Genomic DNA, 56,330 nt, shown 5'->3' on the forward strand with positions numbered 1-56,330 from the left:
CTACCAGCATAGCAATAAGCAAATATCGTGCCTATTCTTGAAAGTCGGCGATGAAAGGTTTAGGGGAGCCGGGGGCGAAGGAAAGCTGGGCGCTGTGAAGCGTAGCAAAGCAGGGCCGTCAGGCGCAAAAAAATGGTTCAGTGTCGATTCCCGTGGGGCCATTTCCGGTATCTGTGAAAGCACCTACGGGTTGTCCAAATACCGATCTTTTTTCTCCCCCTCTTTTTCTCGCTTCCTTCGCGGGACAAGCAAAGCGCAGATACAGCCTCAGGCTGGCCCGAAGGGTGAGTGAAGTGAATAAGAGGTTGGGGAGAGGGGCGAAAAAGGTTCATCGGCAGGACAGGCAGGAGGGCAGGGATAGCGCAGACGCCGGAAAGGCAGCGGCGGGCATGGCCGCGCCGGGCAAGGTAACGCAGAGCGGCACGCAGCGGGCGCGTGCGTGCCGGGTAACCTGTCAGCGCCTAGAGGCGGAAATCAGCGCCGAGATAAACGTCGCGTACTTTCTGGTTGGCGAGAATGGAATCAGCGTCGCCCGCCGCAATGATATGGCCTTCGCTGACGATATAGGCGGTATCGCAGATATCCAGCGTCTCGCGCACGTTGTGATCGGTAATCAGCACACCGATGCCGCGATCACGCAGGTGCCGGATAATGCCTTTGATATCGTTCACCGAGATCGGATCGACGCCGGCAAAGGGCTCATCCAGCAGGATGAAATCCGGGTCGGTAGCCAGCCCCCGGGCGATCTCGGCGCGGCGCCGCTCACCGCCGGAAAGGCTCATACCCAGGCTGTCGCGAATGTGCGTGATATGGAATTCTTCCAGCAGCTTTTCCATGCGGGCTTCGCGGGCCGGGCGATCCAGATCCTTGCGCGTCTCAAGGATCGCCATGATGTTGTCGGCCACCGACAGGCGACGGAAAATACTGGCTTCCTGCGGCAGATAGCCAATGCCACGCCGGGCGCGGCCGTGCATCGGTAGTGTCGTGATATTGTCGCTGTTGACGGTGATATAGCCGGCATCCGGTGGCACCAGGCCCACGATCATATAGAAACAGGTCGTCTTGCCGGCGCCGTTGGGGCCGAGCAGGCCGACCACCTGGCCGGCCTCCACTTGTAGCGAGACATCCTCGATAACGCGGCGTCCCTTGTAGCTTTTTGCCAGATTATGGGCACTGAGCAAATTCACCGGGCCTCTCCTTCGGGCCTGTTCATTTCCCATCGGCCGCTGGGCGCGCCGGCGGCCGATGGACGATGCTGTCATGTCTTGCCGGCCACACCTGTGCCCGGCGGTGGTGCAGGTGTGAAGCGGTCATTCCTCCGGCGTGGTCGTGCTCTCGCGGGTATCCTGCGCCGGGATCACCAGGCGCACCCGCTGCCCTTCGCCATCGCCGCTGGCTTCGACATTGCGTGAGCCGAGGTCGTAGACCACACGTGCGCCCTCGAAGGTGCGGCCTTCGTGGCGGATATAGGCATCGCCGGTCAGGGTGATGGTCTGGCTGGTGACGTCATACACCAGCACCTGCCCGCGAGCATCCAGAATATCGCCTTCGCGCAGCCGTACCGGGCTGCCGGTCGCTTCGGCGCGGCTGAACGCGCCGTCGCTGAGGCGCAGCTCGATGCGATCGGCATTGATCTGGCGGTTGCCCTGACGCAGCTCGGCATTGCCCTGATAGACGCCCAGGCCCTCTTGCTGGCGGAAGGTTGCCTGATCGGCACGCACCGTGATTTCACCCGCTGGCGGCGCAGCCAGCGCCACCGCCGGGCCAAGCAGGCCGAGCAGCAGCAAGTTACGAAGCAGGCATGTCATAGTGGCTTTCCACTCTGTTCTTCAATTGCAGTTCGCCCGTGACGAGATTGGCCTCCATGGCGCCCGCCCGGGTGCTGCCAGACGGGTGGGTGATCCGTACCGCGCCCGGCGCGCTGATTTGTTCCTGTGAAGAGCGATAGACCAGCTCTTCGGTGTGCAGGGTCATTGGCTGGCCACCGAAATGCCGTGCTGCCACCGCGCCGGTAAGGCGGATGTGCCGGCCTTTGTCGGTGACGCGCCCGGCCTGCGATTCCACCTCCCAGATGCGCTGCGTATCGTGCAGGGCCAGCCGTGGATGCTCCAGCAATGTTTCACCGAGCAGATCCATTTCGGTCAGTTTCTCCGCCTGCAAGTCGTATTCCAGCTGGCCTTCAATGGTGAAACTGCGGGCGGTCACGGCTTCGGCAATGATCAGCGGTGTGTCTTCCCGCTGGGTGAGAAAATCGGGCACCCGATCCTCCCACTCGTGCAAGGTCATCAGCACGATCAGGCTGAGCAGTATCAGGCCGGTGGCGGAGAGCAGGCCCTGGCGCCTCATGAGCGATCCGCCTCCCGGCGTGCTGCCAGAATGAAATCGCACATTTCGCGCACGGCACCGTAGCCGCCGCGCCGCTGGGTAACGATGTCGGCGGCTTGCTGGGCACAGGCGTGGGCATTGGGTACGGAAAAGGCCAGTGCCGCCCATTGCAGCGCCGGCACATCGGGCTCGTCGTCGCCGGCATAACCCACGGCGGCAGCGGTAACGCCGAGTTCCCCGGCCAGTGCCTGCAAGGCAACGCCTTTATCTTCCCGGCCCTGGATGACGTGCTCAATGCCCAGATCAGCGGCGCGGCGCGCTACCATGGGCGAATTGCGCCCGGTTATCAGCGCCAGCGTGACGCCGGCGCGGGCCAGTTGCTTGAGCCCGTGGCCATCCAGCGTATTGAACACCTTGAGCTGCTCGCCCTCCGGGCCGAACAGCAATTGCCCGTCGGTCATGATGCCGTCTACATCGAAGGCCATCAGTTGCAGTGCGATGGCGCGCTCGCGCAGGATGCTCATCTTGCCGGTGTCTTTCGTCGTGCCGTCTTTCATTACACCACCCCTGCGCGCAGCAGATCGTGCATGTTGAGTGCGCCCACCGGGTGCCCGGCGTCATCGACCACGATCAAGCCGCTGATCTTGTGCTGTTCCATGATTTTCAGTGCTTCGGCGGCCAGATGGCCGGTGCGGATCACCACCGGGCTTGGCGTCATGACATCGCGGATCGGGCTTTGGCGCAGGTCGATGTGTGGTTGATCCAGTGTGCGGCGCAGGTCGCCATCAGTAAAAATGCCGGCCAGACAGCCGTCGGCATCGGCAATGGCGGTCATGCCCAGGCCCTTCTGGCTGACTTCCAGCAGCGCGTCGCGCAACGGAGTATCTTCTTGCACGCAGGGCAGGCGCTCGCCGGTGTGCATCACATCGTCAACGGTCAAAAGCAGCCGCCGGCCCAGGCTGCCACCCGGATGTGACAGGGCGAAATCCTCGGCCGAGAAGCCCCGTGCCTCCAGTAGCGCGATGGCCAGCGCATCGCCCATGGCCAGCGCGGCGGTGGTACTGGAGGTGGGGGCGAGATTGTGCGGGCAGGCTTCTTCACGCACCACGACCGGAATATGTACATCAGCCTGGCGGGCGAGGGTAGAGCCGGGGCGGCCGGTGATGCTGATCAATGCAATGCCACGGCGTTTGAGTACCGGCAGGATCGCCAGCACCTCGCCGGTTTCGCCGGAATTCGACAGTGCCAGCACCACATCATCCGGGGTAATCATGCCCAGATCCCCGTGGGATGCCTCGCCAGGGTGAACAAAGAAGGATGGTGTGCCCGTGCTCGCCAGAGTGGCGGCGATCTTGTCGCCGATATGGCCGGATTTGCCCATGCCGGTCACGATCACGCGGCCCCGGCAGTTGAGCATCAGCTCACAGGCTCGGTCGATATGTGTGTCAACGGCGTCGATCAGCTCGGCCACAGCGTCGGCTTCAAGGCGCAGCACCCGGCGAGCAGTATCCTGAAAGCGTTTGCTCATGTTCTCTCCTGCGGAAGGGCGCGCATTATAGGCCGAAACGGGGTGCTATGTTGCCATCAAACGGGAATTGTGCCGCCTGTGGGGTGGGCAGCCTAGGGGCGGCCAGCGCACAAGTGTTACAAAATGAATGGCGGGCGAGTGGTTGCGGCCATGGAACCTGCGTGCCGGCAACGGTTCCAACAAGAACAGGCTGCCTGAAGCGACCGGGCAGTCACTATCGTGCAAGGCTGGCGTACAAGGCTGGACAGCGCCGGGTTCGCCTGTTTGGATAGCACATCGACAAAGACAGCCGGTTGCCACCAGGCGCCGGACCAAGGAGCTGCAATCCGATGAAATCTTTCTGGCAATCCGTTTTTTTCCTGCCGCTGCTGGTGCTGGGCATGGCCGCAGCAGCACAGGCCAAGCAGCCGGATGAAGTCATTCGCGACGCGGTCACCACCTTGACGCAACGGATCGAGGCGGAGCGTGAGCGCATGACCCGCGATCCGGCGTATACCCGCATGGTGGTTACCGAGGAACTGGAAGAACTGGTGGACTTTCGCCGGATCACTCGGTTGGTGATGGGGGAGCATTTCGAGGCCGCCACCCGCGAGCAGCGCAATGCCTTCCTGGAGCGCTTCCGCAACAGCCTGGTACAGACCTATGCTGCGGGCGTCACCATGTATTCCGGCGAACAGATCAACGTCCTGCCGCTGGCGGAGGGTGATCTGCGGGGCAACCGCGCCCGCGTGCAGATGGAGTTCATCACCGGCAGCGGGCGTGTGGTGCCGATCGCCTATACCATGTTCCAGAGTGACGATCGCTGGCGGGTGGACAACGTCATTGTCAACGGCCTGAATCTCGGGCGGCTGTTCCGGGCCCAGTTCGATCAGGCCATGGCACAGCACAATGGCAGCATTGATCGGGTGATCGCATCCTGGTCTGCGGAGGTGGAAGTCGAGGGCAAGACGCCGGCCGAGGCGGTGCAGGAAGCGGCCGACGGCGCCTGATTTTTCCCCGCAAAACCCGTATCATGGCGCCCTTTGGTCATTTATAGCTTGAGAGCGCCATGATGAACCCTGAACAGGTACAGGCTCTGCTTGAGGCAGGCATTGAAGGTGCGCGGGCAACCGTGCAGGGCGGCGGTGACCGTTTCGAGATTCTGGTGGTGGCCGAGACGTTTGAAGGAATGTCCAAGGTGCGCCGCCAGCAGCAGGTCTACGCCTGCATCAATGAGCAGATCGCCAGCGGCAACATTCACGCGGTAACCATCCATACCTACACACCGGCAGAATGGGATAAAGCCCAGCGTATGGGTATTGCCTGAACCCGTGTGCCTGTTCCCGCCTTTGTGAGCGTGGCAGGGCACAATATGGGTGTGTGACAGTGGGTGCGTTGGCAATGGGCGCTGCGGCGCACGCAGCAGCACAGACCACAGCACAGACCACAGCACAGATACATAGACAGCACCAGCACATAATCGACCAGGACTTTCCACGCATGGATAAACTGATCATCACCGGCGGCAAGCGGCTGGACGGCGAAATCCGTATCTCCGGTTCCAAGAATTCTTCACTGCCGATCATTGCCGCTACGCTGCTGGCTTCCGAGCCGGTCACCGTGGGCAACCTGCCACACCTGCAGGACGTGACCACCCTGATCGAGCTGCTCGGCCGCATGGGCGTGAAGCTGGTGATCGACGACCGCATGAATGTCGAGGTGGATGCCAGCACCATTTCAGTGCTTGAGGCGCCCTATGAGCTGGTGCGCACCATGCGCGCCTCGATTCTGGTGCTCGGGCCGCTGCTGGCGCACTTTGGCGAGGCGATCGTATCGCTGCCTGGCGGCTGCGCTATCGGCAGCCGGCCAGTAGATCTGCACCTGCGCGGCCTGCGGGCACTGGGTGCCGAGATTGATGTGGTCAACGGCAATGTCCACGCGAAAGTGAACGGCCGCCTCAAAGGCGCACGGCTGGTGATGGATACCGTCACCGTCACTGGCACCGAAAACCTGCTGATGGCCGCCACGCTGGCAGATGGCGTCACCGTGATCGAAAATGCTGCTCGCGAGCCGGAAGTGGTCGATCTTGCCGATTGCCTGACGAAGATGGGCGCCAAGATCACCGGCGCCGGCACTGATACCATCACTATCGAAGGTGTTGAGAAACTGGGCGGATGCCACCATAACGTTATTCCGGACCGTATCGAAACCGGCACCTACCTGATCGCCGCAGCCGCCACCGGCGGCCGCATCAAGGTCAAGGACACGGCGCCGCACCTGCTGGATGCCACTTTGCAGAAGCTGCGTGAAGCGGGCGCCACGATCGAGGTGGGCGAGGACTGGATCAGCCTGGATATGGAAGGCCGCCGGCCGCAGGCCGTATCACTGCGCACCGCGCCTTACCCGGCCATGCCGACCGACATGCAGGCGCAATTCACCGCCCTGAACGCGGTGGCAGAAGGCACCGGCACCATTGTCGAGACGGTGTTCGAAAACCGCTTCATGCATGTGCAGGAAATGAACCGCATGGGCGCCGACATTCAGGTGGAAGGCAATACCGCGATTTCCCGTGGCGTACCGCACCTGAAAGCAGCGCCCGTGATGGCAACCGATTTGCGTGCGTCGGCGTCGCTGGTGATTGCCGGCCTGGTGGCCCACGGTGATACGGTGGTGGATCGCATCTACCACATCGACCGGGGCTATGAATGTATCGAGGAAAAACTGCAACTGCTGGGCGCGTGCATTCGCCGCGTGCCGGGCTGACAAGGCTGACCGACGCCCATGGCCATTGACCGACCACTGACCATCGCCCTGTCGAAAGGGCGCATCCTGAAAGAAACGCTGCCGTTGCTGAAAAGCGCCGGCATCGAGATGCTGGAAGACCCGGAAAAATCCCGCAAGCTGGTGTTTGAAACCACCCGCCCGGATGTGCGCATCATCATCCTGCGCGCCACCGATGTGCCGCCCTATGTGCAATACGGCGCGGCGGATATCGGCGTAGCCGGCAAGGATGTGCTGATGGAGCACGGTGCCGCCGGCATCTATGAGCCGCTGGATCTGGATATCGCCCGCTGCAAGCTGATGGTGGCGGCGCCGGTGGACGCTGCGCCGGTGGCCGGCCGACTGAAAGTGGCGACCAAGTTCGTCAATATTGCCCGCCGGTATTTTGCCGCCAGTGGCCGCCAGGCGGATGTCATCAAGCTCTATGGCGCAATGGAACTGGCGCCGATAGTGGGCCTGGCGGATCGCATCGTGGATGTGGTGGATACCGGCAATACGCTACGCGCCAACGGCCTGGAGCCGACCGAGCTGATTGCCTATGTTTCCAGCCGGCTGATCGTCAACCGCGCCAGCATGAAAACCCGTCACCGGGATATCCAGCGCATCGTCGATTTGCTGTCGGCGGCTGTCGAGGCGCGCAAGACAGGAGCCAGTGCATGAAAACCCATCGCCTTGCCACCACCGAGGCTGATTTCGATGCGCGCCTGGCAGCGCTCACCGCCTGGAGCGAAGAGCGTGACGCAGAGGTGGCAACGCGGGTGAGCGAAATTATTCGTGCCGTGCGCGAGCGTGGCGATGAGGCGCTGGTGGAATACACCAACCGTTTTGACCGCCGCAATGTACAGCACGCCAGCGAGCTGGTGCTCGGCAAGGAAGTCTTGCAGGCGGCGCTGGCGCGCATCCCGCAGGCGCATCGCGAAGCGCTTGAGATGGCTGCCGAACGCGTGCGCGAATACCACAGCCGGCAACGGCAGGAATCCTGGCAGTACCACGACGAAGACGGCACCTTGCTTGGTCAGCAAGTAACACCGCTGGATCGCGCCGGACTGTATGTGCCGGGCGGCAAGGCCGCCTATCCCAGCTCCGTGCTGATGAACGCCTTGCCCGCCAAGGTGGCCGGCGTGGGCGAAGTGGTGCTGGTGTCGCCAGCGCCGGACGGCGTGCTGAACGACACGGTGCTGGCGGCCGCGGCGGTTGCCGGTGTCGATCGCGTGATCACCGTGGGCGGCGCGCAAGCCGTGGCCGCGCTGGCCTGGGGCACCGATACCGTGCCGGCGGTGGACAAGATCGTCGGCCCCGGCAACATCTATGTGGCAGAGGCCAAGCGCCAGGTGTTCGGCAAGGTGGGCATCGACATGATCGCCGGCCCATCAGAAATTCTGGTGGTCTGCGACGGCAAGACAGACCCTGACTGGATCGCCATGGATCTGTTTTCCCAGGCGGAGCACGACGAAGAAGCGCAGGCAATTCTGGTATCACCGGATGCAGATTTTCTGGATCAGGTGGCCGCAAGTATGGCGCGCCTGGTGCCAACCCTTGAGCGCGAAGATATCGTGCGCACCTCCATGGCCAATCGCGGCGCCCTGATCCTGGCGCGTGACCTGGATGAATGCATGGTGCTGGTGAACCGCCTGGCCCCGGAGCATCTGGAGCTGTCCATGGATGATGCCGAGCAATGGGCAAAGAAAGTGCGCCATGCCGGCGCGATTTTTCTTGGGCGCCATACGCCGGAAGCGCTGGGCGATTACTGCGCTGGCCCGAACCACGTGCTGCCCACCTCGGCCACGGCGCGTTTCTCCTCGCCGCTGGGCGTGTACGATTTCCAGAAACGCAGCTCCCTGATCGGTTGCACGCCGGCCGGCGCCAGCCGGCTTGCCAGTATTGCCTCGCCGCTGGCGCGCAGTGAAAGCCTGACCGCGCATGCGCGCAGTGCAGAATATAGAATTCTGAAGGCGCCGGAAGCCTGATGTCTGAGGCCGGACGCGGCAGCGAACGGCCTTGAGTGTCGGCTGTCCGGTTTCATAAGCCCCGCATATTTTGAGAAAACATGAGCAAATTCTGGAGCGAGTTCGTTCATCACCTTGAGCCTTACGTGCCCGGCGAGCAGCCGAAAATGGCACGGCTGGTGAAGCTCAACACCAACGAGAACCCCTATCCGCCACCGCCGTCAGTGATGCAGGCGATTGCGGACGCCACCAATGACGCGCTGCGGCTGTATCCCGACCCCGATGCGACCGCGTTGAAAGAGGCGATAGCCCGGCACCACGGCATATCGAGCGCGCAGGTGTTTCTCGGTAACGGCTCGGATGAAGTGCTGGCGCATCTGTTCATGTGTTTTTTCCGGCAGCCGAAACCATTGCTGTTTCCGGATATCAGCTACAGCTTCTATAAAGTCTATTGCGGCCTTTACGATATCGATTATCGCGCTGTGCCCCTGCGAGAAGATTTCAGCCTTGCGTTGGCGGATTATGACGCCAACAACGGCGGAATCATTTTCCCGAACCCGAATGCGCCTACCGGGCGCCTGCTGCCGTTGGCGGATATTCAGGCGTTGCTTGAGCGCAACACGGAAACGCTGGTGGTAGTGGATGAAGCCTACATCGATTTTGGTGGTGAAAGCGCGATTGCGCTGGTGGATCGCTATCCCAACCTGCTGGTGGTGCAGACGTTATCCAAATCCCGCTCGCTGGCGGGCCTGCGCATCGGTTTTGCAGTAGGGCAGGCGCCCTTGATCGAAGGGCTCGAGCGTATCAAGAACAGCTTCAATTCCTATCCGCTGGATCGGCTGGCCATTGCAGCCGGCGTCGCATCGTTCGAAGATCAGGCAGCATTTGAAGACAACTGCCGACGCATCATCGATAGCCGAGAAAGCCTCGTTCAAGCACTGACACAACGTGGTTTTTCCGTCTTGCCATCGGCGGCGAATTTCGTGTTTGCCACCCATGCCGGTCACGAAGGTGAAGCGCTTGCATCGGCACTGCGCGAGCAGGGCGTGATCGTGCGCCACTTCAAGACACCCGCACGCATCGCGCCTTATTTGCGCATCAGCATCGGCACAGAAGAACAGAACGAGGCGTTGCTGGCGGCACTGGATCAGGCGCTCTGATCTTTTGCTTCGCGATCGTTTGCTGCCCGGCTTTTTGCTTGCAGAGACGGGCGCTTGCGCCCCCCCGATCAGCTTTCGCTGGCGGGCGGGCGTGTACCGATTTCCACCGTCACCACTATTTCCTCACGGCTGCGGATGACCGTCAGCTCCAGCCGGGTGCCGGGGCGAGCGGCCGAGATAATATTCATCGCCTCATAACCATCGCGCAATAACTGCCCCTCGATGCCCACCAGCACATCGCCGGGGCGAATGCCGCCCTGGTGCGCCGGGCCTTGTAGCGCAATCTCCTGGATCAGCCCGCCGCGCACTTCTCGCAGGCCCAGATCCGACGCCATCGCCGGCGTGACATCCTTTACCGTTACGCCGAGCCAGCCACGGATCACGCGACCATGCTCGATCAGATCATTCATCACATTACGAGCAGTGGTAGCAGGGGTGGCAAAACCAATCCCTTCCCAGCTGCCATCGGTGGAAAGAATGGCGGTATTGATGCCGATCAGATTGCCGAAGGTATCAATCAGCGCACCACCGGAATTGCCGCGATTGATGGCCGCATCGGTCTGAATGAAATTCTCGAAGGTGGCAATGCCCAGATTGCTGCGCCCGGTCGCACTGGCGATCCCCATGGAAACGGTTTGCCCCACACCCAGCGGATTGCCGATGGCCAGCACCACATCACCCACGCGCACCGGCCCGTCACCATTGAGATTGATCACCGGCAAGCGCTCCAGCGATATTTGCAACAGCGCCAGATCGGTTTCAGGATCAGTGCCCATCACGCGTGCCGCCGCCTCGCGGCCATCGGACAACGCCACCAGGATTTCGTCTGCATCGCGAATGACGTGGTAACTGGTGAGAATATAGCCTTCGGCTGACACGATGACGCCCGAGCCCAGGCTTGAAAGAATACGCTCGCGTCGTGGTTCCTGATACTGATCCAGAAACGGCCTTGGCACAGCCGCCTGACGGCGGGTGACGATCTGTGTCGTGTAAATATTCACAACCGCTGGCGCGGCTCGCGCCACCACATCTGCATACGAATGCACCACTGGCGGCGCTGCGGCGCTGGATTGGGTGGCAGAGCCGTTGTGATTGAGCCAGAGCACAGCGATACCGGCCACAATCCCGGCCAGCACGGGGCCAACCAGAAATTTCAGGGCTTTCATGGCGCTATCCGGCATGGCGCTATCCTGTTACGCCGGAGGGGGCAGGCGCCCGTGCCCGGCTGGGGTACACTGGGAAGCCGCCAGAGGTGCGGCGGATTTCCCGGCAAGTGTAACAGGCTGCGCAGGCGGCAGCGAAGATGCCGCTGGCAAAAGAGCCGCTGCCACGGCTCTTGGTAAGAGATTCGCAAAGAGCTCGTAGCACGAACTCGTCGCAATGCCACATAACACCGGCAACGCATAATCAATGGAGGAGCAAGAGTGAAACGTGATGACATGCTCAAGGCACTGGATGATCTGCTCAAGCCCGGCAAGTTTCGGGATTACTGCCCCAACGGCCTGCAAGTAGAAGGGCGCGAGCAAATCCGCCGTGTGGTGACGGGCGTGACGGCCTGCCAGGCATTGCTGGATGCAGCACTGGTAGAAGAGGCGGATGCCGTGCTGGTGCATCACGGTTATTTCTGGAAAAACGAAGACCCCCGCGTGCGCGGCATGAAGCGCCAGCGCCTGCACACTTTGTTGCGCCACGATCTGAATCTGTTTGCCTACCACCTGCCGCTGGATGCGCACCCCGATCTGGGCAATAACACCCAGCTGGCGCGCCGGCTCGGGCTCACAGTTACAGGCTGGCTGGGCGAGGACGACAGCTCGCTGGGGCTGGTGGGGCGCCTGCCTGACCCGATGCCGGCCGCCGAGTTCGCGACGTTGGTGGAAGATGTGCTGGGCCGCGAAACCTTGCACATTGGCGAAGCCGAAGACGAAATTGAAACCATCGCCTGGTGCACCGGCGCCGCACAGGGTTTTATCGATCAGGCTCAGTCCGCCGGCGTGGATGCCTATCTCTCCGGCGAAATTTCCGAGCCCACCGTGCACTTTGCGCGAGAAACCGGCATTCATTATTTTGCCGCAGGCCACCACGCCACCGAGCGCTACGGTGTGCAAGCCGTGGGTGAGTGGCTGGCCCGGCAATTCGATATCGAGCATATTTTCATCGATATCGACAATCCTGTCTGATCTTCCTGCTGCTGCTCCGGCGATATTCCGGGGCAGCTTGCTGCACGGCTGCGGCTGACTTTCACCGTCATTTTCGAGCGCCAGGCCGGTTATCACCGGCCCTGTGGCACTGTGCTATGATCCGCCGCTTTGTGGCCAGCACCAGGGAGACGGCGGGCCGGAGCATTGGCAGTACCGGATAAGACGGGGCCGGATTCCATGAAAATACTGGTGGTTTACAACCCGGCCGCAGGGGGCGGCCGGGAAGCGCTGCTCAAGCGGCTGGTGCAGGCGCTTGAGCGCCGTGGCGCGGATGTGGAAGTGTATCGCACCAAGGCGCCCGGCGATGCCACCCGCCATCTGCAGGCGCGCGCGCACCAAGGCGATGTGGTAGTGGCTGTGGGGGGCGATGGCACCACCAACGAAGTGCTCAACGGCCTCGACGATGGCGTGCCGCTGGGCATTTTCGGCACCGGCACAGCCAACGTGCTGGCGCGGGAGTTGAACTTGCCCCGGCACCCGGAGCAGGCCGCCGAGGTAATGGTGAACGGCGCCAGCCTGACCGTGTGGCCCGGCGATCTTGCGGGCCGCCGCTTCATGATGTGGACAGGCGTCGGCTATGACGCCTGGGTAGTGCAAGGCACCGATCTCGGCGTGAAGCGCCGCTTCGGCAAGCTGGCGTACGTGCTGGCGATGATTCGCCAGCTGGCGCGCTACGGCACCACCGACTACCGTTTGCGGATCGACGGGCGCGACTATCAAGCGCGCTCGGCGATCATCGCCAACGGCCGCCATTACGGCGGCCGCTTTGTGCTCACCCGGCAGGCGGACCTGACGCAGCCCACGCTGCAAGTGCTGCTGTTCAACGCGCCGGGGCGCCTGGCCCTGCTCAAGTGCTTGATGGCGTTGCCGTTTGGCGCCATGGAGCGGGTTGACGGAATTGTGTCCCTGCCCGCCCGCGAGATCGAAATAGAGGCAAGCGAGCAAGACGAGCCGTTGCAGGCAGACGGTGATCCGGCCGGCATACTGCCGGCACGGGTCACAGTGGCAGAGCGCGCCGTGCTGGTGCGCGTTGCCCGCGACAGCGCCTGACGCCGCCCGGCTCAGGCGTGCTTGCTGGCCGGGGCGTCTTCGTCGGTAGAGCAGCCTTGATCTTCGCAGCCTTCCGCATAATCCCGCGGCGGCTCCACCTGAGATGGCGTATCCTCCTTGGCGGCCAGCGCCAGATCATCCACCGGCGAGAACGGGCCGCCCTCAGGCTCATCGCGCAGGCCGAAATCTTCCGCCAGCGTGCCCTGAGCCGAAGGCGCATAATCCAGCGGCTGGCTGATCGACGCGGCGTTGTCCTGCTCGGTGCCCGGATAGCCCGGCAGGCTGTCCAGTGATTTCGCCATCGCCAGGCGGCGGCCCTGCTCGCTGCACAGGGTGCGCGCCCCGGCAGACAAGTGCTCGTGCACCGCCCGGTAGGAGGCTGTCATCTGATTGACCAGCTCGGCGGTGCGCAGGAAATGATGATCCACCTCTTCACGGTGGCGCGCCAGATTGGCCCGCGCTTCATCCCGCTCACGTTTCAGCGCCCGCTGCGCACGCCGGGCTGGCAGCAGCAGATACATCAGCGCAGCGCCCAGGGCGCCACCGATCAGGAAGGCCAGGAACATGGCGGCCGAATTCTCCATCATCAACAACTCCTTGGCCGGCGCTGCCGAGCGAAGCTCTGCGGGCGCCGGAATGCTGTGGCGGGATATCGCCACGAGGTGAGCGGCTATTGCAGCATAGCCGGCAGAGTCGCGCCAAGCACGTTACCGCCGTAATTGTTAGAATTCTTGGCAAGCCCGGCACCGGGCACAAGCAATACTCAAAGGAGCCACCCATGTCGCGCCCCAGCCAGGAAAAAATCACCCTCAGCGGCCCCGCCGGCGCACTGGAAGCCGTGCTGGAGCTGACGGCTGATACGCCCGCTTTCATTGCCATAGTATGCCACCCGCACCCGCTGTTTGGCGGCACCATGCAAAACAAGGTAGTCACCACCCTCAGCCGCGCTTGCCGCGATGCCGGCGCCGCCGTGCTGCGCTTCAATTTTCGCGGCGTAGGGGCCAGCCAGGGCGCCTTCAGTGAAGGGCAGGGCGAGACAGAAGACCTGCTCGCCGCCGAGAGCTGGCTACGCCAGCGCTACCCCGGCCTGCCGCTGTGGCTGGCGGGCTTCTCTTTCGGCAGCTTCGTCGCCGCCCGTGGCGCCGGTGTACTGGCTGCCAACGAGCGCGCCCCGGCACACCTGTTTCTGGTCGCGCCGCCCGTGCACAACTTCGATTTCACTAGCGTCGACAGCCCTGGCTGCCCGGTCACCGTGGTGCAAAGCGAAGATGATGAAGTGGTGCCCGCCGAAAAGGTATTTGCATGGCAGCAGAGCACCCCGCTGGCGCCGGATCTGATCCGCTTTTCCGGTGCCGGCCATTTCTTCCACGGCAAGCTGGTGCAGCTGGCCGAAGTGGTGCGCAGCCGCCTGCCGGAATAGACAGCGGCGCACCTGGCGCGGCATCAGCTGAGAACGCTGGCAAGCAGCCCCGCTGCGAGGCCACCAAATTGCCAACCCCGCGAGCCGGCGCTACATTGAGCGCCCCGCAGGGCCCATCGGGCGGATTTCATGACACCACTAGAACATTATCAACGGGATCTCACGCGCCCGGACTTTTTCCATGATCCAGCACAGGAGCACGCCATGCGCCGGCTGGATGATCTCCATGCACGGCTCAGCGAGCCGCCCCGCCGTGGCGGGCTGTTCGGCAGGCGCCGCACACGCGAGCTGGTGCGCGGGCTCTATATGTGGGGCGGCGTCGGCCGGGGCAAGACCTACCTGATGGATGTGTTCTTCGAGGCGCTGCCGTTCCCCGACAAGCGGCGCATGCACTTCCACCGCTTCATGCAGCACGTGCACCAGCAGATGCGTGCCCGTCAAGGACAAAAAAATCCACTGGTGGCGATCGCCCGTGATTTCGCCCGCAACGTGCGGGTGCTATGTTTCGACGAGTTTTTCGTCACCGACATCACCGATGCCATGATCCTGGCCACGGTGCTGGAATCACTGTTCGCCGAAGGCGTGACACTGGTGGCGACCTCGAACATCGAACCGGACGGCCTCTACCGCGACGGCTTGCAGCGCGCGCGCTTTCTGCCAGCCATCGAGCTTCTGAAAACGCATACAGAGGTGCTCAACGTGGATGGCGGCACCGATTATCGGCTGCGGCTGCTGGAGCAGGCAGAGCTGTACTGCTGCCCGCTGGGAGCAAGCGCCGACCGGTTCCTGGCAGAACGCTTCAAGACCCTCGAAGCGGAACAGGCGCGGCACCGCGAGCAGGTAGACCTGGACGTGGAAGGCCGCGTGATCCGCGCCGAACGGGTAAGCGATGGCGTCGCCTGGTTCGAGTTCCGGTCGCTGTGCGACGGGCCGCGTTCGCAGACCGATTACATCGAGCTGGCGCGGGAGTTTCATACGGTGCTGCTGGCTAATGTAGAGCGCATGAGCGTGGTAACAGATGACATCGCGCGGCGCTTCATCAATATGGTCGATGAGTTTTATGACCGTGGCGTCAAGCTCATCATCACCGCTGAAACACCCATCGAAGATCTGTACAGCGGCGGCCGGCTGGAGTTCGAGTTTGATCGCACCCGGAGCCGATTGCTGGAAATGCAATCCAGAGAATACCTGATGCGCGAACATCGCGCCTGAGCCCGTTTTCTGGCAGCCGGCACTGCCGGCCCCGGCAAGAACCTGACAGGAGACCGATATGATCCCGCGCACATTGTTCACATCCGATCATGAAACCTTTCGTGATACCGTTCGCCGCTTCCTGGAAAACGAAGCCGTGCCCCATCACGAACAATGGGAAAAAGACGGCCAGGTGCCCGCCGAACTGTGGCGCAAGGCCGGCGAGCAGGGTTTTCTCTGCCCCATGGTGGCCGAAGAATACGGCGGCATCGGTGCGGATTTCCTCTACAGTGTAGTGGTCAGTGAAGAAATCGCCCGCCTGGGCCTGACCGGCATCGGCTGGGGCCTGCACACGGATATTGTCGCGCCTTATATCGAGCACTACGGCTCGGAAGAGCAAAAGCAGAAATACCTGCCGAAGATGGTGACTGGCGAAACCATCACCGCTATCGCCATGTCCGAGCCGGCGGCTGGCTCCGATCTGCAAGGCATCAAGACCACCGCACAGAAAGATGGCGACCACTACATCATCAACGGCTCCAAGACATTTATCACCAACGGCCAGAACGCCGATCTGGTGATCGTAGTGGCGAAAACCGATCCTACCAAAGGCGCCAAAGGCACCAGCCTGTTCCTGGTCGAAGCCGGCACACCGGGCTTCCAGAAAGGCACCAACCTGAACAAGATCGGCATGAAAGCTCAGGATACTTCCGAGCTGTTTTTCCAGGATGTACGTGTGCCGGCAGATGCGCTGCTCGGGCAGGAAGGCATGGGCTTTATCTACCTCATGCAGGAGCTGCCACAAGAGCGCCTGAATATTGCCGTCAACGCCATTGCCATGGCCGAAAGTGCACTGGAACACACCATCACCTACGTCAAAGAGCGCAAGGCATTTGGCCGCAGCGTGGCGGAATTCCAGAACACCCAATTCAAACTGGCCGAGATGCACACTGAAGTGGAAGCCGCACGGGTCTATCTGGACCGCTGCATCGAACTGCACTTGCAGAAAAAACTCGACGTGCCGACCGCCGCTGCCGTGAAATACTTCACCACCGATCTGCAGTGCAAGGTCATTGACGAATGCCTGCAATTACACGGTGGCTACGGCTATATGTGGGAGTACCCGATTGCACGCATGTTTGCGGATGCGCGTGTGCAGCGGATTTATGGTGGTACGAATGAGATTATGAAGAGCATTATTTCTCGCGCCATCCTGTCGTAAAGCTTGTAACAGCGTGCGGGCCGATAGCCTGCACGCTGTTCTTCCCTTCCCAGAAAAGGCTACGGTGAGTTCAACCGGTCAGCGCAACTACTTCCTTCTCTTCCTCCACCCGCCGTAACTTGCGTTTCAGTTCCTGAATCTTACTCTGTTCCGGGGTCAGCGCCTCACCTTTTTGTGGCGCCTTGCCTGAGCGCTCGGCTCGAAGCCTGCGCACCCGATACTCCGTGATTTACCAACACCCATGGCCTCGCAGGCCGCTTCAGGGCTTCTGTTATATCTTGTTCATCCCAGAGGCTTGCACCGGAAATGTGAACTGTGCACACTTAATGCCATCACACAATAAAAAGGGAACACATCAGGCCAAGGACCATGGCTGCGTCAGCGTTGCAGCATCTCCCCCTGAATCTGTCCCCACTAACGGTATACCGATTTATCGGCTGTCTACTTCGGTGTGCGCGTGCTTTGGCTATCCGCTCGCACTGATTCCGGGGTTTGAAAAATAATAGGTTACCGGGGACTCCGTTTGTATTCTGGTTTTCCCGCTATTAAATCGAGATTTTCTAACGTTAAACGAACAGTTTTCGTTTTGAGAACGATTTGCGTTTGACGGGGCGGTAGCGTGCCTGGTGAATGGTTGTGCGGCGCCAAACAGGTGCTGGCGCCGTGTGCGTGTAATGGAGCTGCCAAGCACTGGTATAGCAGCGATGAGTTGGCAGAGCTCAAGTCCCCGCGACAGCTGTAACTATTGCTGAGTGAAAGCAGTATGCCTGGAAATAAAATAGGAGCTGTTTAGTGACTTACCGGCTTTATTGGGGAAAGGCAAAGCCAGGCGCAAAAGGTCCAAGTTGTCACCTCCTGTCGTGGCACAGTCTTGATGTCGCGGCGGTCGGCTGGCACCTCCTCGCGCCTGATAAACCATTGACCCAAATCCTTTCTGCCCGGCTTGATATGTCGCCCGGACAGCTACGTCGTTTTTTTGTATTCCTTCTCGGGCTGCATGATCTGGGTAAATTTTCTCGTACTTTTCAGAGTTTGGCACGGCCTGAGGGGGTGGAGTTGGCGGCTCCCCTTGAGCGCTATGAATACACTGTACGGCATGATCGCCTCGGGATGTTGCTCTGGCGTAAATGCTGGCTCGACTGGCTGGACGAAGGGGTACTGCGCTGGCCGGAAGTTGCTCTTGATCGTGGGCAAAGGCAGCGGCGGCGTAATGCAATCAAAGCGTTGATGAACCCTTTCTTTGGGCACCATGGCCAGCCTGTCGAAGCGGACCAGCTCCGTCTGGAGGTTTTCTTCGGCTCAGACGAGCACGTCAGTGATGTGGAGTCAGCGAAGTTCTTCGTTGCTGAGTGGGCAGACTTGATTGCTATCGATTGGCCTATCGAGCAGCTGTTATCGGAAGAGTGGCTGGCATCTTTCCTGTCGCTGAGCTGGACAATTTCGGGGTGGGCGACACTCAGCGACTGGCTGGGCTCCAACCAAGAGCACTTTCACTACTGTCAGGATCGGATATCACTGACCGAGTATTGGCAGCGTTGCGCTTTGCCCAGAGCGGAAGCGGCGTTGAGAGAGACAGGGTTCTTCCAGCCCCTTACGCCGCTGCCATACGACGGCCTTGGGGCTTGGTTCGACGATCCTGAAGTTGTACCGACGCCGTTGCAGAAAGAGGCTGAGTCATTACCAATACCGTCCGGCCCTCAACTTTTCATACTTGAGGACGTAACGGGAGCGGGCAAGACAGAAGCCGCCTGTATACTGGCTCAACGCCTGTTGGCCGCCGGCCACTCTGAGGGGCTTTATTTCGCCTTGCCTACCATGGCGACCTCCAATGCCATGTATGAGCGGCTTGGCTCCTTGCATCGGCGTTTCTATACACCTGAGTCCAACCCCTCGTTCGTGTTGGCTCATGGTGCCAGCCGCCTGAACGAATCCTTCTCGGCGGCCATCGACAATGCGCAGCCGTACGATCTTGATTATGGCCCCGGTGAAGCCTCTGCCACAGCTCAATGCAATCGCTGGCTTGCCGATTCCCGCAAGAAGGCACTGTTGGCGGAGGTTGGGGTGGGCACTATCGATCAAGCGTTAATGGGAGTCCTGCCGTTTCGTCATCAGTCTCTGAGGCTCTTCGGGCTGACCCGCAAGATACTGATCGTTGACGAGGTGCATGCCTATGACCACTACATGCAGGCGCTGCTCGGCAGACTGTTGAGTCATCACGCCCGCCAGGGCGGCAGTGCTGTTTTGCTGACGGCTACCTTGCCGCAGGCGATGCGGCAGGCGTTGGTGGCAGCTTGGCAGGCAGGGCTGAATCTGCCTCCGGGTTCCCTTGAATGCCGTGATTTTCCGCTCTTAACCCAGATTTCCGGCGCGGCCGTTCGTGAAGTTTCTCTTGAATCGCGTCCCGAGGTATCGCGAGAGGTCGGTGTGGAATGGTTGGCCGACGAGCAGCAGGCGATCGATATTGTCATGCAAGCTGTGGAGGCCGGTGAGTGCATTGCTTGGGTGCGCAACACAGTGGATGACGCTATCCGTGCTTACGAGGCGATTCGGGAGCGCCATCCGCAGCCTGAGCGGTGCCTGCTGTTCCATAGCCGCTTCGCCATGCTGGATCGTCAGCGCATCGAATCCGATGTTCTCCGTCGCTTGGGCAAGACGTCTGCGTTTGATGTTCGCAAGGGGCAAGTGATTGTAAGTACTCAAGTCTTTCAGGAGTCGCTTGATTGCGACGTTGATCTGATGATCAGCGACCTTGCGCCTGTTGATCTCCTGATTCAGCGCGCGGGGAGGCTGCAGCGTCACCAGCGTGGGCCGCGCCGCCCGCCCCTGCTGCGAGTGCTGGCCCCGGAGTGGTCGGAAGATCCGGATGCGCAGTGGCTGAAGCGCGCACTGCCCGGTACCCAAGCGGTCTATCGAGACACGTCTCTCCTATGGCTGACCCAGCGTGTACTCCGGCGCCTCAAGGCGATTCGCATGCCGGAGGAGGCGCGTGCACTCATCGAGTCCGTTTATGGCGCTGTGGTCGACGAGGTGCCGGATGACTTGCATGAGGCGCGTTTCGAGCAGCGAGGCTTGCAGAAAATCGCCGGGTCCAGAGCTTTTTACAGCGCACTGGAGCTGGAGGCTGGATATGTCTGGGATCGCCACAAGTGGCAGGAGGAGCAAGAGATCGGTACTCGGTTGATTGATGAGCCGACGGTCAATGTGGCGTTACTCAAGCGCGACGCTGCGGGCGCCTTGGCGTTATGGGCCGAGGGTGAGCGCCATGCCGAGATGTTGAGCCAGATCAAGCTGCGTCAGAGCCAGGCCAGGAAGCTGGCGGAGCTGCCCGCCAGATATCTCGACCAATGGGAGGTCTTGCAGGAAGGCTATAAGGCGCTGCGTTTCGTGCAGCCCTGGTTGGCCGAGGAGGATGCCGAGGTGACTTATGACAAGGTTCTTGGATGTCTGTTTGAGCGGCCGGCGGAAGCATAGAGCGGCCACCCTCTGGGAAAGGATAGATTACGGGCACCTAGTGGTGCATTCCTCGAAGACTGGCTTCCACGGATGGCGGAGTGGGAGTGGATCTGCGTCAGAGTTGCTCTGCGTGTGGCGGGCAGTCTGTTGATTAATCTTTGGATTTGGTTGGTTGCAAAAAGGAGATAGCGTGAACCTGACCGAAAGAAGCTGGCTACCCATGCGAGCCAAAGACGGGGCGAGTATCTATTGTTCTCCGTCAGCTCTTGCTGATCCGAGCATCCTCGATTTGGATTTGCCACGAGCCGATTTTCAGGGCGCGGCCTACCAATTTCTGATCGGGCTGTTACAGACGGCTCTTCCGCCCAGAAGTCACGATGATTGGTTGGATCGATACCTGGAGCCTCCGACGGTCGAGGAGCTGGCAGACGCTTTCTCTCCTTTGGCAGCTGCGTTCGAACTGGAGGGCGACGGGCCGCGCTTCATGCAGGATCTCGATCCTCTTGAGGAAGTCAATTCCGCACCGGTGACGGGGTTACTGATCGACTCTCCCGGGGGCAACGGCCTTAAAAAAAATATTGATCATTTCATTAAGCGGGATCGCATTGAGGCCCTGTGCCCAGATTGTGCAGCAATTGCCCTGTTTACCATGCAGATCAATGCACCAGCGGGTGGCACGGGATACCGCGTGAGCTTGCGGGGTGGTGGGCCGCTCACGACGCTGGTATTGCCTGAGCGTGCGGATGCCACACTCTGGCAACGGCTTTGGCTGAATGTCATGCCGATGGCTTCGGTGGCTGGCCCAAGCGGGCGTAGTGTCGAAGCCAGGCCCGAGGACGACACGCTCTTTCCCTGGATGGGGCCAACTCGCGTCAGTGACAAGAAGGGCGCCGTTGTGACGCCTGACGAGATGCATCCTTTGCATCCGTACTGGGCTATGCCACGCCGTTTCCGCCTGCTGTTCGAAGACGGCTCATGCCGGTGTGATCTGTGCGGGCGAGAAGCGACACGCTTTGTTCGGGATATCCGGGCCAAGAATTATGGCGCCAATTATGATGGCTCTTGGTTGCATCCTTTGACACCCTACCGGCAAGACCCCAAGAAGCCGAACGAGCCGCCGCTCTCACAGAAAGGCCAGCCTGGTGGGTTGGGTTACCGGCACTGGTCGCATCTGGTGCTGCAGGATGCGAAATCGAGCGGCGCTCTGCCAGCCGCCGTCGTGCATGACTATCTGCACGGCAAGCTCCCGACGAGCGAAGAGGCTTACCGTGAAGGAGATACCAGCCAGAGGCTGCTGAATCAGGTGCGTCTGTGGGCCTTCGGCTACGACATGGACAACATGAAGCCACGCTGCTGGTATGGCGTCGAGATGCCGCTGATAGCCGTCTCACCCAAACACGAGGAAATATTCAGGAGCTGGGTGCAAGCTTTTACCGAACTTGCGCGCCAGGTCGCCTGGATGCTGCGCAACCAGATAAAAGGCGCCTGGTTTTCCCGCCCTGCCGATGTCAAGGGTGACATGAGCAGCATTGATGAGCAGCTGTACGACGCGACTGAGGCCGCTTTCTTTCGAAGCTTGTTTGAACTGCATGCCGCTCTTCAGAACGGGCAAGGCGTTCACATGCCTTCTCAGGTCGCTAAAAGCTGGTATGGCGATTTGCGGCGAGAGTCGCTGCGCTTGTTCGAACTTCTGACACTCAGCGGCCCGCATGAAGAGCTGGATATGCGCCGTATTATCAAGGCAAGGAGAAACCTTTTGGCATGGCTCTCTGGACGAAGCAAGGGGAGCAAGGTGATCCAGCAATTTGCAAAAGAGGGGGGCTTTAGCCTAACGGCTGGCCAAAAAAGTAAAGCAACGGAGGGGATCTCATGAATGAAGCGACGGCCGTTGAAACAGTCAGTGAAGCCCGACCGGTACCGGAAGAGCGGCTGCTTGCCATTAGTAGGGACGAAGCCTTCCAGGTGCGTTGCTGGTGGCAGCGTCTGACCTTGCCGGCAGCAGAGCTGAAGCACTTCAGCGATGCGCCCCCATGGCCAAAGGGCGTGCGGGCCACACTCCGGCGTTGTGATGCCACGGAGGCTGCCATGCTGACCGAAGGTTTTCGGCTGCTATGGCACAGGTTGCCAGCACCTCAAGGGGAAAGTGACAAACAACGCAATCATCGGCTGCAAACCTGGGCGTCTATCGCGCTGGTGCTGGCTGAGGTCAGGGCCGAAAGCCCCGGTGCCACTTTAGGTGGCGAGCTCGGCAAAGAGAAGAACAAAACAGGGAAACCTCATATGAGCGAGCTGCGCTTCCAGCGTTTGCTGGCCTGCCGCACGCCAGGGGAGCTGGTTACACACCTGCGCCGCGCATTGGCGCTGATCGACAAGAGAGGCGTCAGTACGGTCTACCTGGCCGATAACATTGCCCTTTGGTGGGCTGAAAGATGGCGTGAGTCCCAAGGTTGGGCAGCTAGCCGACCGTCACAACGTCTGGCTTTTCAATGGGCCAATGACTACTTCGGCGCTCGACTCCAATACCAGCACGATAACGATTGATCGAACACTCTATTACGAACAGGGAAAACTGACACATGAGCCACTTTATCCAACTGCATCTGCTGACCTCCTATCCGCCGGCCAATCTTAATCGTGACGACCTGGGCCGCCCCAAGACCGCCATTATGGGGGGCGCCAAGCGCCTTCGCGTCTCTTCCCAGAGCCTCAAACGCGCGTGGCGCACCTCGGCGCTGTTCGAAGAGGCCGTCGGTCAGCATCGTGGCTACCGCACCAAGCGTATCGGCATCGAGGCCAAACTGCGCCTGATCGAGAAAGGGGTAAAGGAGAAGGATGCGCAGGAGTGGGCAATCGACATCGCCAAAGTCTTCGGCGAGGTGGCCAAGGGCGAGCTGGAAACCAGGCAGCTCGCGCATATCGGCCCTGAAGAGCAGGCCGCGGTCGATGCGTTGGTCGATACCCTTGCCAGGGAAAATCGGTCGCCTGAAAAAGAAGATCTGGGCTTGTTGCGCCATAAACCTACCGCTGCCGATATCGCTTTGTTTGGCCGCATGCTGGCCGCTGTGCCTGAGTTCAACGTGGAGGCGGCCTGCCAAGTGGCACATGCCATCACCGTGCATGCTGCTGAAGTGGAAGACGACTATTTCACTGCCGTGGACGATCTCAATACGGGCAATGAGCATCGCGGTGCCGCCCACGTCGGTGAGGCCGGTTATGGGGCGGGGTTGTTCTACAGTTATGTCTGTATCGATCGTAACCAACTTGTGGAAAACCTGAAGGGAGACACAGAGCTTGCCGACAGAGCGATTGTCGCTCTGGCTGAGGCGGCAGCAAGAACCTCGCCCAAGGGTAAGCAGAACAGTTTCGGCTCCCGTGCGCATGCCAGTTACCTGCTTGCCGAAAAAGGCGAGCAGCAGCCCCGCTCGCTGTCAGTGGCATTCTTGCGGCCGGTCAGCGGGCAGGACCAGGCCGTGGAAGCCATCGAACGGCTGGAAAAGCAGGCCAAGGCTTTCGATGGCGCTTATGGCGCCGGTGCTGATCGGCGCTTCGTCGTGGCCGCCGAGCCGGGCTATCGCGGTCCACTGCTTGAAGGCAAGGTGGCGCAAGGGAGCCTGGCAGAGCTGGTGGAATTCCTTAAAGCCGACCAATGAGGTGCGTAATGACGGAATTTCTTGTTTTCCGACTCTACGCGCCGTTGGCCAGTTGGGGGGAGCCCGCGGTAGGTGAGGTACGCCCCAGCGCCACCTATCCGGGGCGTGGCGCTATCCTGGGCCTGCTTGGTGCCGCCCTCGGCATTCGACGTGATGACGACGAAGGGCAGAACGGGCTGCGCGAGAGCGTGCGAGTCGCGATCAAGCAGCGTTCACCGGGAACCTTGCTGCGTGATTATCACACGGCTCAGGTGCCGGGTGAGCGCAAGGAAGTTGTGTATCGCACACGCCGTGATGAGCTCAGTGCACCACACAAAGTCATCAACACTATTCTCTCCAGTCGTAACTACCGCTGTGATGGGCTCTGGACCGTTGCTGTTTGGCTGACGCCGGGGGCCTCCGTGGCACTGGAGGCGCTGGAACAAGCCTTGAAAACGCCGTACTTCCCGCTGTATCTCGGCCGCAAGGCTTGCCCGCCGGCAGCCCCATTGGACCCACGTCGTGTAACCGTAGAGCGGCTGAAGGAGGCGCTCGATACCGAGTTTCCCAAGCTGGGTCTTGATGAGCAACAGGCGCTCCGTCTGCCCAACGAATCGCTTTATTGCTGGGAGGGCGAAGCAGCCATGCTTGATGGGAAAGAGGAAGGGGTGGAGTCCAGCGATGTATGGGACAGCCCGCTCAACCGTAGGCGGTGGCAGTTCGCGCCGCGTATCGAATATCGTCGCTTTGTACGGCTCGAGGAGGGCCTCTGATGTTTCTTTCTCGTGTACGTGTGGACCTCAACGGCCTTTCCCGCGAACTGCTGTTCGAGATCATGGGCGGCGGCGCCTACGGTGCTCACCAGCTCCTCTGGCAACTTTTTCCCGACCACTCAGAGGACCGCCCTTTCCTGTTCCGCCAGGAAATGGAGGAGCCAACAGGGCCGGATCAAGCCCCCAAAGGGCTGCCGTTGTTTTACATGCTTTCTGATCGTGAACCGGTGGCAGTAGCGGGGTTGCTCAATGTGCAGAGCAAGCCATTCGCACCAGTACTGGAAGTTGGTGAGCAGCTGGCATTTCGTGTGCGTGCCAATCCTACAGTCGCCAAGGCGGTAGAGGGTAAACGAGGACAGCGTGCAGATGTCGTGATGGCCGCCAAGTTTCCTTTTGAGCCGGGTGATGCCCGCAGCAGTCGGGTCTGCATAGAGGCCATGGACGAAGCCGCTCGCAGTTGGTTGTCCTCACGGGCCGAGTCATGGGGGTTCCGGCTGCCGGTCGAGCCCAATGTGGGCGCCTATCGCCAACATGTTCTTCACAAGCCCGGTCGATGCGTTCCCATTCGATTTTCCAGCGTCGATTATGAAGGGCTTCTGGAAGTAGCCGACCCGGAGCGTTTGATCGAAACGCTCGTTCACGGCATTGGCCGTGCCAAGGCGTTTGGCTGTGGGTTGATGATGCTGCGGAGGCCTTGAGCGGGGCTATGAGCTTTATTCCCCTTAAGCCGATTCCGATGAAGGATCGTATGTCGATGATCTTCATCGGCATGGGGCAGATCGATGTACGCGATGGCGCCTTTGTAGTGATCGATGATGTCAATGGCGAGCGCATGCACATACCGGTCGGGTCTGTTGCGTGCTTGCTGTTGGAGCCCGGCACCAGGGTTTCGCATGCTGCCGTCAAGCTTGCTGCGGTGGTCGGCACACTGCTGATATGGGTAGGAGATGCTGGCGTGCGGCTCTACAGTGCAGGGCAGCCAGGTGGCGCCAGATCAGACAAGTTGCTGTACCAGGCCAAGCTGGTGCTCGAGGAAAAGTTACGGCTCAAGGTCGTTCGAAAAATGTTTGAGTTGCGTTTCGGTGAGCCCGCGCCGGAGCGGCGCAGCATCGAACAATTGCGAGGAATCGAAGGTGCTCGGGTACGCAAGACATATCAGCAATTGGCCAAACAATACGGCGTTAAATGGACAGGACGCCGTTACGACCCGCGCCAATGGAATACCTCGGATACCGTCAACCAATGTCTCTCTGCTGCCACGGCCTGTCTGTATGGCGTCACGGAAGCTGCTATTTTGGCTGCGGGTTATGCGCCCGCTATAGGTTTTCTGCACACCGGCAAGCCAAGAAGCTTCGTTTACGATATTGCCGATATTGTCAAGTTCGAGACCGTGGTTCCTGCAGCGTTTCGCGTGGCGGCACGCAATCCACCGTCGCCGGAACGCGAAGTACGCATAGCTTGCCGTGATGCTTTCAGGCAGACGAAGCTGCTCCAGAGTCTGATACCGATGATCGAAGAAGTTCTTTCGGCAGGCGATATCGAGCCACCGCCGCCTGCCCCGGAAGCTGTTCCACCGGCTATACCGGAGCCTACGTCTGTCGGTGATGTAGGTCATAGGAGCGGTTGATATGGCCATGCTCGTCGTGGTGACTGAAACGGTGCCGCCCCGTTTGCGTGGCAGGCTTGCTGTGTGGCTGCTAGAGATCCGCGCCGGCGTTTATATCGGCGATGTCAGCAGACGGATCCGGGAGATGATCTGGGAGCAGATCAACGTCTTGGCGGACGATGGAAATGTCGTGATGGCGTGGGCCAGTAATCATGAGTCGGGTTTCGAGTTTCAGACCTATGGTTCGAACCGTCGGGAGCCCTGGGATCATGATGGGTTGCGCTTGGTACGTTTTCTTCCTGCTTAAGATAAGTTGTTGATTTTAATTGTTATTAACATTTTCACATATGCTGAAAAATAGCCAAAGTTGTTGGTGGAACATGTGTCGTCAATTTTTATATTGAAAATCAATCGCTTGCGATTAGTCTGTTCCCCGCGTGAGCGGGGATAAACCGTGGGCTTTGTTGTACCGAGTGACGGCACGACTCTGTTCCCCGCGTGAGCGGGGATAAACCGGTCGGCTTGCCCGGCAGGTCAGGAATGCGCAGCTGTTCCCCGCGTGAGCGGGGATAAACCGTCTGCTTGCGCGCAGCGGCCTCAGCCTTGGCTCTGTTCCCCGCGTGAGCGGGGATAAACCGCGCCCACTCTCGAGAGTCACCATCCCAGCGATCTGTTCCCCGCGTGAGCGGGGATAAACCGACGGCGCGATCCTGAATCTCACCGGCAAGGCCCTGTTCCCCGCGTGAGCGGGGATAAACCGCAGCTACGGGAACTGACTGACAGGGGCGAGGCCTGTTCCCCGCGTGAGCGGGGATAAACCCATTTCTCCCTCTGAGGGTGCTCCTTGTACGCGCTGTTCCCCGCGTGAGCGGGGATAAACCGGGGGCAGTTTCCCTTTAGTATCAGGGCCATGCCTGTTCCCCGCGTGAGCGGGGATAAACCGGCGTCATCAGTGATGAGGCGTTCTTCCCGTTCCTGTTCCCCGCGTGAGCGGGGATAAACCGCCGGTGCACATCGTGCCGATGTGGGACAGCAACTGTTCCCCGCGTGAGCGGGGATAAACCGCCCGCAAAGGTAGGAGGTGTGCGTTTTCACAACTGTTCCCCGCGTGAGCGGGGATAAACCGTCAGCAAGGGGCGCAGCCACTGATACCGGCCGCTGTTCCCCGCGTGAGCGGGGATAAACCGCGCGATCAGGGCGCGGGAGCTGGATGGTGAGCCTGTTCCCCGCGTGAGCGGGGATAAACCGCGTGGCCGTTCTCTATCTTGTAGTCGGCGTAGCTGTTCCCCGCGTGAGCGGGGATAAACCGCGTGTTCTATGAGCCCGCCACCCGCAAGTATCCTGTTCCCCGCGTGAGCGGGGATAAACCGCCGACGATGGACTCGCCCACGTTCTCGCGGATCTGTTCCCCGCGTGAGCGGGGATAAACCGTCCACGCCGACGTTGATCAGGCTTACGTCAGCCTGTTCCCCGCGTGAGCGGGGATAAACCGCGCGGATTGAGGCGCGGATGCGGAGGATGAAACTGTTCCCCGCGTGAGCGGGGATAAACCGTCGGTTTTGGTCGGGCCATCGAGCAGGTCTGCCTGTTCCCCGCGTGAGCGGGGATAAACCGACAACGCCCGGACTGGTTTCGCGGGCGCTGAGCTGTTCCCCGCGTGAGCGGGGATAAACCGCGGATTGGGTCAGGGTTCGATTGTCCTATCCCCTGTTCCCCGCGTGAGCGGGGATAAACCGCCCGTACCAGCCGAGCTTCCCTGAATACCAGCCTGTTCCCCGCGTGAGCGGGGATAAACCGCCTTCTGGGATCTAAGCGGTGACAGGCATCAGCTGTTCCCCGCGTGAGCGGGGATAAACCGGGAGCGGGCTGTTCTACGCGCGGCAAGTGGCCCTGTTCCCCGCGTGAGCGGGGATAAACCGTCACGCCCGGCGATGCACTCGGCTGCCACCAGCTGTTCCCCGCGTGAGCGGGGATAAACCGTCTAGACTCGCCTATACGGCAGGCGTCCGCATCTGTTCCCCGCGTGAGCGGGGATAAACCGCCTTTTGGCGACAGCATAGTCACTGACTATAGCTGTTCCCCGCGTGAGCGGGGATAAACCGCTAACCCGGTGCAGGTGGGGCGCACACAATGCCTGTTCCCCGCGTGAGCGGGGATAAACCGCCGGTGACCGTCAATGCGGCGATGAGACTGTCCTGTTCCCCGCGTGAGCGGGGATAAACCGGCCATGAAGGAGCGGTGATGTATCCCCCGATTCTGTTCCCCGCGTGAGCGGGGATAAACCGGAGGTGCGGCGCTAACACTGCCAGCATTGCGACTGTTCCCCGCGTGAGCGGGGATAAACCGGCCAGAGATGGCGTGAGACGTGAAATAAACAACTGTTCCCCGCGTGAGCGGGGATAAACCGCCAACGACAGCAATGCCGCACGAGCGGCCCTCCTGTTCCCCGCGTGAGCGGGGATAAACCGATCGTCATACAGCGGTGCCGTATACGGTAACGCTGTTCCCCGCGTGAGCGGGGATAAACCGCATGAACGCGTCACCTGCTCCCATCCCTACTACTGTTCCCCGCGTGAGCGGGGATAAACCGCCCGCGATTGTCATGATTGAGAGGATATCGGCCTGTTCCCCGCGTGAGCGGGGATAAACCGGTGATGCGGCCCTCGGCCTCACAGGCGGCGCAACTGTTCCCCGCGTGAGCGGGGATAAACCGTCTGGATCATTCTCGTCGTAGCAGCAGTTCAGCTGTTCCCCGCGTGAGCGGGGATAAACCGCTCGATCAGCGGCAGTTGACGCGGTGTAGCAGCTGTTCCCCGCGTGAGCGGGGATAAACCGGCTGGTATCGAGGGGCAGCATGTGGAGCAGGCCTGTTCCCCGCGTGAGCGGGGATAAACCGCGAGGCGCACGTGCGGGTGTCAGACCATTCTCCTGTTCCCCGCGTGAGCGGGGATAAACCGTGTTAGCGAGTCCCCCGCAACACAGTCTCCGCCTGTTCCCCGCGTGAGCGGGGATAAACCGCTCGAGCGCTTTGTTGACCCGCTGGGCAAGCACTGTTCCCCGCGTGAGCGGGGATAAACCGGACAGGTCGTGATCCACAGACACGATGATCGCCTGTTCCCCGCGTGAGCGGGGATAAACCGTTTGGGAGCGTTACGGTATCTTCCTCAGGGTCCTGTTCCCCGCGTGAGCGGGGATAAACCGCTGGGTTGCGTATTTCGCCGTATGGCGGGGATCTGTTCCCCGCGTGAGCGGGGATAAACCGCCGGTACGCCAGCCGGCCCACGGTATCGTCATCTGTTCCCCGCGTGAGCGGGGATAAACCCCTTGAGGGCCGGGTCGGGCGGCTGGCATCTGCCTGTTCCCCGCGTGAGCGGGGATAAACCGATCCCGCTCAACACCCCGGACGGTCAGCCGACCCTGTTCCCCGCGTGAGCGGGGATAAACCGCCCTCTCTTACGCTGCGCCGATTTCGGCCGCCCTGTTCCCCGCGTGAGCGGGGATAAACCGCGCTGCCCATGCCCCCTGCCAGATGTCCCAGTCTGTTCCCCGCGTGAGCGGGGATAAACCGACTGGCGGATGAGCAGCGGATTCCGGCTCAGCCTGTTCCCCGCGTGAGCGGGGATAAACCGTACATTGCGCACTGGATGGGGCTGAATGAAAACCTGTTCCCCGCGTGAGCGGGGATAAACCGGAGCTGCGAGATCTCGGCGAGCCGTACCGAGCCTGTTCCCCGCGTGAGCGGGGATAAACCGGTAGCCGGGGTGGAAGCTGTGCTTGCGCTTGACTGTTCCCCGCGTGAGCGGGGATAAACCGCCTGCCGGCAGTCCGTCATCGCTGCGCGCCTCCTGTTCCCCGCGTGAGCGGGGATAAACCGGCAACGTAGCCAGCGAATAAGCCGGCCAACCCCTGTTCCCCGCGTGAGCGGGGATAAACCGTACTACCAGCTGAGTGCGGACTACTTCACGTCCTGTTCCCCGCGTGAGCGGGGATAAACCGCGCTTATTAGCAGTGTGAAAAGTGCGTTAGGCCTGTTCCCCGCGTGAGCGGGGATAAACCGAGTGCGGAGGTTCACACGCACAAGTTCCGCCCCTGTTCCCCGCGTGAGCGGGGATAAACCGTGGCCCTGTAATCTGCGCGAGCCAAACCGCAACTGTTCCCCGCGTGAGCGGGGATAAACCGTTCGAGCGCAAGGGCGGTCGCGACGTGTCTGTCTGTTCCCCGCGTGAGCGGGGATAAACCGCTGTACGACGAAGTGGCGCTGCTCGAATACGCCTGTTCCCCGCGTGAGCGGGGATAAACCGGTGGGCGTACCAGGTGTGGAGTAATCGGCCGCCTGTTCCCCGCGTGAGCGGGGATAAACCGCCGTAGACCCGGATACCGGCCCGGTCGAACGCCTGTTCCCCGCGTGAGCGGGGATAAACCGCACCACACCCTTCGCCCCATCGCCCTGATCCTCTGTTCCCCGCGTGAGCGGGGATAAACCGCGCCTCTCCGTGTCGGTGCAAGCTGCCCTGACCTGTTCCCCGCGTGAGCGGGGATAAACCGGGCGACATGGAGCCTTTCATGCCGCACGAGCACTGTTCCCCGCGTGAGCGGGGATAAACCGCATTCAATCAACTGGCGCAGCGCGGTCTGTTCCTGTTCCCCGCGTGAGCGGGGATAAACCGCAGGCAGGGTTCGTGGTCTGCGCCCCAGCGGCCTGTTCCCCGCGTGAGCGGGGATAAACCGTGGATCGGCCGCCAGAAGGGCCTGGATAACCACTGTTCCCCGCGTGAGCGGGGATAAACCGCGCATGTTCAGCGTGCATCACAGTCGCGTCATCTGTTCCCCGCGTGAGCGGGGATAAACCGTTCCCAGACCGTGAGGTTCATGGGCGACTTCCCTGTTCCCCGCGTGAGCGGGGATAAACCGCGTTGAAATTCCCCTCATATGCTTGCTTACACCTGTTCCCCGCGTGAGCGGGGATAAACCGTTACCCTGTGGACTGATCGGCTGAGAGAGGCCCTGTTCCCCGCGTGAGCGGGGATAAACCGCCAGAAGCTTGACCCGCTCAAGGCAAACAGCGCTGTTCCCCGCGTGAGCGGGGATAAACCGCCCAAAAGCACACCCGGCACCAATTCCGCTCCCTGTTCCCCGCGTGAGCGGGGATAAACCGTCGATGGGGGCGGACGAGAAACGGGCCCTTGACTGTTCCCCGCGTGAGCGGGGATAAACCGACTGCGCGTGGCTGGAAATGGTGTACAGGAGCCTGTTCCCCGCGTGAGCGGGGATAAACCGGGAGTTAACGAGGGGCGTCGCTGGGAAGACACCTGTTCCCCGCGTGAGCGGGGATAAACCGGCCGAGCGCTTCGCGTGGCTACGCCAGCCTTGCCTGTTCCCCGCGTGAGCGGGGATAAACCGCGTTCGTGCCGCGCACGATCATCCGCGATGACCTGTTCCCCGCGTGAGCGGGGATAAACCGCGCAAATCTTTCCACTGTTGAGGTTGGCATTGCTGTTCCCCGCGTGAGCGGGGATAAACCGATACAGGCGAGCGGCGCCGCGAGAGCGATGCCCTGTTCCCCGCGTGAGCGGGGATAAACCGGGCATCCCTTCGGTCTACGACATCGCGAGCGTCTGTTCCCCGCGTGAGCGGGGATAAACCGCGGCCGTACACGGTCAGCGGCGCCGGCGAATTCTGTTCCCCGCGTGAGCGGGGATAAACCGCCCTCCTGCGGCTCTGCGTTGACCTCGATCAACTGTTCCCCGCGTGAGCGGGGATAAACCGGTCGGCATGGGCAGTAACCTGCGGCTGCACTTCTGTTCCCCGCGTGAGCGGGGATAAACCGCTTCCAGGCGCTGGATGTACTCGCGCAGCGGGCTGTTCCCCGCGTGAGCGGGGATAAACCGTCACGGCAGAGGGGCACCCGGTGGGGCTGTTGCTGTTCCCCGCGTGAGCGGGGATAAACCGTGGAACGGCTCAACACCGCGCCAGGTGCAAGACTGTTCCCCGCGTGAGCGGGGATAAACCGTTTTAGCGATGCGCCGGGGCTAGGGTTTTTTACTGTTCCCCGCGTGAGCGGGGATAAACCGTCTGACCGTACCCGTGCGGTGCCGGTCGATCACTGTTCCCCGCGTGAGCGGGGATAAACCGACCGGCTGCCGGGTAATTTTTTGTCGAATAAACTGTTCCCCGCGTGAGCGGAGATAAACCGCTGGAGCCGGGCATTGCCTTCGCCCGCGCTGCCTGTTCCCCGCGTGAGCGGGGATAAACCGTCACGGCATGCGCGGCTACCTTGTGCCACTGACTGTTCCCCGCGTGAGCGGGGATAAACCGGAGCGCATCACCGAGACGATGCGCAACCGGCACTGTTCCCCGCGTGAGCGGGGATAAACCATCAATAGGGTAGCCGGAATTGTGCCATTTATTCTATTCCCCGCATGAGCGGGGTAAACCGGGAACAGTTACGGCTGGGCCTGCCTGAAACGGCTGTTTCTTGCGCGTAATCTAGTGTGGTGCCCCAGAAATGTCTTTAGATGATCTGGTCAATCTGATCAGAACAGAATCGGCAGTGACAGCCCATGCAAAGGGTCACGAGTGCTGATGCTTGAGCGGCATAAGTTGGACCAGAAACTGTTTCACACAATCAATAGCCATCTGGATCGACATGATCTGGTGCTTCATGAAGGCAGTATTGTCGATGCCAGCATCATTGCCATACGCGGTTCAACGAAGAACGAGGATGGAAAGCGCGATCTGGAAACGCATCAGATTAAGGAAGGCGACGAGTGACACATGGGGATGAAGATGCACATTGGGGTCGAGGAATTGCTCGGGCTCATTCACAGCCTCGAAACGACACCTGCAAACGACATGGCCTGAATGTCGCAGCCAAGTTGTTGCATGGGCAGGAGGCGCGAGTCTGGGCGGATACCGGTTATACCGACGTACAGAATCAAGAGAATCTTGTTTGGGATAATTGTGCATGGTTTGTTGCCATGCGTCTCGGTCAGCGCAAAAAGCTTGCGTTATCGAAGAGGCGGAGCATATCAAGGTCAGCGTTAAAGCCAATGTTGGATATGCTTCTTTCTACATCAAACGCATGTTCGGCTATAGCAAGGCTCGCTATCGTGGTCTGGCGAAGGACAACACGCGGCCCATTGTCGCCTCTTGGTGAGTTCCTGTTCGCTGGATTTTCCCAAGTGGAGCTAGCCCTAAAACTGGCACCCTCCCACCCCAAGCATTAGACTAAATCCGCAAAGTTGTATATCTCCGCCCGGTCCCTGCGGTGAGCTCTCCTCACCAAAGCGGGAGCCATGATTCTCGGCGGGGCGCCCTGTGTCGGACATATCAACCACAAAAGTGCGGAGGCTGCATGAACGCGATATTCCTGATGGTGCTAGGCATGGGTGCCATGTTGCTGGGGTACTTCTTTTATTCCAGGTTTATCGCAGACAAGATTTACAGGCTTGATCCGAATTACGTCACGCCTGCGCACACGCTTCGTGATGGGGTGGATTATGTGCCCACCAACCGCTTTGTGTTATGGGCGCACCACACGACCTCTGTGGCGGGGGCTGCGCCGATTGTGGGGCCGGCCATCGCGGTGATCTGGGGGTGGGGGCCGGCGTTCCTGTGGGTAACGTTGGGCACGGTGTTCTTTGCTGGTGTGCACGATATGGGGGCGATCTGGGCCAGTGTGCGCAATCAGGGTAAATCGATTGGCACCTTGGCTGGAGGTGTGGTTGGTGCGCGAGGCCGAAATCTGTTTCTGGTTGTCATCTTTTTGCTGTTGATGATGGTCAACGCGGCGTTTGCGGTGGTGATCGCCAATCTGTTCGTAAGCACGCCGTCTTCTGTTATCCCGGTCTGGAGTGCTGTGATTGTTGCCTTGGTGATCGGGCAGCTTTTTTACCGTTATAAGGTGGGGCTGCTGTGGCCGTCAGTAGTCGGTTTGGCTGTGCTTTATACGCTGGTGATTGTCGGTAATAGTTACCCCGTTTTGCTGCCTGATGGTTTGCTTGGTTTATCGGCACGGTCGTTGTGGATTCTGATCCTGTTCGTCTATTGCGGTATCGCCTCGATGTTGCCGGTGTGGATGCTGTTACAGCCGCGTGATTATATCAACGGTATGCAACTGGCCATCGGGGTGTTGCTGCTGTTTGTGGCAGTGCTGATTGGTGCGCCGGACATCGTGGCTCCGATGTTCAATGATAACGTGCCGTCCGGCACGCCAGGCATTTTCCCGCTGCTGTTTGTAACGATTGCCTGCGGCGCTATCAGTGGCTTTCACGGGCTGGTGTCATCGGGGACTACCTCCAAGCAGATTGACAAGGAAACCGATGCGCGCTTTATCGGTTATGCAGGCGCGGTGGGCGAGGGCATGCTGGCGCTGGCGGCGATCATTGCGTGTACGGCGGGCTTTGCTTCGCTGGTGGAATGGGAATCGATTTATGACACCTTTGGTGGCGGTAACGTGGCGGCATTTGTTCAGGGCGGGGATGCAATCCTGAGCAACGGGTTGGGGTTGCCGGATGATCTGGGCGCTACATTGCTGGCCACGATGGTTGTGCTGTTTGCCGCGACGACAATGGATAGCGGTGTACGCTTGCAGCGTTATGTAATTCAGGAAACCGCCGAGCTGGCTGGTGTGCGTATCGGCGGTGTGATCGGCACCATCATTGCTTTGGGCTTCTGTCTGGCGCTGGCTTTTGGCGCAGGTGAGGAAGGTACTGGTGGCATGTTGATCTGGCCACTGTTCGGCACCACCAACCAGCTGTTGGCGGCGCTCACGCTGGTTATCCTGACGGTGATTCTGGTACGGCTGCGCCGGCCGACGTGGATGCTGGTCGGGCCGCTGGTGTTCCTGTTGCTGATGGCTATTTTCGGGCTGCTGGTGCAGTTGCGGCAATTTTACGAGGCGGGCAACTGGTTGTTGCTGGGCCTGGATGTGATCATTCTGGTGGCGGCATTGTGGGTGGCGCTGGAGGCGGTAACGGCCATCCGGCGTGGCGGCTCTCTGGAGCCAGAAGCGGGCGAGGAAGAACAACAGTGAGCGCAGCATGAAACAGAAGCAACGTTGTGCACTGCTGCGGCGTATTGACGCTGCGCTGACGGAGTTCTACGCCGCGCCTTATCGCCGTGCCGTTGGCCGTGCGCAGCGTGAGGAGGAGGATCTGTTCATGCTGCTGGTGTTCTCGGAATCCCTGGGTGTGCCGAATCCGGTCGGCTTCCATACGCTTGAGCTGATGCCGGTGTTGTACGAGCGTTTTCACGAGTGGCACACGCGCATGGGCATGGAGCGCTCGCCGCTGGAGCATGTCGGGTGCTGCTGAATCTTGCCCGGCAGCGGCGGGTGCTGTTTTTTGGCGGCAAGGGCGGCGTCGGCAAGACGACGATGGCGTCGGCAGTGGCAGTGATGGCGGCCGAGCAGGGGCGCCGGGTGCTATTGGTGTCGACTGATCCGGCGCACAGTCTTGGCCACTTGTGGGGGCGGCGCATTGGCCCCCATGCGGTGCCGCTGATGGCGGGGCTGGATGGCCTGGAGATTGATCCGGCGGAGAGCCTTGAGAGCCATCTCGAGCAGGTCGGGCGTTCGCTCCGCAAGTTGATGCCGCACCATCTGGCGGGCGAGGTAGACAAGCATCTTGCCCGCTCTCGTGATGCGCCCGGCATCCATGAAGCGGCGTTGCTTGAGCGATTGGCGCAAACCCTGATCGACGGCATGCAGCAGTATGATTTGCTGGTGTTCGATACGGCGCCTTCGGGACACACGGCGCGTCTGATGGCGCTACCGGAAATGATGACCGCCTGGACGGAAGGTATGCTGCGTCAGCGCGAGCGTAGCGACAAACTGGGTGCGGCCTTGCACGGGGCGGGCGGTGCGCAGGATATGGCCGCACGCATTATTGGCAAGGGCGATCAGATTCTGACGCCCGCCCAGCGCGACGATACTATTCGCAGTGTGCTGAATCGGCGTCGCGAGCGGTTTGTGGTGCTGCGTGATGTGCTGGCTGATACGCAGCGCACGGGCTTCGTCATTGTGCTGGCGGCAGAGCGATTACCGGTGCTGGAAACCATCGAGTTCGAAGGGCAGCTGCGGCGCGCTGGCGTGCCGGTGGCCGGGCTGGTGGTCAACAAGCGTATGCCTGCGCAAGCGGGTGATTTTTTTGCGGAGAAACAGCAGCAGGAGCAGCACTATCTTGCCCAACTGCGAGAGGCATTGCCGCAGTTGCCCGTTGAGGAGGTGGTCTTGCAGCGCTTGGAGGTGGCGGGAGAGGATGGCATCAGGGCGCTCGCCGGGATGCTTCGTGCGGAGTGAGCAGCGCCAGACAAGCGCAGTGTGTTGGAGTAAAGCCCAGCGTCTTGGACTAATGCATAGTGGCTTGTAATAAGGCGCAGCATGGGACGTCAAGGCGAGCAGCATGCTGGAATAAAACGCAGCACGCTGGGGAAGGAGTGCTGGGGAAAGGAGCGCTGGGGAAAGGAACATCGGAACATTAGAGCAGGGAACGCTGGAGCAAGCAGCCCCAGAGCAAGCAACGCAGGAACAAAAGCACAGCAACCCGGAGCAAAAACCTCATTAAGTCCGGGCGAAAAGATACGGCCAGGCCGAGCCGGGAAATTAACGGAATAACCACTCCAGTAACGAAGATGGCGCGGCGCAGTGATCGTGCCGTGCCGCACACCTCCACGCCAGCTTCGGTGGCCGCGCAGAGATGGCGGCGTGCCAGTTGTTCAGTCGAACAGATACTCGCGGATGCGGGCCTCTTCCTCGTTGACCAGATTTTTCTGCACTGATTTGTCCACCATCTTTTCCAGCTGGTGGTTCATGCTTTGGCGTAGTGCGCCGAGGAAGGTGGGCGGCGCCACCACCATCAGTGTTTCAAAGCGCTGCCGGTTGCGGCCAGCGTCCAGTGCTTCGCAGATTTCCCGTGCAAAGGCCAGTTGCTGTTGCTCGCGAATATCCGGTGCTTCGATGGCGCTGCGGCTTTCGTTGGCGCTTTCGAAAAGCCGGCCGGGCCGGTCGGTGTAAATGTCCTGTTCTCGCAAGCGGGATTCGGGGAAGTTGAGTTCGGTAACGGCGGTGAGGGGTTTGACGCGGTTGGCCGCATAGAAGATGCGCGCACGGGAGCTGTCGGCAACAACGATCCAGGTTTTCTCCATGGTGGCCTCCTTGGCGGTGGGGGTGGCGGGCCGGAAGCCGCCCGCCGCCCATGCGGGGGATGCTATCAACGAGGGTGGCGCAGCGCGGGGATTTTCTCAAGCATCTGCCGGGCCAATGCATCGCCCATGGCGCGGTAGCCGGCTGCGGAAGGGTGATAGCCGTCACGGGCCAGCAACGACGGATGTTGCAACTTGCCGTATGAGAGATAAGGCGTTCCGGTTTCCGCGCAAATCTCGCGCAGGGAACTGTCAAGCTGTGCAGCGCGGGTGCCGATGACGTAGCGCAGCGGTTGCGGCAGCGCCGTAAAGTGGCGCATGGGCGGCACGGGTGAGAAGCACAATGTGGCATGTGGCGCGAGTGCGCTGATCAATTGCCGCAGCTCGGCGCGCCAGCGTTTGAGCGATGTCAGCGCGGTGGTGTCGTTTACGCCCATCATGATCAGGATGATATCCGGCGCGTGCTCGTCGGGAGCCGTGGCAGGCAGTGGTTTGTCCAGCAGGTCAGCCAGGCGCAAGCCGTTGGTGCCATGGCAATGCCAATGGACACGACCGCCGATGCGCTGCGCCAGTGGGGCGGCGATGGCCGGCCCAAGGCCGTGCGCCTGTTTTTCCACGCCGACGCCCGCTACCGGCGATTCACCGATGACAAGCAGGCGCAGTGCGGGGCCTTCGCCGCAGTGGCCGTGCTGCGGCCCGGCGGCTTCCGGCAGGCGGGGAGTGCCGTGCCGGGTGTGCCGTGCCTGCCATAGCAGCAGTGGGCAGAGAACCAGGAGGAGCAACCAGAATCGCATCGTTTTTCCATTGTCGCGGCCGTGCCGAGTCAAGGCCGCGTTGTGTTGTTGGCAAGCCCTCCACCGAAGCTTTGCCGGGGATCAGGGGCAGGGATAGGTGTGGATGGCATGGATGGCATCCAGCTCCTGTTCCAGTTCCTTGTCTATGTTCACCGCCAGGCTGCCCAGGTTTTCTTCCAGTTGGGCGGTGCTGGTAGCGCCGATGATGTTGCTGGCGACAAAAGGCCGTGTGGTGACATATTGCAAGGCCAGCTGGGCCAGTGATACCCCGCGTTGTTCAGCCAGCGCCTGGTATTTCGCCGTTGCGGTGAGGCTTTGCTCGCTGGTGTAGCGGGAGAATTGCTTGAACAGCGTCAGCCGGGCGCCTTCCGGGCGCTGGCCATTGAGATATTTGCCACTGAGCATGCCGAAGGCCATCGGCGAATAGGCCAGCAGGCCCAGTTGCTCGCGATGGGCTATTTCTGCCAGACCCACTTCAAAGCTGCGATTGAGCAGGGAGTAGGGGTTCTGGATGGATGCCGGGCGTGCCATGCCAAGCCGTTCTGCCTCGTGGATGCAGGTCATTGCGCCCCAGGCGGTTTCGTTGGAAAGACCGTAGTGGCGGATTTTTCCCTGCTTGACCAGATCATCCAGTACCGCCAGCGTTTCGGCGATCGGCACAGCGTCGCTGTCGTCACGGTGCCGGTAGCCCAGGCGGCCAAAGAAATTGGTGCTGCGCTCGGGCCAGTGCAACTGGTACAGATCAATCACGTCTGTCTGCAAGCGCCGCAGGCTGCCTTCTATCGCTTGGGTAATGTGTTCGCGGTTGAGCCGGGGGCCGCCGCGAATATGGCTCATCCAGTCGCCCGGGCCGGTCACTTTCGTGGCCAGCACCAGATCCTGCCGCCGCCCGGTCTTGGCCAGCCAGTTGCCGATGATTTCTTCGGTCTTGCCGGCTGTTTCTGCGGAGGAGGGCACGGCATACATTTCGGCAGTATCAAAAAAGTTGATACCGTGGGCCACGGCCATGTCCATCTGGGCGAAAGCCTCTTCCTGGGTATTCTGGTTGCCCCAGGTCATGGTGCCCAGGCAAAGGGCACTGACGCTCAGGTCGGTGTTGCCAAGACGACGATATTGCATGCTCCGCTCCTGTTGATCGATGAGCCCGGATGATAGCGGCGCGCCGGACGAGGGGCCATCGCAGTGCGAGATGTGAGCCGGGCGGAGCAGGTTGGCGCGGGTTGGAGCAGGCTGGCAAGATGGAGCTTTGGTGCCAGATGGGGTTGAGCTTACAGCCGGGAGCAATCATGCAAAGTGAAGTGCAAGCAACGGAAAATGCGGCGCGAGCCACGGACAATGCGGCGCAAGCCACCAGCGCTACCGCCGGCGATGATCCGCTGCGGCAGCATCTTGGCGGCTTCCAGGCACTGGAACAGGAATTCGACTACCAGATTCCCGCCAGCGAGATCCGTGGCCGGGTGCCAGCGGCGGTGCGGGGCACTTTTTTTCGTATCGGGCCGGGGCGTAACAGCCTCGGCGGGCAGGCGTTCGGCCACTGGTTCGATGGCGATGGCATGATGCATGCCCTTACCTTTACCGAAAGCGGCGCCTGGTATCGCAATCGCTACGTGCGCACGCCGAAGTACCTTGGCGAAACCGCCGCAGGGCAAATCCGTTATCGCTCGTTCGGGCATAACGCGCCGGGTGGCTGGCGCAAGAACATCGGCCGCCCGCCCGCCAACTGTGCCAATACCAGCATGGTCTGGCATGGCGAGCGGCTGCTGGCATTGTGGGAGGGTGGCAGGCCCTGGGAACTGGATCCGGCCACGCTGGAGACGCGTGGCGAGTTCAGTTATGGCGGCAAGCTCCGGCTTTGGGAGCCCTTCAGTGCCCATGGCAAGGTGCACCCCGGCAACGGCTGCTACTACAACCACGGTGTCACCATGGGCCTGAGCGGCCCGCGCATCAATCTGTATCAGATCAGCCCGGCGGGGCAACTGGCGCGCAAGGCGCACTTCAATATCGATCGGCTGGCCTTTGTGCATGATGCCGCGCTGGGGGCTCGCCACTGGGTGTTTCTGGTGCATCCGTTGGCCATGGAAGGCATGGCGCCTTTTCTGTTCGGCCTCAAGACGTTTGATGAATCGGTCGCCTTCCGGCCCGAATGGGGCATGAAAGCCTATGTGGTGTCGCTGGATACGCTGGAGGTGGTGCGCGTGTTCGAGTTGCCGCCGTTTGCGGTGTTCCATGTGGGCAATTGTCGCGAGCGCGGTGACGAGCTGGTGCTGGAGCTGGTGCGCTTCGAGGATTACGCCGTCGCCGATACCTTGCGCAATGTCTTTGCCGGCGGGGCCGCAAAAGGCGGGGCTCTTTGGCAGATATCGCTGAACCTGCGCTCCGGCACCTCGGCGCTTGCGCCGCTGCCACAGCTGGCAACGTGCGAATTTCCCCAGTGGGATGAGCGTTTCAGCACCGCAGAGAGCCGATTTTTGTATAGCGCGGCGATCCTGGAAAATGGCACACCGGGTTTCTTCAATGGCGTGCAGCGGCTCGATACCGAAGCCGGCGAGCTGGCGATGCATGATTTCGGGCCGGGCCGGTTTACCTCCGAGGCGGTTTTTGTACCGGAAGGGGAGGCCGAGGGGGCAGGTTATTTGTGCGCGGTGGTGTATGATGCCGCCAGCGATCGCAGCGAGGTGGTGTTGCTGGATGCGCGCAGCCGGCAGCTGGAAGAAGTGGCCGCGGTGCCGCTGCGCAACCATGTGCCCTTCGGGTTCCATTGTGGTTATACCAGCCGAGCCTTTTTGCCCACCTGAACGGTCGTCGGAGATGAGCCTGGGTAAACAACCCCGAGGCGGCATTTATGCCGGTGAAACCGCTTGTTTTAGCGGGGGTGCTTGGGTAGAATGCGCGCTCTCTTACCCGATGGTGCGCCATCGGCTGGGTCATATTTGCCCGTAAACGCCTGAATTTGGGAAAGAATTTCATGAAAACCTTCAGCGCCAAACCGGACAGCGTAAAACGCGACTGGTATGTGGTAGACGCTTCCGGCAAAACGCTGGGCCGCCTGGCCAGCCAGATTGCTACTCGTCTGCGCGGCAAGCACAAGCCGGAATACACCCCACATGTGGATACCGGTGATTACATCGTTGTGATCAACGCTGAAAAAATTCATGTCACTGGCAACAAGGTCAGCGACAAGATGTACTACCGCCACACTGGCTTCCCCGGTGGTATCCGTGAAGCCAACTTCGAGACCCTGATTGCCAAGAAGCCCGAGCAGGTGCTGGAACTGGCCGTGAAGGGCATGATGCCGCGCAGCCCGCTGGGCCGCGCCATGCTGGGCAAGCTGAAAGTGTATGCTGGTGGTGAGCACCCGCACACTGCACAGCAGCCGCAGGCACTGGAAATCTAAGGGGTATTTGATGGCAACTGTAGCATCCAATTACGGCACTGGCCGCCGCAAGACTTCCGCAGCTCGCGTATTTCTGCGCCCCGGTAGCGGCAAGATCGTTGTCAACGGCCGTCCGCTGGACGAATATTTCGGTCGCGAAACTGCGCGCATGGTAGTGCGTCAGCCGCTGGAGCTGGTCGAAATGACCGAGCGTTTCGATATTCTGGTAACGGTTGCTGGTGGTGGCAACACCGGGCAGGCCGGTGCCATTCGTCACGGCATTACTCGCGCTCTGATCGATTATGACGAAGCACTGCGTTCGCCGCTGCGTCGTGCGGGTTATGTGACCCGTGATGCGCGTGAAGTCGAGCGCAAGAAGATCGGCCTGCACAAAGCCCGTAAGCGCCCGCAGTTCTCCAAGCGCTGATACAGTTTGTATGGCCCGAAAAGCCCAGCCGAATGGCTGGGCTTTTTTTATGGTCAAATCAGCCATTTATCGCGGCTCCGGTGGGTTTAATCCGGTTGTCAGCTGATGGCTTTTTCTTTACCATTTGCGGCGCCTTATTCCGCCCGGAACGTGGGGTCTTTTGCCTCGCGTCGACCGAACCACCCGAGCGTGGGATCCAGGGGAGATCATCTCGATGAGTAAAGACGGCGTAAACACCAGCCGGCGTACCTTTCTGATTGGCCTGACGTCTGCCGTCGGTGCTGTGGGCGCAGTCGGTGTTGCAGTTCCCTTTGTCAAGTCATGGCTGCCCAGCGCCCGGGCCGAAAACGCCGGCGCGCCTGTGCAGATCGACATCAGCAAACTCGAGCCGGGCCAGCGTGTGGTTCGCGAGTGGCGTGGCCAGCCGGTGTGGGTGGTGCGGCGTACACCGGAAATGTTGTCAGGCCTTGAGAAGCTGGCCGCCGGCAACGTGCTGGCTGATCCGGAGTCCGAAAACACCAACCAGCAGCCGGGCTATGCGCAGAACGCGCATCGCTCGATCAAGCCGGAAGTGCTGGTGCTGATCGGCACCTGTACCCATCTGGGTTGCTCACCGACGTATAACCCGCAACCGACGGTACAACTGGAGCAGGGCGGCTTCTTCTGCCCGTGCCATGGCTCCATGTTCGATTTCGCGGGACGGGTGTATCGCAGTGTGCCGGCGCCGACCAATCTGGTCGTGCCGCCGCATTCCTATCTCAGCGATGCCGTCATCATCATTGGCTCTGAAGAAGGGGAGACCGCGTGATGGGGATCATCAAAGGCACGGTGGATTGGGTTGATGCCCGGCTGCCGGTGGTCAACGCTTTCAAGAAGCACATGTCCGAGTATTACGCACCGAAGAATTTCAACTTCTGGTACTACTTCGGCGTGCTCTCGATGGTGGTGCTGGTCAACCAGCTGCTGACCGGCATCTGGCTGACCATGTTCTATTCGCCCACCGATGCGTTTGCCTCGGTGGAATACATCATGCGCGACGTGCAATGGGGCTGGCTGATCCGCTATATGCATGCGGTCGGTGCCTCTGCTTTCTTTGCGGTCGTCTACCTGCACATGTTCCGTGGTTTGATGTACGGCTCTTACAAGCCGCCGCGTGAGCTGGTGTGGATCTTCGGCATGATGATCTACCTGGCGCTGATGGCGGAAGGTTTCCTGGGTTATGTGCTGCCCTGGGGCAACATGTCCTACTGGGGCGCACAGGTCATCATTTCGCTGGCCGAAGCCATTCCGTTCCAGGTGCTGCCCTTTGTCGATGGCGCCGAAGCCGCTGCCATGGGTGAAGCACTTACCACCTGGGTGCGTGGTGACTACCTGCTCTCCGATGCGACTGTGAACAAGTTCTTCGCGCTGCACGTGGTGGCAATTCCGCTGGTGCTGGTAGCACTGGTGGTGCTGCATATTCTGGCGCTGCACGAAGTGGGTTCCAACAACCCGGATGGCGTCGAGATCAAGCAAAACAAGGATGAAAACGGCATTCCCAAAGATGGCATTCCGTTCCACCCTTATTACACAGTGAAAGACCTTGTCGGTGTGGTGGTGTTCCTGATGGTGTTCGCCGTGGTGATCTTCTTCTTCCCCGATGGCGGCGGCTATTTCATCGAGCGTCCGAACTTCGAACCGGCCAACCCGCTGGCCACGCCTGATCATATTGCGCCAGTGTGGTACTATGGCCCATATTACGCCATGTTGCGTGCTACCACCTTCAGCTTCCTGTTCGATGCCAAGACCTGGGGTCTGATCATCATGGGCGGCGCCATTGCGATCCTGTTTGTGGTGCCGTGGCTCGACCGTCATCCGGTCAAGTCGATCCGCTACAAGGGCATGGTCAGCAAGGTGACCCTGATGCTGTTCGCGGTATTCTTCCTGTTCCTGGGTTTCCTGGGGACGCAACCAGCGGATAACAGCTTCCTGGGTATCAGTTTCACCGGCTGGGCGCAGATCGGCACGTTCTACTATTTCATCTATTTCCTGGTGATCCTGCCGTTCGGTCACCGTTTTGAAAAGTCGAAACCAGTTCCGGATCGCGTCACAGGAGGCCACTGATGAAAAAGCTGGTTGTATTGCTGCTCAGCTGCCTTCCGGTGCTCGCGTTTGCTGCCGGTGGCGCTAACGAACATGTGGTTTCAGCGCCGCTGAATCTGCAAGACAAAGTGTCCGCCCAGCGTGGCGCGCAACTGTTCGTGAACTACTGCATGGGCTGCCATTCGCTGGAATATCAGCGTTATGGCCGTCTTGGCGAGGATCTTGGTATTCCTGACGAGTTGGTGATGCAGCATCTGAACTTCACCACCGAGCAGATCGGTGATCAGATGAAAATCGCCATGCCCAAGAATGAGGCCGCATTGTGGTTTGGTGCAGCCCCGCCGGATCTGACATTGATTTCGCGTTTGCGCACGCCGGATTGGCTGTATTCGTACCTGATAGGGTTCTATCCGGACGACAGCCGCCCCTACGGATATAACAACCGGGTGTTCCCGGCTGTCGGGATGCCGCACGTGATGGCAGACCTTCAGGAAGAGCTCAGCGAGGACGAGTTCAAGCAGGCGATGCTGGATCTGACCCATTTCCTCACGTATACCGCCGAGCCGATGCAGCTCGAACGGCAACGGCTCGGGGTCTATGTGCTGGTGTTTCTTTTCGTCCTGCTGATCCCGGCCTATCTGCTGAAAAAGGAATACTGGAAAGACGTGGAATAACACCACTTTTTTCAGTGCCAGACAGGCTGATCTGTACACAACGCCCGGCTCTGCCGGGCGTTGTGTCACAGCCGGGCGCACAAGCGCCCCGGCTCACTGGCCAGCCCGTATCTGAATTTCTAACCCCTGTCGCGGGAGACGACTTACCATGGCCGTTGTTACCAAGCGTTCCTCGATGACCTTTTTTTCCAATCCCCGGGATCATTATTGCCACCGGGTTCGCATTGTATTGGCAGAGAAAGGCGTCACCGTGGATATCGTCGATGTGGACGAAAACAGCAAGCCGGAAGATCTGGCGCAGCTGAATCCCTACAATGAAGTGCCCACCCTGGTGGATCGCGAACTGACGCTGTTCCAGTCGAACGTGATCATGGAATACCTGGATGAGCGTTTTCCCCACCCGCCGCTGCTACCGGTTTACCCGGTTGCACGGGCGCAAAGCCGTTTGCTGATGCACCGCATTGAGCGTGACTGGTCCGTGCATGTTGACGCGCTGGCGGCTGGTGTGGAGAAAGAAGCCGAGCTGAACAAGCGTCGCAAGGCGCTGCGTGATGGCCTGACAACGATCGCCCCGGTCTTTGTCGAGAAGCCGTTCTTCATGAACGACGAATTCACGCTGGTGGACTGCACCATCGCCCCCATTCTCTGGCGCCTGGCCTCCCTGGGTGTCGAGCTGCCGACCAAGCAATGCAAGCCGCTGCTGGATTACGCTGCGCGAGTATTCAACCGTGACAGCTTCCAGGCCAGCCTGTCTGAGCAGGAACGGGAGATCCGCAACCCGCTGTAAAGCGGGTTGCGGGCCGCGACGGCGGTAATCTGATGTCTGGCATGACACCTAATCGTCCGTACCTGATTCGGGCCGTGCACGAATGGATCTGCGATAACGGCCTGACCACCCATCTGCTGGTTGATGCCAACTATCCCGCCGTGATCGTGCCGCGGGATTTTGTCAACGACGGCCAGATCGTGCTGAATATCGCGCCGGCAGCGGTGCAGCACTTTGTGGCCGGTAACGAACTGATCAGCTTTTCTGCGCGCTTTGGCGGGCAGCCGATGGCCGTCGAAGTGCCGGTCAACGCCGTGTTGGCCGTGTTCGCACGGGAGAACGGTGAAGGCATGGCCTTTGAGCCGACCCCGCCACCGGCGGAGCCGACGCCACCGGAGCCTCCTTCCGGGCCTGGCGGGCGGCCAACGCTCAAGGTTGTAAAGTAACCCTCGCATTCGGAGCGCACCAGCGCTGACCAAGCCCCCGCCTGTGTGACGAGAATTGCTTCGTGCCAGAGGTGGGGGCTAACACTCAAAGCCGTAACGCAAGCCATGTGCTCCAGGCGCACCGATGCTGTATTCCCTGCTTCACCTCGCCCGGCATTAGCGGTATTGTGTCGAGCCTGCCGTCCTGCCGTGATAAAAGCGCTGGCCCGCCGGGGCCGAACGCAGGCGGACGCTATGGCCCGTGCGCCGTTGCCTTGTCAGGCATCGCGCCGCCGTTTTCTGATTCGGAGCCTATTTGCATGTTGGCAAGACTGACCCCCCGGGTGCGCATGTTGCTCACCCTGGTGCTGGTGGTATTTTCCATTCTGGCACTGCTGCGCATCGGTTTTTTCCTTTATTTTCTGCGGCCGCAGGCGGCGATGCACGGTGAAGCATTGTGGCGTGCGTTCTGGATCGGGGTGCGCTTTGATTTGCGGCTGGCGTTATTGGTGATGCTGCCGGTGGCCGCCCTGAGTTTCCTGCCCTGGCCGCTGCGGCTGCGCGATAGCCGCCTCAGTGGCGGCCTGCTGACAGGTTACTTGACCGTGGTGGCGCTGGCGTTGACGTCATTCTACGTTGCCGATTTTGCTCACTTTGCCTATCTCGGCGAACGCATCAATATCACGGTGAAAGAGTTTTTCAACGATCAGCGTGATTCGATGCTGATGGTGTGGCAAAGCTATCCTGTGGTGCGGTTGGCATTGTTGCTTGCTGTGTCGGGTTATATCGGCTACCGCTTTGCGGGCTGGCTGTTGGCGCGGTATCGCAGCCAGGTATGGCCGCAACGCGGCTGGCCGGCGCGGTTGATGGTGGTAGGGGTGTGCCTGGCGCTGTTCTGCGTCGGGATTCTGGGCAAGGTGACCAGCGTGGTGCCGCTGCGCTGGAGCAACGCATTCTTCTCCGGCAACGTGCAGATTTCGTCTCTGGGCCTGAACCCGGTGATGTATTTCTTCGATACCTACTCCAACCAGGGCACCAGCTACGACCGGGAACAGGTGCGCGCTCATTACGACCAGATATCCCGTTATCTGGGCGTCGACGAGCCGGATGCGGAAGCGCTGAACTTCGTGCGCCGCTCTGCCGGTAACGACAACACCACACGGCCTAATGTGGTGTTCATCATGCTGGAATCGCTGGGTGCCAACCGCCTGGGGCTTTACGGCAATCCCACCGGCGCCACGCCCCATCTGGATGCGCTGGCAAACAACCAGAGCCTGTTCTTCCCACGCTTTCTCGTGCCTGCCAGTGGCACGGCCCGCACGGTATTCGGCCTGGTGACCAGCATCCCGGACGTTTCCTGGGGCGGCTCCACGTCATCGCGTAATCCGGTGATCATCGACCAATATACCCTGGTGAATGAATTCGAGGATTACCACAAGCTGTATTTCATCGGGGGTGATGCGGGCTGGGCCAATATTCGCGGCTTGCTGGAGCACAACATTCACGGCCTGGAACTGTGGGAGCAGAAAGACTTCAATGCGCCCACTGTAGATGTCTGGGGTATCTCGGATCGGGAGCTGTTCAAGGCTGCGCACCAGCGCGCCAACGAAGTCGCCAAAGACGGCCCCTTCGTCATGTTCATCCAGACAGCGGCCAACCACCGGCCCTACACCATCCCGGTGGATGATTCCGGCTTCGAGATCAAGCAGCCGGATATGGACGAGCTGAGTAAATACACCTGGCTGGATCACGCGCAGTACAACGCCGCTCGCCTGCTGGATTTCAATATCAACTATTATCTGACAGAGCTGGTGGCCGGTTCGGAGTACGAGCGCAATACCATCTTTGTGCTGTATGGCGATCACAATACCCGAGGCACCTTCGGACAGCATATGAGCTGGAGCGAGTACCTCGGCCTGGATGGCTACCATGTGCCGTTTATCATCCATGCGCCGGGTATTATCGAAGAAGCCAGAGTGATGGACGTGAATGCCAGCCTCGTGGATATCCTGCCTACTGTGCTGGAGCTGGCCGGGCTGCCCTACGAGAACAGAACCATGGGCCGGAACCTGTTCGATATCGATCCTGACTGGAATTACGTCACTGTATTCGGCGGTGATCGCAGCGTGCGGCCGAGCATCGGCCTGATTGGGGCCGAGCATTATCTGCAAATGTATTACAACGGCGAACAGCCACGGCTTTATTCGTTGCTGGAGCCGTCACTGGATAACGAGCGCACCGAACTGGAGCCGGAGAAAGCCGCGCAGATGAAAAACCTGCTGGAAGGGCTGTATGAAACCCAGCGTTACATGCTGCACCACAATAAAAAGTGATCCGAAGGGACGGCAGCACAGCTAGCACTTGCTGTGCCAGCGTCCCCCTCTCCCCCAGCCCCTTAATCGCTGGCCCGAAGGGTGAGTGAGGCCAATGAGGGGCGGGGAGAGAGGGTGATTATGGGGGTAGCTCTCACTCTCGACTCAAAGCCACAGCCAGCCCACGCAATGTTCGGCGGCGCCGCAGGCAAACGCTAGTCGATATATTCGATGATCTTCACAATTTTTTGTGCGCCGTAAACGCGCTGCACCTGCGCCACCACTGCATCTGCCTCGGCGCGTGTCAGCAGCCCCATCAGATAAATCACGCCGTTGGCGGTCACTACCTTGGTGCGGCGGCCGGGTGCTTCGCTATCCAGCAACAGCCGGCTTTTGGCTTTGGTGCTCAGCCAGCCGTCGTTGAAGCCGGCCAGCCATGAGCTGGGCGGGCCTATCTGTAGCTCGTTGTGCACATTGCGCACATGGCGAACGCGGCCGGCAATATCGCTGGCGCGTGCTTTCAGCTCGGCATCGGGCACCTCGCCCACCAGCAGCACGTTGCCGTTGAAGCTGATCACCTCGAACGAGGCTTCCGACGAGAATCGCGGGTTGTCGCGCAGCATGTTGATGCGCACCTTGCGTTCGATGCTGCCGTCTTCGATGCGTGCACCCCACGTACGTTTGCCATGGTCACGATCAACAGGCTCATCGGACCAGGAGGCGGTCATGCTGGCGCAGCCGGCGCCTCCCAGAGCCAGGCCCAGAGCGAGGCCGCACGACATCAGCACACGCCATGCCTTGCCTGCCATTTATTCCCCTCCGAACAATTGCTGGTCGATGTAATCACACAATGCATGAATGACGACCAGATGAACTTCCTGAATGCGAGCTGTGCTTTTCGACGGCACGCGCACTTCGACATCGCCAGCGCTATACAGGTTCGCCATTTCGCCGCCTTCGCGGCCAGTGAGCGCTACCACGGTCATATCGCGATCATGTGCGGCTTGTACCGCCTGAATAACGTTGGCCGAATTGCCGCTGGTGGAGATGGCCAGCAGCACGTCGCCCGCGTTACCCAGTGCCCGAATCTGTTTCGAGAAGATTTCGTTATAGCTGTAATCGTTGGCGATCGAAGTCACGGTGGAGGAATCGGTGGTCAGCGCCACGGCGGGCAGTGCCGGGCGTTCCCGTTCAAAGCGGTTCAGCAACTCGGAAGAAAAATGCTGTGCATCGCCTGCGGAACCACCGTTGCCGCAGGTGAGAATCTTGCCACCGTTGAGCAGCGATTCGACCATGCGTGCGCCGGCGGCTTCGATCACGGCCGGCAGCACTTCGGCCGCCTGTACCTTGGTTTCAATGCTATCGACAAACATCTGCCGGATGCGTTCTACGCTCATTGGGAATCTACTCCGAATCAAACCGTGTTATTCAGCATAAAAGGCATGCTGTATCCATTCAAAGTCCGGGCGCCCGGCGGCACCCGGCGCCATACCCACCACATCGAACCGGCAATCAAGATCGGCGGCCTGTGGGTGCCGGGCCAGGTAATGCCGTGCGGCGCGTATCAGCCGCTGCTGCTTGTTGCGAGTCACCGAGGCGGAAGCGCTGCCGAAGCCGCTACCGCTGCGCCAGCGCACCTCGACAAATACCAAGCAGGCACGATGCCGCATGATCAGATCAATTTCACCCATGCGGCAACGATAATTGCGGGTCACCAGCGTCAGGCCCTGTTCGATCAGCCAGCGCTCTGCCAGTTGCTCGGCGCTCGCGCCCCGGCTGCGGCGGTCGGGGCCGAGGCGCTCGATGAGGGAGCGCACACGCGACGTCAAGGGTGCAGCACCACCGGCTGCCGTTGCGGCCGGCCGCTGCGGAACCAGGCCCAATCAAGCTCGCGCACCAGCCGGCGGTGATCATCCAGTGAGAGCGCGCCGGTGGCGCCGGGCAGGCTGCTGCCGGGCACTTCCCGCAGCAACGCCAGCCGTGCTTGCAATCGATAGGCATCAATGCCCATGGCAAACAGTCGCTCGTAGCGCCCGTGCCCTTGCGGCCAGGCGGCCGCAGCAGCCTGATGCAGGCTGGAATCCTGATCCAGCAGCCAGGGCGCATCGACAAAGCGCACGCCGTTGAGATCGTGATCGCGGCGTGGCTCGGGCTGGCCGGAGTAAATATGCGACGTGGCGTACACCGGCAAGTCTTCAGCGTAATGGAAATTCAGCGCTGGTTTGAGCTGGCGGCCGTGCAGCGGGCTTGCCACCAGAAAGATGAAATCCAGGTCCTGGCGCCGGCGGCCTTCCAGATGAACCTGCTCGCGGACGAACTGCGCCACTTCGCGGGAGCGGGCGGCGCTTTGGTCCACCGCCAGCATGCGCCGCACATCGTTGCTGATGTCATCACCATAAGCACGCTGCGCCGTAACGATACCGCCGAGTGCTTGCCAGGTATCGGTAAAGGCGATGGCCAGCCGCTGACCGAGCTCGGTGCCCGGGTAAAGCACGCCAGCCAGGCGTGCGCCTTCGCTATAGGCTTGCCGGGCAATCTGTCGGGCTTCATCTTCCGGTGCGAGGCCAAACTGGAACAGGTTGTCGGAGAGCGCTGTTTCATCGCTGTAATTGAGCGTGAGCGTGGTGACCGGCAGTGCCTGCACTTGCGCCAGCGCCGTCACCTGTTCCTTGTCCAGCGGGCCGATGATGAAATCGGCACCGTCATCCAGCGCCTTGTTGTAGAGCGTGAACAGCTCGTCGCTCCGGGTATCGTAAAAACGGAACTCGGGCACCGTGTGGCCCTGCTCCAGGGCGCTGTAATAACCGGCCAGCATACCATCGCGCACCGCCTGCGCTGCGCCGGCAAGCGGGCCGGATTCCGGCAGCAACACGGCCAGTTGCCGGGGCCGGTCGCGCACGGCCTGTTGCAGCGCCTGCACCATGGCCGGCTTGTCGAGGTTGGCCGGGTGCCCCGGCCAGCGCCGTTCCCACTCGGCGAGACGGCTCACCTGCCGATCAATGTCCGCCATTGGATCGCGATAAAGCTGCGCCAGCTCCGCCCAGCCGGCCAGCTCCGGTTCAATATCCTGCGCCAGCGCATCCAGGCTGGATTGCGGCAGCTGCATCAGCAGTGCCCAGATCATTTGCTGGTTGTAGCGCAGGGCATCGTCGCGGAGCATGGCATCGGCCGCCACGCGCGCACGCAGGCTGGCCAGCAGATCACCCTGGATTGCCAGCGCGTCGGCGTACAGTAGCCGGTAACGGTTCTGGACGGCGGGCGCCGCCGCCTGCACCAGCTGGCCGGTGCGATAGCGGCTGTCGTTGGTCAGGATGGCCAGCGCGCCGTCGGCATCCTGACGCGCCAGCAGCAGTTGCGCACGCAGCATGAGCCATTCAAGCCGCTGGGTGCCGCTGAGTTGTGCACCGTCAACCTTCGCCAGCATCAGTTCCGCGTCGCCGACACGATCGGCCGCCAGATAACTGCGCGCCCAGGCCATCGCCAGCTCGGCCTGCGCCTCGCCGCTACGTTGCCGCAGTTGCGAGAGAGCGGCTTCGGTATTGGCTGGCGCCGGCAATACCTGGCTGTGCTCGGGGCGGGCGCCGGGCGGCGCGCCAGGGCGGGTAGTGCAGGCACTCAGCAGCGCAAGCAGACACAAGACAGAAACCAGCAGACGGTAGCGCATGATCACCAGCGGTCGAATTGTAGAAACGAAGCGGCTATTGTAGGCGCTTCATCTATAGCCCACCACCAAGCAGGTCGCTGCATGCGTTGCAGTTCGCGCCTGTTGCTGTGATGGCCGCCGTTTGCAGAGGTTCCCGCCATGGCCGGCACTTTGTTTGTCGTCAGCACCCCGATCGGCAATCTTGAAGACATGACGCAGCGCGCATTGCGCGTGCTTTCCGAGGTGGACGTGGTGGCCGCCGAAGACACACGCCGAAGCGGTGTGATGCTGGACGCACTTGGCATCAAGGCGCGGTTGGTGAGCTGCCATGACCATAATGAAGATGAACGCAGCGGCCAGTTGGTCGCGCAAATTTTACAAGGCCAGTCGGTGGCGCTGATCTCGGATGCCGGCACACCGCTGGTGAGCGATCCGGGTTATCGGTTGGTGCGGGCTTGCCAGCAGGCCGGCATTGAGGTGGTGCCGGTGCCCGGCGCCAGTGCCGTGCTGGCCGCGCTTGCTGTCGCCGGCTTGCCCACGGATCGCTTTCTGTTCGAGGGCTTTTTGCCCAGCAAGGGCGGAGCGCGTGAAGAAGCGCTGAGCAAAGTGCTGGCCCACAGCACCACGACCGTGCTGTTCGAGGCGCCGCACCGGTTGTTGTCGTTGCTGGGCAGCATGGAGGCAGCGGGCGCAGGGGAGCGTGAGATCACGCTGTGCCGGGAACTCACCAAGCGTTTCGAGACAGTGATCCGCTCCACCGTGAGTGCGCTGCGCGAGCGTGTGGCCGAGGATGCAGACCAGCAGAAAGGCGAAGTGGTGCTGGTGCTGGCAGGTGCGACACCGGGGCAAGCCCGTGATGCCGAGCTTGAGCCACTGGCGCGGCTGTTGCTGGCCGAGTTGCCCGTGTCCCGTGCAGCCCGAGTGCTGGCATCGGTGTCAGGGCGCAAACGACAGGCTGTTTACGACTGGCTTGAGCAGTTGAGCGCGGGTGGCTGACGCAGGCGGCAGCGAGCATTCGATGTGCCGGAGCGCGAAACGGTTTGCGCGCTGGCGTGGCAGCAGGGGCGCCGCTACACTAGCGGCCGAACCAACCAGACAGTCGCTGGCGGCGCAAGCCGCTGGAGGAAAGTCCGGGCTCCACAGGGCAGGGTGCCAGGTAACGCCTGGGGGCTACGCTGGCGACGGCGTGGCTACGGAAAGTGCCGCAGAGAGCCAGACCGCCGATGGCCCTTTCTCCGGAAGGTGGCACAGGTAAGGGTGAAAAGGTGCGGTAAGAGCGCACCGCGCAGCGGGCAACCGTTGTGGCAGGGTAAACCCCACCCGGAGCAAGACCAAATAGGTGCCCCATGGCGCGGCCCGCGCTGGGCACGGGTAGGTCGCTAGAGGCCGGTGGCGACGCCGGCCCCAGATGAATGACTGTCCACGACAGAACCCGGCTTATCGGTTGGTTCACCTGAACTGGGTCACGGTTGCGGGGAGGTGCTGTTCCCAACAGCGCCTCCCTGCTGCTGTTTATAACTTGGCGGTGGCAATATGTCTTTTTCATATAGCCAATCGGTCTAGAAGTTAATGTAAATCCTCACGTGGTCTGCCCAGGCCGCTGATTCACTTCGCTCCTTCTCTCTCCCATCAGGGCCCCGATAGCCCGAATAACCCCTAAATCACTGATTCACAAACGCTTTCTTTTACATTCGCTGACCCGGCGTCGCTTGACTTTGAAATTGCTGCGGCCCTAGAGTGTCGCAATGTGGAGAATTGTGGGAACAAGTGGGATTTTCGGGAGTTTTTCGACTGGTTCGATCGGTTGTGAGGCTCCCGGTGAACAGCCTGGCCAAGCCAGGCGGAAGGAACCGGCAGCGGGGTAAGCAGCGTGTTCAGTGGGCGCACGGCCCTAAACGTAGATGCCAAGGGGCGTCTGGCAGTACCGACCAGGCACCGTGAAGCGCTGACGCGCATCTGCGGCGGCCGAGTAGTGCTCACGCATCACCCCTACGACAACTGCCTTTCGCTCTATCCCGAGCAGCAGTGGCAGGACGTCGCCCGGCAGGTGGCAAGCCTCAGTGATGCAGAGCCGGTGGTGCGCTACCTCAAGCGCCGCTTTCTTGGCCAGGCGGTGGAGCTGGAGATGGATGCTAACGGGCGCTATCTGGTGCCTGGCGAATTGCGTGACCTGATCGGCCTGGAGAAGCGCGCCATGCTGGTCGGGCAGATCCACCGTTTTGAGGTATGGAGCGAGGCCGCCTGGCAGGCAGAGCAGGAGCAATACAGCCAGATGGATCTCGCGGCGATGCCGGAGAGCGTACAGAAGCTGGCGTTCTGATCCGCGTTCTGACGTTTCAATCCGACAGCCACAAGGGCCACACCATGACGCAACCTGAGCAGTACGCACACCAGCCGGTTTTGCTGGAGGAGGTGCTGGAGTTGTTGCCTACCCGGACAGACGGTTTCTACGTCGACGGCACCTTCGGCCGTGGTGGCCACAGCCGCGCCTTGTTGCAGCGGCTGGATGAGCGCGGCCTGCTGGTGGGCATAGATCGTGATCCGCAGGCGGTGGCCGCGGGCGAAGAACTGGCCGGCAGCGATGCACGCTTTCGCATTCGCGCCGGCCGTTTTGATTGTCTCGAGCAGGTGGTGGCCGAGGTCGGTCGGCCACTGGATGGCGTATTGCTGGATCTGGGTGTGTCGTCACCGCAACTGGACGACCCGGCCCGGGGTTTCAGTTTTATGCGCGACGGGCCGCTGGATATGCGCATGGACCCCACCAGCGGCGAGAGTGCCGCGCAATGGCTGGCCCGCGCCGATGAAAAAGACATCGCCGATGTGCTGTATCGCTATGGCGAAGAAAAGCGTTCTCGGGCGATTGCCCGGCGCATCGTCGAGCAGCGCCGGCAGCAGCCATTGGCGACCACCGCTGAACTGGCAGCGTTGATCGAATCGGTACTGGGCCGTGGTGTGCCCGGCAAGCACCCGGCAACGCGCAGCTTCCAGGCGATACGGATGCATGTGAATCAGGAAATGGCCGCGCTGGAAGCGGTGCTCGATCAGGCGCTGCGATGCCTGGCACCCGGCGGCCGCTTGCTGGTGATCAGCTTTCACTCGCTGGAAGACCGGCTGGTGAAGCTGTTCATGCGCGATGCGGCCGGCCGCACGCCACAGCCGCGTGGGCTGCCGGTGCCCCCGCAGCCTGTGCTGATGCGCGTGCTGGGTAAGGCGCGGCAGGCGAGTGATGCGGAAGTCGCTGGCAATGCCCGCGCGCGCAGCGCTGTGTTGCGGGCGGCAGAAAAGGTAGCCGCCTGATGGCAGCGTTGGCCGCCACGCCGCGCCCGATGATCTGGCTGTTGCTGGCCGCAGCGGTGGTGATCTCGGCGCTGGCGGTGAGTTACAGCGTGCATCAGGCGCGCAAGCTCACCGCGCAATCGCAGCAAATGCAGCGCGAGCAATATCGGCTGCACACGGAGTGGGGGCAATTGCTCCTGGAAGAAAGCACCTGGGGCTCGTATGCACGGGTGGAACGGCTGGCACGCGAACAGCTGAACATGAAGCAGCCGTCGAATAATGAAAGGGTGGTGGTGCGTCCATGAGCGGAGCACGGCGTCAGGGAAAACAGGCAGGTTATAGCGCCAGGCGGCTACGTGTCGTGCTGGCGTTTCTGGCTGCCGGTGCGCTGTTGCTGGGCTGGCGGGCCGTCGATCTGCATGTGATGCAACACGAGTTTCTGGCGCGCCAGGGCGAACTGCGCAACTTGCGCATCGAGCCGCTGGCGGCGCATCGGGGTGTCATCACCGACCGTGCCAACCGGCCGCTGGCGGTCAGCACGCCGGTCACCACCTTGTGGGCCAACCCGCGTGAAGTGCTGGCAGCCCGGGAGCAGTGGTCGAAGCTCACCGGCAATCCGGTGGTCGATAGCCGCACGCTGGCCCAGCGAGTGGAAGCCAACGCCAGCCGCGAATTCATTTATCTGGCCCGGCACCTGGCCCCTGAGCAGGCACAGCAAGTGCTGGCGCAGAAAGTGCCTGGCATTTATCCATTGACGGAATATCGCCGCTATTATCCGGCCGGCGAAGTGACCAGCCATCTGGTCGGTTTCACCAATATTGATGACGTGGGCCAGGAAGGCATCGAGCTGTCGATGGATGCACGGCTGCGAGGCCAGCCAGGCCGCAAGCGCGTGGTGCGAGATCTGCACGGCCGCGTGATCCAGGATATCGCCGTGCTGCAGGAAGCCCACCCCGGCAGCAACGTGGCATTGAGTATTGATCTGCGTCTGCAGTACCTGGCGTACCGCGAGCTGCTGGCTGCGGTGACACGCAATCAGGCCACTGGCGGCAGTGCCGTGGTGCTGGATGCGCGCACCGGTGAAGTGCTGGCGATGGTCAACCAGCCGGCCTACAACCCCAATAACCGTGCGGGGGTGCAAACAGCGGCGCTGCG

At 61.0% G+C, this 56,330-nt stretch carries 52 protein-coding genes, 1 other RNA gene and 1 CRISPR repeat array (1 of these 54 running past the window's edge); of the genes, 38 read left to right on the forward strand and 15 right to left on the reverse strand.

Translation table 11 applies throughout. The features are described from left to right. Window positions 1-461 precede the first annotated feature (461 nt). The 5 genes from lptB to MU846_RS09265 all read right to left on the reverse strand — a co-directional run bounded on the left by lptB (window position 462) and on the right by MU846_RS09265 (window position 3,853). The gene (gene lptB / locus MU846_RS09245; RefSeq protein WP_246951953.1) at window positions 462-1,187 is read right to left on the reverse strand and encodes an LPS export ABC transporter ATP-binding protein; all 726 of its coding nucleotides are present in this window, start codon (window positions 1,185-1,187) and stop codon (window positions 462-464) included. A 123-nt stretch (window positions 1,188-1,310) separates the two neighbouring features. Continuing rightward, window positions 1,311-1,808 (reverse strand): lipopolysaccharide transport periplasmic protein LptA, encoded by a 498-nt coding sequence (lptA, locus tag MU846_RS09250; protein ID WP_246951955.1) that lies wholly within the window; start codon window positions 1,806-1,808, stop codon window positions 1,311-1,313. Continuing rightward, window positions 1,789-2,346 (reverse strand): LPS export ABC transporter periplasmic protein LptC, encoded by a 558-nt coding sequence (gene lptC, locus MU846_RS09255; protein ID WP_246951957.1) that lies wholly within the window; start codon window positions 2,344-2,346, stop codon window positions 1,789-1,791. Before lptC ends, lptA begins: the two co-directional genes overlap by 20 nt. Further along, window positions 2,343-2,882, reverse strand: a complete 540-nt coding sequence (locus MU846_RS09260) for a KdsC family phosphatase (RefSeq protein WP_246951959.1) — start codon at window positions 2,880-2,882, stop codon at window positions 2,343-2,345. Before MU846_RS09260 ends, lptC begins: the two co-directional genes overlap by 4 nt. Beyond that, window positions 2,882-3,853 (reverse strand): KpsF/GutQ family sugar-phosphate isomerase, encoded by a 972-nt coding sequence (locus MU846_RS09265; protein ID WP_246951961.1) that lies wholly within the window; start codon window positions 3,851-3,853, stop codon window positions 2,882-2,884. Before MU846_RS09265 ends, MU846_RS09260 begins: the two co-directional genes overlap by 1 nt. 329 nt (window positions 3,854-4,182) lie before the next feature. Between MU846_RS09265 and MU846_RS09270 the strand changes: the two genes are divergently transcribed. The 6 genes from MU846_RS09270 (at window position 4,183) to hisC (ending at window position 9,719) form a co-directional block, all read left to right on the forward strand. After that, window positions 4,183-4,842, forward strand: coding sequence for an MlaC/ttg2D family ABC transporter substrate-binding protein (locus tag MU846_RS09270; RefSeq protein ID WP_246951963.1), 660 nt, complete (start codon window positions 4,183-4,185; stop codon window positions 4,840-4,842). Between the two features lie 59 nt (window positions 4,843-4,901). Next, window positions 4,902-5,159 (forward strand): BolA family protein, encoded by a 258-nt coding sequence (locus tag MU846_RS09275; protein WP_246951965.1) that lies wholly within the window; start codon window positions 4,902-4,904, stop codon window positions 5,157-5,159. Window positions 5,160-5,332: 173 nt separating this feature from the next. After that, window positions 5,333-6,595, forward strand: a complete 1,263-nt coding sequence (murA, locus tag MU846_RS09280) for a UDP-N-acetylglucosamine 1-carboxyvinyltransferase (RefSeq protein ID WP_246951967.1) — start codon at window positions 5,333-5,335, stop codon at window positions 6,593-6,595. A 24-nt stretch (window positions 6,596-6,619) separates the two neighbouring features. Continuing rightward, window positions 6,620-7,273: an ATP phosphoribosyltransferase gene (gene hisG / locus MU846_RS09285; RefSeq protein WP_246952105.1), complete on the forward strand. Its 654-nt coding sequence runs from the start codon at window positions 6,620-6,622 to the stop codon at window positions 7,271-7,273. Beyond that, a complete protein-coding gene (gene hisD / locus MU846_RS09290; RefSeq protein ID WP_246951969.1) occupies window positions 7,270-8,580 on the forward strand; it encodes a histidinol dehydrogenase in 1,311 nt (436 codons plus the stop codon). Before hisG ends, hisD begins: the two co-directional genes overlap by 4 nt. Window positions 8,581-8,660: 80 nt before the next feature. Next, window positions 8,661-9,719 (forward strand): histidinol-phosphate transaminase, encoded by a 1,059-nt coding sequence (hisC, locus tag MU846_RS09295; RefSeq protein WP_246951971.1) that lies wholly within the window; start codon window positions 8,661-8,663, stop codon window positions 9,717-9,719. Window positions 9,720-9,787: 68 nt separating this feature from the next. On the opposite strand, the gene MU846_RS09300 is transcribed toward hisC, so the two are convergent. Then, entirely contained in the window at window positions 9,788-10,885 is a 1,098-nt protein-coding gene (locus MU846_RS09300; RefSeq protein WP_306799334.1) for a S1C family serine protease, read from the reverse strand. Between the two features lie 273 nt (window positions 10,886-11,158). Here MU846_RS09300 and MU846_RS09305 point away from each other — a divergent pair, with 273 nt between their 5' ends. Both MU846_RS09305 and MU846_RS09310 read left to right on the forward strand, forming a co-directional pair. Beyond that, the gene (locus tag MU846_RS09305) at window positions 11,159-11,896 is read left to right on the forward strand and encodes a Nif3-like dinuclear metal center hexameric protein (RefSeq protein WP_246952107.1); all 738 of its coding nucleotides are present in this window, start codon (window positions 11,159-11,161) and stop codon (window positions 11,894-11,896) included. Window positions 11,897-12,094: 198 nt separating this feature from the next. Continuing rightward, entirely contained in the window at window positions 12,095-12,967 is an 873-nt protein-coding gene (locus tag MU846_RS09310) for a diacylglycerol/lipid kinase family protein (RefSeq protein WP_246951975.1), read from the forward strand. Window positions 12,968-12,978: 11 nt separating this feature from the next. Here the strand turns inward: MU846_RS09310 and MU846_RS09315 are convergent, their stop codons facing one another. Continuing rightward, complete coding sequence (locus MU846_RS09315; protein ID WP_246951977.1) at window positions 12,979-13,554, reverse strand: Z-ring associated ZapG family protein; 576 nt, start codon at window positions 13,552-13,554, stop codon at window positions 12,979-12,981. A gap of 191 nt (window positions 13,555-13,745) precedes the next feature. Here MU846_RS09315 and MU846_RS09320 point away from each other — a divergent pair, with 191 nt between their 5' ends. The 3 genes from MU846_RS09320 (at window position 13,746) to MU846_RS09330 (ending at window position 16,800) form a co-directional block, all read left to right on the forward strand. Continuing rightward, on the forward strand, window positions 13,746-14,387 hold the full coding sequence (locus MU846_RS09320) for an alpha/beta hydrolase (protein WP_246951979.1): 642 nt from the start codon (window positions 13,746-13,748) through the stop codon (window positions 14,385-14,387). A gap of 129 nt (window positions 14,388-14,516) precedes the next feature. Next, window positions 14,517-15,599 carry a cell division protein ZapE gene (gene zapE, locus MU846_RS09325; RefSeq protein ID WP_246951981.1) on the forward strand — a complete coding sequence of 361 codons (1,083 nt, stop codon included), beginning with the start codon at window positions 14,517-14,519 and terminating at the stop codon, window positions 15,597-15,599. A 58-nt stretch (window positions 15,600-15,657) separates the two neighbouring features. Continuing rightward, window positions 15,658-16,800, forward strand: a complete 1,143-nt coding sequence (locus tag MU846_RS09330) for an acyl-CoA dehydrogenase family protein (RefSeq protein WP_246951983.1) — start codon at window positions 15,658-15,660, stop codon at window positions 16,798-16,800. A 70-nt stretch (window positions 16,801-16,870) separates the two neighbouring features. Here MU846_RS09330 and MU846_RS09335 read toward each other — a convergent pair whose 3' ends face one another. Next, a complete protein-coding gene (locus MU846_RS09335; protein WP_246951985.1) occupies window positions 16,871-17,014 on the reverse strand; it encodes a hypothetical protein in 144 nt (47 codons plus the stop codon). Between the two features lie 578 nt (window positions 17,015-17,592). On the opposite strand from MU846_RS09335, the gene cas3 reads away from it, so the two are divergent. The 12 genes from cas3 to MU846_RS09395 all read left to right on the forward strand — a co-directional run bounded on the left by cas3 (window position 17,593) and on the right by MU846_RS09395 (window position 36,561). Further along, window positions 17,593-20,271 (forward strand): CRISPR-associated helicase Cas3', encoded by a 2,679-nt coding sequence (gene cas3, locus MU846_RS09340; RefSeq protein ID WP_246951987.1) that lies wholly within the window; start codon window positions 17,593-17,595, stop codon window positions 20,269-20,271. Between the two features lie 172 nt (window positions 20,272-20,443). Then, window positions 20,444-22,126 (forward strand): type I-E CRISPR-associated protein Cse1/CasA, encoded by a 1,683-nt coding sequence (casA, locus tag MU846_RS09345; RefSeq protein WP_246951988.1) that lies wholly within the window; start codon window positions 20,444-20,446, stop codon window positions 22,124-22,126. Continuing rightward, window positions 22,123-22,794: a type I-E CRISPR-associated protein Cse2/CasB gene (casB, locus tag MU846_RS09350; protein WP_306799335.1), complete on the forward strand. Its 672-nt coding sequence runs from the start codon at window positions 22,123-22,125 to the stop codon at window positions 22,792-22,794. The genes casA and casB overlap by 4 nt, the downstream gene beginning before the upstream one ends. 35 nt (window positions 22,795-22,829) lie before the next feature. Continuing rightward, entirely contained in the window at window positions 22,830-23,903 is a 1,074-nt protein-coding gene (gene cas7e, locus MU846_RS09355; protein ID WP_246951993.1) for a type I-E CRISPR-associated protein Cas7/Cse4/CasC, read from the forward strand. Between the two features lie 8 nt (window positions 23,904-23,911). After that, window positions 23,912-24,655 (forward strand): type I-E CRISPR-associated protein Cas5/CasD, encoded by a 744-nt coding sequence (gene cas5e, locus MU846_RS09360; protein ID WP_246951995.1) that lies wholly within the window; start codon window positions 23,912-23,914, stop codon window positions 24,653-24,655. Continuing rightward, window positions 24,655-25,353, forward strand: coding sequence for a type I-E CRISPR-associated protein Cas6/Cse3/CasE (cas6e, locus tag MU846_RS09365; protein WP_246951997.1), 699 nt, complete (start codon window positions 24,655-24,657; stop codon window positions 25,351-25,353). The genes cas5e and cas6e overlap by 1 nt, the downstream gene beginning before the upstream one ends. An 8-nt stretch (window positions 25,354-25,361) precedes the next feature. After that, window positions 25,362-26,282, forward strand: a complete 921-nt coding sequence (gene cas1e / locus MU846_RS09370) for a type I-E CRISPR-associated endonuclease Cas1e (protein ID WP_246951999.1) — start codon at window positions 25,362-25,364, stop codon at window positions 26,280-26,282. 1 nt (window position 26,283) lies between these two features. Beyond that, on the forward strand, window positions 26,284-26,568 hold the full coding sequence (gene cas2e, locus MU846_RS09375; RefSeq protein ID WP_246952002.1) for a type I-E CRISPR-associated endoribonuclease Cas2e: 285 nt from the start codon (window positions 26,284-26,286) through the stop codon (window positions 26,566-26,568). Between the two features lie 119 nt (window positions 26,569-26,687). Beyond that, window positions 26,688-32,637: a CRISPR direct-repeat array (repeat unit 29 nt; unit sequence CTGTTCCCCGCGTGAGCGGGGATAAACCG). A gap of 206 nt (window positions 32,638-32,843) precedes the next feature. Then, window positions 32,844-33,032 (forward strand): hypothetical protein, encoded by a 189-nt coding sequence (locus MU846_RS09380; RefSeq protein WP_246952004.1) that lies wholly within the window; start codon window positions 32,844-32,846, stop codon window positions 33,030-33,032. Window positions 33,033-33,615: 583 nt separating this feature from the next. Further along, the gene (locus MU846_RS09385) at window positions 33,616-35,295 is read left to right on the forward strand and encodes a carbon starvation CstA family protein (RefSeq protein WP_246952006.1); all 1,680 of its coding nucleotides are present in this window, start codon (window positions 33,616-33,618) and stop codon (window positions 35,293-35,295) included. A gap of 7 nt (window positions 35,296-35,302) precedes the next feature. After that, a complete protein-coding gene (locus tag MU846_RS09390) occupies window positions 35,303-35,575 on the forward strand; it encodes a cory-CC-star protein (RefSeq protein ID WP_246952008.1) in 273 nt (90 codons plus the stop codon). Next, complete coding sequence (locus MU846_RS09395; protein WP_246952010.1) at window positions 35,566-36,561, forward strand: ArsA family ATPase; 996 nt, start codon at window positions 35,566-35,568, stop codon at window positions 36,559-36,561. Before MU846_RS09390 ends, MU846_RS09395 begins: the two co-directional genes overlap by 10 nt. 416 nt (window positions 36,562-36,977) lie before the next feature. Here the strand turns inward: MU846_RS09395 and MU846_RS09400 are convergent, their stop codons facing one another. The 3 genes from MU846_RS09400 to MU846_RS09410 form a co-directional block, all read right to left on the reverse strand. After that, a complete protein-coding gene (locus MU846_RS09400) occupies window positions 36,978-37,406 on the reverse strand; it encodes a host attachment protein (RefSeq protein WP_246952012.1) in 429 nt (142 codons plus the stop codon). 65 nt (window positions 37,407-37,471) lie between these two features. Continuing rightward, a complete protein-coding gene (locus MU846_RS09405; protein ID WP_246952014.1) occupies window positions 37,472-38,197 on the reverse strand; it encodes an SGNH/GDSL hydrolase family protein in 726 nt (241 codons plus the stop codon). Window positions 38,198-38,278: 81 nt separating this feature from the next. Beyond that, entirely contained in the window at window positions 38,279-39,316 is a 1,038-nt protein-coding gene (locus MU846_RS09410) for an NADP(H)-dependent aldo-keto reductase (protein WP_246952016.1), read from the reverse strand. A gap of 167 nt (window positions 39,317-39,483) precedes the next feature. On the opposite strand from MU846_RS09410, the gene MU846_RS09415 reads away from it, so the two are divergent. The 9 genes from MU846_RS09415 (at window position 39,484) to MU846_RS09455 (ending at window position 48,277) form a co-directional block, all read left to right on the forward strand. Next, window positions 39,484-40,992, forward strand: a complete 1,509-nt coding sequence (locus MU846_RS09415; RefSeq protein WP_246952019.1) for a carotenoid oxygenase family protein — start codon at window positions 39,484-39,486, stop codon at window positions 40,990-40,992. A gap of 170 nt (window positions 40,993-41,162) precedes the next feature. Next, entirely contained in the window at window positions 41,163-41,591 is a 429-nt protein-coding gene (rplM, locus tag MU846_RS09420) for a 50S ribosomal protein L13 (protein ID WP_246952021.1), read from the forward strand. Between the two features lie 10 nt (window positions 41,592-41,601). Continuing rightward, window positions 41,602-41,997, forward strand: coding sequence for a 30S ribosomal protein S9 (rpsI, locus tag MU846_RS09425; RefSeq protein WP_246952023.1), 396 nt, complete (start codon window positions 41,602-41,604; stop codon window positions 41,995-41,997). Window positions 41,998-42,211: 214 nt separating this feature from the next. Further along, entirely contained in the window at window positions 42,212-42,805 is a 594-nt protein-coding gene (gene petA, locus MU846_RS09430; RefSeq protein ID WP_246952025.1) for a ubiquinol-cytochrome c reductase iron-sulfur subunit, read from the forward strand. After that, on the forward strand, window positions 42,805-44,100 hold the full coding sequence (locus MU846_RS09435) for a cytochrome b (protein WP_246952027.1): 1,296 nt from the start codon (window positions 42,805-42,807) through the stop codon (window positions 44,098-44,100). Before petA ends, MU846_RS09435 begins: the two co-directional genes overlap by 1 nt. Further along, window positions 44,100-44,753 (forward strand): cytochrome c1, encoded by a 654-nt coding sequence (locus tag MU846_RS09440; RefSeq protein ID WP_246952029.1) that lies wholly within the window; start codon window positions 44,100-44,102, stop codon window positions 44,751-44,753. The genes MU846_RS09435 and MU846_RS09440 overlap by 1 nt, the downstream gene beginning before the upstream one ends. A gap of 148 nt (window positions 44,754-44,901) precedes the next feature. Continuing rightward, window positions 44,902-45,540 carry a glutathione S-transferase N-terminal domain-containing protein gene (locus MU846_RS09445; RefSeq protein ID WP_246952031.1) on the forward strand — a complete coding sequence of 213 codons (639 nt, stop codon included), beginning with the start codon at window positions 44,902-44,904 and terminating at the stop codon, window positions 45,538-45,540. Window positions 45,541-45,581: 41 nt separating this feature from the next. Continuing rightward, a complete protein-coding gene (locus MU846_RS09450) occupies window positions 45,582-45,965 on the forward strand; it encodes a ClpXP protease specificity-enhancing factor (RefSeq protein WP_371738823.1) in 384 nt (127 codons plus the stop codon). Between the two features lie 299 nt (window positions 45,966-46,264). Beyond that, window positions 46,265-48,277: an LTA synthase family protein gene (locus MU846_RS09455; RefSeq protein ID WP_246952035.1), complete on the forward strand. Its 2,013-nt coding sequence runs from the start codon at window positions 46,265-46,267 to the stop codon at window positions 48,275-48,277. Window positions 48,278-48,471: 194 nt separating this feature from the next. On the opposite strand, the gene MU846_RS09460 is transcribed toward MU846_RS09455, so the two are convergent. From MU846_RS09460 to MU846_RS09475, 4 genes are read right to left on the reverse strand one after another with little or no spacing between them, the layout of a single operon-like run. Beyond that, window positions 48,472-49,065, reverse strand: a complete 594-nt coding sequence (locus MU846_RS09460) for a BON domain-containing protein (protein ID WP_246952037.1) — start codon at window positions 49,063-49,065, stop codon at window positions 48,472-48,474. Next, window positions 49,066-49,653, reverse strand: a complete 588-nt coding sequence (locus MU846_RS09465; RefSeq protein ID WP_246952039.1) for a phosphoheptose isomerase — start codon at window positions 49,651-49,653, stop codon at window positions 49,066-49,068. 27 nt (window positions 49,654-49,680) lie between these two features. Next, window positions 49,681-50,085 (reverse strand): YraN family protein, encoded by a 405-nt coding sequence (locus tag MU846_RS09470; RefSeq protein WP_246952041.1) that lies wholly within the window; start codon window positions 50,083-50,085, stop codon window positions 49,681-49,683. Further along, window positions 50,082-51,920: a penicillin-binding protein activator gene (locus MU846_RS09475; protein ID WP_246952043.1), complete on the reverse strand. Its 1,839-nt coding sequence runs from the start codon at window positions 51,918-51,920 to the stop codon at window positions 50,082-50,084. Before MU846_RS09475 ends, MU846_RS09470 begins: the two co-directional genes overlap by 4 nt. 138 nt (window positions 51,921-52,058) lie before the next feature. Between MU846_RS09475 and rsmI the strand changes: the two genes are divergently transcribed. The 6 genes from rsmI to MU846_RS09505 form a co-directional block, all read left to right on the forward strand. After that, a complete protein-coding gene (rsmI, locus tag MU846_RS09480) occupies window positions 52,059-52,895 on the forward strand; it encodes a 16S rRNA (cytidine(1402)-2'-O)-methyltransferase (RefSeq protein ID WP_246952045.1) in 837 nt (278 codons plus the stop codon). 87 nt (window positions 52,896-52,982) lie between these two features. After that, an RNA gene (gene rnpB, locus MU846_RS09485) (RNase P RNA component class A) lies at window positions 52,983-53,355 on the forward strand. Between the two features lie 414 nt (window positions 53,356-53,769). Next, the gene (mraZ, locus tag MU846_RS09490) at window positions 53,770-54,219 is read left to right on the forward strand and encodes a division/cell wall cluster transcriptional repressor MraZ (RefSeq protein WP_246952047.1); all 450 of its coding nucleotides are present in this window, start codon (window positions 53,770-53,772) and stop codon (window positions 54,217-54,219) included. A gap of 44 nt (window positions 54,220-54,263) precedes the next feature. After that, a complete protein-coding gene (rsmH, locus tag MU846_RS09495) occupies window positions 54,264-55,196 on the forward strand; it encodes a 16S rRNA (cytosine(1402)-N(4))-methyltransferase RsmH (RefSeq protein ID WP_246952049.1) in 933 nt (310 codons plus the stop codon). Then, window positions 55,196-55,480 (forward strand): cell division protein FtsL, encoded by a 285-nt coding sequence (ftsL, locus tag MU846_RS09500; RefSeq protein WP_246952051.1) that lies wholly within the window; start codon window positions 55,196-55,198, stop codon window positions 55,478-55,480. Before rsmH ends, ftsL begins: the two co-directional genes overlap by 1 nt. Next, on the forward strand, window positions 55,477-56,330 hold the 5' portion of the coding sequence (locus MU846_RS09505; RefSeq protein WP_246952053.1) for a peptidoglycan D,D-transpeptidase FtsI family protein. It continues 868 nt past the right edge of the window; only the first 854 of its 1,722 coding nucleotides appear in the window; its start codon is at window positions 55,477-55,479; its stop codon lies beyond the right edge, outside the window. The genes ftsL and MU846_RS09505 overlap by 4 nt, the downstream gene beginning before the upstream one ends.

This window comes from Alcanivorax quisquiliarum (genome assembly GCF_023051175.1).
GTDB classification, from domain to species: domain Bacteria; phylum Pseudomonadota; class Gammaproteobacteria; order Pseudomonadales; family Alcanivoracaceae; genus Isoalcanivorax; species Isoalcanivorax quisquiliarum.

What these genes read in the sequence shown, in the direction of transcription:
- lptC (WP_246951957.1), bottom strand. Translation starts at nt 2,346, where the DNA reads ATGAGGCGCCAGGGCCTGCTCTCCGCCACCGGCCTGATACTGCTCAGC.
- MU846_RS09415 (WP_246952019.1), top strand. Translation starts at nt 39,484, where the DNA reads ATGCAAAGTGAAGTGCAAGCAACGGAAAATGCGGCGCGAGCCACGGAC.
- rsmI (WP_246952045.1), top strand. Translation starts at nt 52,059, where the DNA reads ATGGCCGGCACTTTGTTTGTCGTCAGCACCCCGATCGGCAATCTTGAA.
- cas5e (WP_246951995.1), top strand. Translation starts at nt 23,912, where the DNA reads ATGACGGAATTTCTTGTTTTCCGACTCTACGCGCCGTTGGCCAGTTGG.
- casB (WP_306799335.1), top strand. Translation starts at nt 22,123, where the DNA reads ATGAATGAAGCGACGGCCGTTGAAACAGTCAGTGAAGCCCGACCGGTA.
- MU846_RS09300 (WP_306799334.1), bottom strand. Translation starts at nt 10,885, where the DNA reads ATGAAAGCCCTGAAATTTCTGGTTGGCCCCGTGCTGGCCGGGATTGTG.
- MU846_RS09455 (WP_246952035.1), top strand. Translation starts at nt 46,265, where the DNA reads ATGTTGGCAAGACTGACCCCCCGGGTGCGCATGTTGCTCACCCTGGTG.
- MU846_RS09445 (WP_246952031.1), top strand. Translation starts at nt 44,902, where the DNA reads ATGGCCGTTGTTACCAAGCGTTCCTCGATGACCTTTTTTTCCAATCCC.
- MU846_RS09315 (WP_246951977.1), bottom strand. Translation starts at nt 13,554, where the DNA reads ATGATGGAGAATTCGGCCGCCATGTTCCTGGCCTTCCTGATCGGTGGC.
- MU846_RS09390 (WP_246952008.1), top strand. Translation starts at nt 35,303, where the DNA reads ATGAAACAGAAGCAACGTTGTGCACTGCTGCGGCGTATTGACGCTGCG.
- MU846_RS09475 (WP_246952043.1), bottom strand. Translation starts at nt 51,920, where the DNA reads ATGCGCTACCGTCTGCTGGTTTCTGTCTTGTGTCTGCTTGCGCTGCTG.
- cas6e (WP_246951997.1), top strand. Translation starts at nt 24,655, where the DNA reads ATGTTTCTTTCTCGTGTACGTGTGGACCTCAACGGCCTTTCCCGCGAA.
- MU846_RS09450 (WP_371738823.1), top strand. Translation starts at nt 45,582, where the DNA reads ATGACACCTAATCGTCCGTACCTGATTCGGGCCGTGCACGAATGGATC.
- MU846_RS09385 (WP_246952006.1), top strand. Translation starts at nt 33,616, where the DNA reads ATGAACGCGATATTCCTGATGGTGCTAGGCATGGGTGCCATGTTGCTG.
- MU846_RS09275 (WP_246951965.1), top strand. Translation starts at nt 4,902, where the DNA reads ATGATGAACCCTGAACAGGTACAGGCTCTGCTTGAGGCAGGCATTGAA.
- cas7e (WP_246951993.1), top strand. Translation starts at nt 22,830, where the DNA reads ATGAGCCACTTTATCCAACTGCATCTGCTGACCTCCTATCCGCCGGCC.
- rsmH (WP_246952049.1), top strand. Translation starts at nt 54,264, where the DNA reads ATGACGCAACCTGAGCAGTACGCACACCAGCCGGTTTTGCTGGAGGAG.
- MU846_RS09435 (WP_246952027.1), top strand. Translation starts at nt 42,805, where the DNA reads ATGGGGATCATCAAAGGCACGGTGGATTGGGTTGATGCCCGGCTGCCG.
- MU846_RS09265 (WP_246951961.1), bottom strand. Translation starts at nt 3,853, where the DNA reads ATGAGCAAACGCTTTCAGGATACTGCTCGCCGGGTGCTGCGCCTTGAA.
- cas1e (WP_246951999.1), top strand. Translation starts at nt 25,362, where the DNA reads ATGAGCTTTATTCCCCTTAAGCCGATTCCGATGAAGGATCGTATGTCG.
- MU846_RS09320 (WP_246951979.1), top strand. Translation starts at nt 13,746, where the DNA reads ATGTCGCGCCCCAGCCAGGAAAAAATCACCCTCAGCGGCCCCGCCGGC.
- lptA (WP_246951955.1), bottom strand. Translation starts at nt 1,808, where the DNA reads ATGACATGCCTGCTTCGTAACTTGCTGCTGCTCGGCCTGCTTGGCCCG.
- MU846_RS09305 (WP_246952107.1), top strand. Translation starts at nt 11,159, where the DNA reads ATGCTCAAGGCACTGGATGATCTGCTCAAGCCCGGCAAGTTTCGGGAT.
- MU846_RS09310 (WP_246951975.1), top strand. Translation starts at nt 12,095, where the DNA reads ATGAAAATACTGGTGGTTTACAACCCGGCCGCAGGGGGCGGCCGGGAA.
- MU846_RS09440 (WP_246952029.1), top strand. Translation starts at nt 44,100, where the DNA reads ATGAAAAAGCTGGTTGTATTGCTGCTCAGCTGCCTTCCGGTGCTCGCG.
- rplM (WP_246952021.1), top strand. Translation starts at nt 41,163, where the DNA reads ATGAAAACCTTCAGCGCCAAACCGGACAGCGTAAAACGCGACTGGTAT.
- zapE (WP_246951981.1), top strand. Translation starts at nt 14,517, where the DNA reads ATGACACCACTAGAACATTATCAACGGGATCTCACGCGCCCGGACTTT.
- hisD (WP_246951969.1), top strand. Translation starts at nt 7,270, where the DNA reads ATGAAAACCCATCGCCTTGCCACCACCGAGGCTGATTTCGATGCGCGC.
- MU846_RS09460 (WP_246952037.1), bottom strand. Translation starts at nt 49,065, where the DNA reads ATGGCAGGCAAGGCATGGCGTGTGCTGATGTCGTGCGGCCTCGCTCTG.
- murA (WP_246951967.1), top strand. Translation starts at nt 5,333, where the DNA reads ATGGATAAACTGATCATCACCGGCGGCAAGCGGCTGGACGGCGAAATC.
- MU846_RS09400 (WP_246952012.1), bottom strand. Translation starts at nt 37,406, where the DNA reads ATGGAGAAAACCTGGATCGTTGTTGCCGACAGCTCCCGTGCGCGCATC.
- MU846_RS09380 (WP_246952004.1), top strand. Translation starts at nt 32,844, where the DNA reads ATGCTTGAGCGGCATAAGTTGGACCAGAAACTGTTTCACACAATCAAT.
- MU846_RS09270 (WP_246951963.1), top strand. Translation starts at nt 4,183, where the DNA reads ATGAAATCTTTCTGGCAATCCGTTTTTTTCCTGCCGCTGCTGGTGCTG.
- MU846_RS09405 (WP_246952014.1), bottom strand. Translation starts at nt 38,197, where the DNA reads ATGCGATTCTGGTTGCTCCTCCTGGTTCTCTGCCCACTGCTGCTATGG.
- cas2e (WP_246952002.1), top strand. Translation starts at nt 26,284, where the DNA reads ATGGCCATGCTCGTCGTGGTGACTGAAACGGTGCCGCCCCGTTTGCGT.
- MU846_RS09330 (WP_246951983.1), top strand. Translation starts at nt 15,658, where the DNA reads ATGATCCCGCGCACATTGTTCACATCCGATCATGAAACCTTTCGTGAT.
- MU846_RS09410 (WP_246952016.1), bottom strand. Translation starts at nt 39,316, where the DNA reads ATGCAATATCGTCGTCTTGGCAACACCGACCTGAGCGTCAGTGCCCTT.
- petA (WP_246952025.1), top strand. Translation starts at nt 42,212, where the DNA reads ATGAGTAAAGACGGCGTAAACACCAGCCGGCGTACCTTTCTGATTGGC.
- MU846_RS09465 (WP_246952039.1), bottom strand. Translation starts at nt 49,653, where the DNA reads ATGAGCGTAGAACGCATCCGGCAGATGTTTGTCGATAGCATTGAAACC.
- ftsL (WP_246952051.1), top strand. Translation starts at nt 55,196, where the DNA reads ATGGCAGCGTTGGCCGCCACGCCGCGCCCGATGATCTGGCTGTTGCTG.
- hisC (WP_246951971.1), top strand. Translation starts at nt 8,661, where the DNA reads ATGAGCAAATTCTGGAGCGAGTTCGTTCATCACCTTGAGCCTTACGTG.
- MU846_RS09260 (WP_246951959.1), bottom strand. Translation starts at nt 2,882, where the DNA reads ATGAAAGACGGCACGACGAAAGACACCGGCAAGATGAGCATCCTGCGC.
- rpsI (WP_246952023.1), top strand. Translation starts at nt 41,602, where the DNA reads ATGGCAACTGTAGCATCCAATTACGGCACTGGCCGCCGCAAGACTTCC.